Source organism: Brucella sp. JSBI001, assembly GCF_026014005.1.
GTDB classification, from domain to species: Bacteria; Pseudomonadota; Alphaproteobacteria; order Rhizobiales; family Rhizobiaceae; genus Brucella; species Brucella anthropi.
Genome location: NZ_CP110339.1, coordinates 403701 through 461371, shown reverse-complemented (window position 1 = coordinate 461371; position 57671 = coordinate 403701). Strand labels below are relative to the sequence as shown.

The window sequence follows — 57671 nt, the reverse complement described above, 5'->3', positions numbered from 1 at the left end:
TGGCTACACGGTCAAGCTGCTCAACATGATCCCGACGCCGCGCACCTTCCGCCTTTCCATTGAGGGCCTGCCGGGGGCAACACTGACGGTGCAAGACGAAACAGCGGATACAAACGGTAATTACGATGTTCCGGTGGAGCCGGACCGTCTGAAGACATTGCGTGTCTTCGTCACCATGCCGCATGATGCGATTACCGATCATCGCAAGGACTATGAAATCGAAGTGCGTGACGCAAACGGTGCGGAACATGCACGTTACAAGGCAACTTTCATGGCACCGGAGGGCAGATAATGTCGATCAAGTCGAAAACTCCAGGCACGTTTACCGGCTGGCATATGCTGGGCATCATGCTCGCTTTCTTCGGTGTCATTATCGCCGTCAATCTGACCATGGCCTATAATGCCATCCATAGCTGGAGCGGGCTGGTGGTAAAGAACACCTATGTCGCCAGTCAGGAGTTCAACGACAAGGCACAGACCGGCAAGGAGCAGGCCGCGCTGCAATGGCAGTCGAAGCCTGCTTTTGAAAGCGGCGTCTTCACCTGGCAGCTGGCCGATCGTGACGGCAAGGCCGTCGCCATGACCGGTGGCACGGTTGAGTTCAAGCGCCCGGTTGGCGATGTGAACGACACCAAGGTCACGCTGACAGTCCGCGAGCCCGGCGTGCTGACCGCTCCGCTGGAACTGGGCGAAGGCGCGTGGATCATGGAAGTCAATGCCGATGCCGGTCTTGAAGACCCCTATCGCCACATCATCCGCGTTCTTGTGAAGGACGGGAGGATACTATGAGCTGCTGCGTCGAGAATGCACAGATAGCCACCGTCGTTCAGGCCGTCTCTGTAGATGAAATGCAGGTCGCAAGCCGTGCGCTTGGAGACGGCTTTCGCCAGCTCGACCTGTCGGTTCCCGGTGTTCATTGCGGCCTGTGCATCAAGAATATCGAGGAGACGCTCGGCAAGATCGCGGGCGTTGCCTATGTCCGCGTCAACCTGACGGCGCGCCGCGTGACCGTGCGCTGGAAAGATGGCGAGACGCCGCCAGATGTGGTCGATCCGCTGCGCAGGCTCGGTTATGAAGCCCATATCTTCGATATGGCGCAGGACAAGGATCCGACCTTCACGCGGCTCCTGATCGCGCTTGGCGTCGCGGCCTTTGCTTCGAGCAATGTGATGCTTTTATCGGTCGCGGTCTGGTCGGGCGCGGACGCTGCGACACGCGACATGTTTCACTGGATTTCCGGCCTCATCGCCCTGCCGACGCTGATCTATTCGGGTCGCATTTTCTATGTTTCCGCCTGGAATGCGCTGCGCGCACGGCGCGTGAACATGGATGTGCCGATTGCGCTCGCAATCACGCTTGCCTTCGGCATGAGCGTTTATGAGACGATGAACCATGGCCAGCACGCTTATTTCGATGCATCGGTGACACTGCTGTTCTTCCTGCTGATCGGCCGCACACTCGATTACATGATGCGTGCCCGTGCACGCTCTGCCGTGCGCGGTCTGGCGCAGCTCGGCAGCCGCGGCGCTGTGGTGATTGGCGAGAATGACGAGCGCAATTACCTGCCGGTCAACGAAATCCGCCCCAGAATGCGCATCATCCTTGCGGCAGGTGAACGTGTACCTGTCGATGCCAAGGTGGAAGAAGGCCGCTCGGAACTCGATTGCGCCATTGCATCGGGTGAAAGCGATGCGGTCCCGGTTGGCCCCGGCTCGGATATCCGCGCAGGCACGCTTAATCTTTCCACACCGCTTATCATCCGTGCGACGGCGGAAGCCAAGGATTCCTTCCTCGCCGAAATGGTACGGCTGATGGATGTCGCCGAAGGCGGGCGTGCCTATTACCGTCGTCTTGCCGACCGTGCTTCCGAACTCTACGTGCCGATGGTGCATACGATTGCCTTTGCGGCCTTTGTCGGTTGGATGATCTACACCGGTGGCGACTGGTATCGCTCGATCTATATCGCGATCTGTACCCTCATCATCACCTGCCCTTGCGCGCTCGCCCTTGCAGTGCCGATTGTGCAGGTGGTTGCGGCCAGACGCCTGTTTGAAAATGGCATCATGATCAAGGACGGCTCCGCCATGGAGCGGATGGCCGAGATCGACACTGCCATTTTCGACAAGACCGGCACATTGACGCTCGGTCAGCCGAGGCTGATCAATGCCGATGCAATTGATCCCCACAATCTGGAGATCGCTGCCGAGTTGTCGCTTTATTCGCGTCATCCGCTGTCGCGCGCGCTTGCGCTGTTCTCGGGCGCAAAACCGATGACTGCCTTTACCCGTATCGAGGAAGTGCCGGGCGCAGGCATCGAAGCAGAGCTCAACGGCTCCATCTATCGGCTTGGCAAGCGGGACTGGGCGGATGGTACCGCTGTCATGCCTCATGCAGATGGCCCCGAAACCTGTCTTTCCATTGATGGCAAGCTGGTTGAAACCTTCCGCTTTGAAGATCAGCCGCGCGAAGACGCTGCCGGAGCCATCGCCACACTGAAGCGCAACGGCCTGAAGCTCGGCATCATTTCCGGCGACAGGCTGCCTGCCGTCGAAAGGCTAGCAGGCTATCTCGGCGTCGACAATTTTCAGGCTCAGGTACTGCCTGCCGATAAGTCGGAGCTGGTGCAGAAGCTGTCGAGCGAAGGCAGCAAGGTTTTGATGGTCGGAGACGGATTGAACGATGCTCCGGCCCTTGTCGCCGCCCATGTTTCCATGGCCCCGGCGACGGCAGCCGACATTGGCCGCAATGCAGCGGATTTCGTCTTTCTGCGCGAAAGCCTGTCGGCAGTACCGCTTGCCTTTGCCGTCTCGAAGGAAGCGGGCCGGTTGATCAGTCAGAATTTTGCGCTTTCCATCGGCTATAATATCATAGCCGTGCCGATTGCGATTTTCGGCTATGTCACCCCGCTGGTGGCTGCACTTTCGATGTCGCTGTCGTCCATCGTGGTCGTCAGCAACGCATTGCGGTTGCGGGCCGGAAAACAAAAGCAACAGACGCAGAAGACTATCGCGCCTGTTGCTATCATCAAGGAAGCGCACAAATGAGCGGACTTCTCTTTCTCATTCCCATCGCGCTGTTTCTGGGCCTGCTTGGCCTTGTCGCCTTTCTCTGGTCGTTGAAGAACGGCCAGTACGACGATCTGGATGGAGCAGCCAGTCGCATCCTGTTGGACGACGAGTCTAAGCCACTATCAAAATAGCTCTGAGATCATTGACATTCGTGCCGGTTGGCCCCGGTACGAACAGATCGCCGATGGCGTCGAATGCCGTCCATGCATCATTGGCGTTGAGCCGCGCCGCGCCATCCTCGCCCGCTTTTTGCAGACGCAAAACAGTGGAACCATCAGCAAAGGCTCCTGCATTGTCCTCCGATCCGTCGATACCATCCGTGTCGGCGGCCAGCGCATGGATATTGTCATAACCATCAATATCGAGGGCAAAAGACAGCAGGAACTCGCTGTTGCGTCCACCCTTGCCGCCCTTGCCGCGAATGGTGACGGTCGTCTCACCGCCTGACAGAATGACCACTGGCTTCCTGAACGGGCGGTCACGGTCGGCCACCTCGCGGGCAATCGCCGCATGAACATGCGCCACTTCCCGCGCCTCGCCTTCCATCGCATCGGAGAGAATCACCGCTTCGACGCCATGACGCGCGGCTTCCTTCACTGCCGCTTCCAGCGAAACAGCAGCGGAAGCAATGACGCGCACTTCGTTCCTCGCAAAAACCTTGTCATCCGGCTTTGGCGCGTGAGCCTTCTCGCTCTTGATGTGCGCAAGCACAGCATCGGGCAGTTCCAGTCTATAGCGTTCGATGATCTTCAAAGCCTCATCGCGGTTTGTCTCGTCCGGCACAGTTGGGCCGGAAGCCACGAAGGCCGGATTATCGCCCGGAATATCCGAGACAACGAGCGAGAACACCTTTGCCGGATGGGCGGCTGCGGCGAGCCTGCCACCCTTGATCGTCGACAGATGTTTGCGGACCGCATTCATCGCCGAAATCGGCGCACCCGACGCAAGCAGGATCTTGTTGACCGCGATTTCGTCCTCAAGCGTCAGCCCGTCCGGCGGCGAGGGCAACAAGGCAGACCCACCACCGGAAACAAGCGCCACCACGAGGTCATCTTCGGTGAGGTTGGACACAGCATCGAACAGTCGCTTCGAGGCTTGAAGCCCTGCAGCATCGGGAACCGGATGCGCGGCTTCGATGATTTCGATACGCGCGCAGGGCGCGCCATAACCATAGCGCGTGACCACCACGCCCTCCAATGGGGCATCGTGTTTCTCGGCCCAGGCCCGCTCGAAAGCCGCCGCCATTTGCGCCGAGCCCTTACCCGCACCGATGACAATCGTGCGTCCCTTCGGCTTGGCCGGAAGATTGGCACGGATCACCAGTTCGGGATCGGCAGCCGCAACAGCGGCATCGAAAAGGCTGGTCAGAAATTTCTTCGGATCGGCAATCGTGGTCATGAGTTTCCCGGTCTTGATTATCGTTTGACGGCACTATTCCGCGCTACACGTATAAAATCAATGGAGCCGGCCACTTCCTCCAAGCAGCCAGCTCCACCCCTCTCCCTCCAGAGAAGTCAGGTCTGTTTTAGCACCACAGTTGCAAACTCGTCAGGCTATGACGAAAAGAGTGATTTTCGAGCAACGGAGCGGAGCGTACTTAAGGGTACGTGAACACCGGAGCGCAAAAAATTGCTCTTTGCAGTCCGGCATCACGAGAAATGCAGCTGTAGTGTCAGGCGACGTCGTGGTTCGCCATCCGTTCCAGAGCACGCACCAGACCCGAATGGTCGAGACCATCATCGCCATGCGCCGCGCAGGAATTGAACAGTTCCTGTGCCGTGGCAGTGTTCGGCAACGAAACACCGAGCGCCTTTGCGCCTTGCAGCGCAAGGTTCAAGTCCTTCTGGTGCAGCGAAATGCGGAAGCCCGGATCGAAAGTACGCTTGATCATGCGTTCGCCATGCACTTCGAGAATGCGGGACGATGCAAAGCCACCCATCAGGGCTTCGCGCACCTTTGCCGGGTCTGCGCCTGCCTTGGAAGCGAAAACCAATGCTTCGGCAACAGCCTCGATATTGAGTGCGACGATGATCTGGTTTGCAACCTTGGTGGTCTGGCCATCACCGCAATCGCCGACGAGCGTGATGTTCTTGCCCATGAGCTTCAGGAGCGGCAGAGCGCGGTCGAACGATTCCTGCGAGCCGCCAGCCATGATGGAGAGGCTGGCATTCTTCGCGCCGACCTCACCGCCCGAAACCGGTGCATCGACATATTCGCCACCTGTCGCACGGACCTTCTTCGCAAATTCCTTCGTCTCGATGGGGGAAATCGAGCTCATGTCGATGAGCAACTTGCCTTTGCCAAGGCCACCGATCGCGCCGCCCTCGCCGAAGATAACTTCGGCTACCTGCGGCGTGTCCGGCAGCATGAGGATAATGGTGTCGCACTCTTCGGCAACAGCCTTCGGCGTTTCCAGAATTTGCAGACCGTTGTCGATCAGCTCCTGGCGCGGTGGAGGATTGAACCGGGAGGTGAAGAGCTGATGTCCCGCATCCTGCAAATGACGCGCCATCGGCGTGCCCATGATCCCCAGTCCGATGAAGCCTATCTTGGCCATGTCGCTTACTCCCTAATCAAATTTATGCGGTCAGCCGTTCTTTATGCGGTCAGCCGTTCGGCTTCATGGTTCTTGAACCAGCCGAGGCCTTCTTCAGTGGTGGTCTTCGGCTTGTATTCGCAGCCGATCCAGCCCTTATATCCGGCGTTTTTCAATGCTTCGAACACGTTCGGATAGTTGATCTCACCGGTGCCCGGCTCATTGCGGCCCGGATTATCGGCAAGCTGAACATGGGCAATCAGCGGCTTGTAACGTTCATACGTTGCAACCAGCTCGCCGCGTGTCCGCTGCTGATGGTAGAGATCGTACTGGATGAACAGGTTGTTGCTGCCCACTTCGTCGATGATCGAAACCGCCTGCTCCACCGTGTTGAGATAGAAGCCCGGAATGTCATAGTGGTTGATCGGCTCGATCAGCAGGCGAATGCCATGCTTGCCCAGTTCCTTTGCCGCCAGACGCAGATTGCTGACAAAAGTGGCGCGCAAAACGTCCGGATCGACACCTTGCGGGGCAATGCCGGAAAGGCAGTTGACCTGCGAACAGTTGAGCGTCGTGGCATAATCGATGGCATCGGCCACACCGCGCCGGAAATCATCGACGCGATCCGGCAGAACCGCAATGCCACGCTCGCCGCCAGCCCAATTGCCTGCAGGCAGATTGTGCAGGACCTGCGCCAGATTATGCTTGGTCAGCGCCGCCTTCAGCTCGTGCCGGTTGAACTCGTAAGGGAAGAGATATTCCACCCCGGTGAAACCGGCCTTTGCGGCCAGTGCGAAGCGGTCCATGAAAGGCACTTCATTGAAGAGCATTGTGAGATTGGCTGCAAATCTCGGCATTTTCGCCTCCTTGTAATTCTCTATTTGCGCAATTGCGGACAAAACCGGGAATTGCTCTTAATCCAAAAGCGCTGCGATAGCGGTCGGCGCATCTTCGCCACGTTCGGCCAGTTCCTCGAATTCGACAACCTGATCGATGTCGACACCCATGGAAATATTGGTAACGCGTTCCAGAATGAATTCCAGAACCACCGGCACCTGATGCTCCGCCATAAGCGCTTTTGCCTGTTCAAAACTTTCGGCAAACTGGTTGGGGCTGCGAACCCGGATCGCCTTGCAGCCGAGGCCTTCGGCGACAGCCACGTGATCGACGCCATAGCCCTTTTCCGCGTCGCCATTGGCATTGATGTTGTCGAAGGCGAGGCTCACCTCGAAATCCATGTTGAAGCCGCGCTGCGCCTGGCGGATGAGACCGAGATAGGAATTGTTCACGACCACATGAATGTAGGGCAGCTTGTGCTGTGCGCCGACCGCCAGTTCCTCGATCATGAACTGGAAATCATAGTCGCCGGAAAGTGCCACAATCGGACGGTCAGGATCGGCAGCACGCACACCGAGCGCTGCTGGCAGCGTCCAGCCGAGCGGACCGGCCTGACCGCAATTGATCCAGTTGCGTGGGCGATAGACATGCAGGAACTGCGCACCCGCAATCTGGCTGAGGCCAATGGTCGTGACATAGCAGGTATCGCGACCGAACGCCTTGTTCATCTCCTCATAAACGCGCTGCGGCTTGAGCGGCGTCTGATCGAAATGCGTCTTGCGTAGCATGGTGCGCTTGCGCTCGCCGCATTCCTTGGCCCAGTCCGACCAGTCACGCAGCTTGCCGACAGACTTCCATTCGGTCGCAACGTCCAGCAGCAGCTTCAGCGCCTTGCCTGCGTCGGAAACAATACCGAAGTCCGGTGCAAAGACACGGCCGATCTGCGTCGGCTCAATGTCGATATGGATGAACTTGCGATCTTTCTTATAGGTGTCGACATTACCCGTATGACGGTTTGCCCAGCGGTTACCGATGCCGATGACGACATCGGAGGCCAGCAGATTGGCATTGCCATAGCGGTGCGAGGTCTGCAGACCGCACATGCCTGCCATCAGGCGATGGTCGTCGGGAATGACGCCCCAGCCCATCAGGGTCGGGATGACCGGAATGCCTGTGATTTCGGCGAACTCAACCAGAAGATCGGACGCATCGGCATTGATGATGCCACCACCAGCAACGATCAGCGGACGTTCCGCCTCGTTAAGCATGGCGAGCGCCTTTTCGGCCTGTGCCCGCGTAGCAGCAGGCTTGTAGGCTTCCATCGGCTGGTAAGTGTCGATGTCGAATTCGATTTCGGCAAGCTGGACATCAATCGGCAGGTCGATCAAAACCGGGCCGGGACGGCCCGACTTCATGATGTGAAACGCCTTCTGGAAAACAAAAGGCACCAATGCCGGTTCCATGACCGTGACCGCCCACTTGGTGACAGGGGCTGCGATCTTGGCGATATCGACCGCCTGAAAATCTTCCTTGTCCAGACGTGCACGTGGCGCCTGACCCGTGATGCAGAGGATCGGAATCGAGTCGGCGGAAGCCGAATAGAGACCCGTGATCATATCCGTTCCGGCGGGGCCGGAGGTGCCGATGCAGACGCCAAGATTGCCATGCTTTGCACGGGTATAGCCCTCGGCCATATGCGAAGCACCTTCGACATGACGCGCCAGTATGTGGCGGATCGAGCCGCGCGCTTTCATCGCCGAATAAAATGGATTGATCGCTGCGCCCGGTACACCGAAAGCACAATTGATCCCTTCTCTTTCCAGCACAAGCACGGCTGCATCGACTGCACGCATTCTGGCCATGACGGCTCCCTCCTCAAGCGGCGTCCGTTCCTGTGGAACAGCTATTGCCGCTTTGTTTCTTTTTCTCACGCATTTCCAGACGCAAACGGCTTACGCACTTTTGCTGGAAATGCTCCGTGGAATTAATCTCCATTTACAAAAGCTAATATCAAAAATGGAAATGCATACCATTATATGGAAATAAAGATTTTCAACGGAATGGAGATAATCCGCCGATGCCTTTCCGAGTAGCAATGGATGCGATAGTGGTAATTCGTGAGTTTAGAGCGTGGTTCGATCTGATTGAATCAGATCACGCTCTAACTGTTTGTTTTGACGCGCATCTTGTCCGAAAACCGTTTCACACTTTTCGGGATGCGCTCTAAGGCGGGATTCGGAGACGATGATGGAACAGGCAAAGGTAAAGCGGGGCCGCAAGGCGGCGGAAAACGCCGCGCCCTCGTCTGTGCAGGTTCTGGACCGAAGCCTGAAGCTGCTGGCATTAATCGCCGAAAATGACGGTTCGACACTGACCGACCTTGCCGATGAAAGCGGTATGGCGCCCTCCACCGTGCACCGCCTTCTGTCGTCGCTGGCAAATCACGGTATGGTTTCCCACGATCTGGAAAGCGGAGACTGGACCATCGGCGTCAAGGCTTTCGAAATCGGCAATGCCTTTCGCCGGTTCCGCAAGCTCGGCATTCTGGCGCGGCCTTATCTCAAGACATTGATGGAAACGAGCGGCGAAACCGCCAATATCGGCGTCGAGGACGGCGGCGATGTCGTGTTCATCTCGCAGATCGAAAGCCATGCGCCGATGCGTGCCTTTTTCCGGCCCGGGCGGCGCGGGCCCATCCATGCATCCGGCATTGGCAAGGCCATATTGTCCACCTGGTCGGACAAGGAAATCGCGCACGCTCTTTCGGGGCGCATGCTTGAGCATTTCACGCAGCGCACGCTCGACAGCCTGCCCGCGCTCTTGAAAGACATTCAGGCAACCCGCACCCGCGGCTGGTCTGTTGATGATGAAGAACATACGCTCGGCATGTGCTGCATCGCCGCTCCCATCTTCAATGAATATGGCGAGGCGATTGCTGGTATTTCCGTTTCCGGCCCTGCGGTGCGCCTGCCGAAAAAGAGACTCGAGGAGTTCGGGCCGCTGATCCGCTCCACCGCCGACGAGCTGACCCGGGCCATGGGCGGCAAACGCCCGGAAGAGTTTTAAAAAAAGACCCGCAGCGGATCGCTCCGCCACGGGTCATCCTCCTCCAAGAATTGGGGTAATCAGGCCAGTTCGGCCTTGAGCGGCTTGCCAGCCACATAGGTTTCGACGATGGCGCGGTCATCGCCCAGCGTTTGCAGCAGGAACAACTCCTGCTCAAGCGTTGCCCCTGCAGCCATGCGAAGCCGCATCGGCGATGTCGCCGATGAATCCAGCACCACGATATCCGCTTCCGTGCCCTCGTCGAGCGTACCGATCTTGTCTTCCATCGACAGCGCACGGGCATTGCCCAGCGTCATCATGTAGAATGACTGGAACGGGTTCAGACGCTGTTCGCGCAGCTGCAGGACTTTGTAACCCTCGTCCATGGTGCGCAGCATGGAGAAACTCGTGCCGCCGCCGACATCGGTCGCCACCGCCATGCGCACGCCTGACGCTTTCAAGCGGTCACGATCGAAAAGACCCGAGCCGAGGAACATATTTGAAGTCGGGCAGAACACGGCAATCGAACCGGTTTCCGCCATGACGCGCACTTCGCGCGGCTCCAGATGGATCGAATGGCCAAGCAGGGTCTTGTCACCCAATAGACCGTAATGCTCGTATATGCCGAGATAGTCCGGTGCATCGGGATAAAGCGACTTGGTGAAAGAGATTTCGTCGTGATTTTCCGAAAGATGCGTCTGGATGTAGCTGCCGGGATGCTCACGAACAAGCGCCTGGCTTGCCTCAAGCTGCTCCGGTGTGGACGTAATGGCAAAGCGCGGGGTGATCACATAATCGAGGCGGCCTTTGCCCTGCCAGCGTGCGATCAGCGCCTTCGTATCGTCATAGCCGGACTTTGCCGTGTCGCAGAGTGCTGGCGGCGCATTGCGATCCATCATGACCTTGCCGCCGAGCATGCGCATGTTGCGATGTTGCGAGGCGCGGAAATAGGCATCGACGCTCTGCGGATGTACCGAGCAGTAAGCAACCGCCGTGGTGGTGCCGTGGCGGATCAGCTCGTCAAGAAAGCGCTCCGCAATGAATTCGGCATGCTGCTCATCGGCAAATTTCTGTTCAGCGACGAACGTATAGGTGTTGAGCCACTCCAGCAGATTGGCTGCATAAGAAGCGACCACCTGCGTCTGCGGATAATGGATATGCGTATCGATGAAACCGGGCAGAATCAGGTGCGGGCGATGGTCGGCGACGTTGACGTCGTTGCCTGCCATGCTGCTTACTTCAGCATAGTCCCCGACGCGCTGAATGCGGCCATCTTCGACAAGGACAGCGCCGTCTTCGATATAGCGGTAAGCGGCATTGTCATCGAGGCTCTGCGGTTCGTCACGAAAGGTCAGCACGCGGCCGCGGATCAGAAGCTTGGTCATTTTAGTCGTGGTCCTTATTTCGTGCCTTGCGTGGCGGACTGGTACCAGGAGGCAAGAAGCTGGCGCTCTTCCTCGCTCACGCCGGTGACATTGGCGGGCGGCATGGCATGTGAGCGACCTGCCTGCAAATAGATTTCACGCGCATGCGCGGCAATATCCCGGTCGGTATCCAGCACGACGCCCTTCGGTGGCGCAATGATGCCTTCCCAGCCCGGCTCCTTGGCGTGGCACATGGCGCAGCGCCCCAGAACGGTATCCCGCACTTTTTCAAAGTGCGGGTCCGAGATGAAAGACTGCTGCAATGCCGAAACCTTCTGTTCTTCCGGCTCACCGGTCAGAACCTTCGGCACTGTCGAGAGCCAGATGATGATGATGAACAGGATCACCGTTACCAGCCAGGTCCAGGTCGGGCTGCCCTTGCGGGCATGCTGTGTGTTGAACCAGTGGCGGATCGTGACGCCCATCAGGAACACCAGCGAGGCGATGATCCAGTTGAATTGCGTCCCGAAAGCCAGCGGATAGTGGTTCGACAGCATCAGGAACAGAACAGGCAGCGTCAGATAGTTGTTATGCGTCGAACGCTGCTTGGCGATCTTGCCGTATTTCGGATCGGGCTTGCGGCCTGCGATCAGATCCGCCACCACGATCTTCTGGTTCGGGATGATGATCATGAACACGTTGGCGGACATGATGGTTGCCGTGAAGGCACCGAGATGCAGGAAGGCGGCGCGGCCTGTAAACAGGTGCGTATAACCCCAGGCCACCACCACCAGAATACAGTAGAGAATGACCATCAGCAGCGTATCGCTCTTGCCGAGCATGAACTTGCAGATGGTGTTATAGGCGATCCAGCCGAAGGCCAGCGAACCGATCGAGATCGCAATGGCGACCGGTACGGAAACATCGAGCACATTCGGATCGATCAGGTAGAGATCGGCGCCGGCATAGTAGACGATGCAGAGCAGCGTGAAACCCGACAGCCACGTGGCGTAGGATTCCCATTTGAACCAGGTAAGGTGTTCCGGCATTTCGGCGGGCGCAACCAGATATTTCTGGATGTGATAGAAGCCACCGCCATGGACCTGCCATTCCTCGCCATGCGCGCCTACCGGCAAGCCGGGACGCTGGCGCAGACCGAGATCAAGCGCGATGAAGTAGAAAGACGAGCCGATCCACGCAATCGCGGTAATCACATGCAGCCACCGCGCTGCGAAGCCCAGCCAGTCCCAGGCTACGGCGAAATCATACATCAGGCACTCCCATTTCTTGACCCATTTTTGAGCCCCATTGTTCGTTGTTGCATTATGTGCCAAAGGAATCAGGTTCAGGGAACGTCACATCACGACCAGCACTTTCAAAAAAATCTAGACAATCGTGGAGGGACGTATGTCATATCTTGATAATCTGCGCGTTTTTGTGCGCGTTGTCGAATTGGGAAATCTATCTGCAGCGGGTCGCGACCAGCGCGCTTCGCCAGCAGTTGCAAGCAATCGAATCAAAGAGTTGGAGAAGCACCTGGGGGTCAGGCTCTTCAACCGGACGACACGCAAGCTTACGCCGACCGAACACGGTCGCGTATTCTATGACGGTGCGTTGAAAATCCTCGAAGCTGTGGATGAGGCGGAAGCTGCCGTGGCTGAACTGGCGAAAAATCCCAAGGGATCGATTCGCATTACCGCTCCGCTTGGCTTCGGGAGACGGCTGATTGCATCGGGAATTCCGGAGTTTCACGACAAATATCCGGATATCGAAGTACGGCTTCGCCTGTCCGATCATGAAGTCGATATTATGAGCGAGGGCGTCGATGTGGCTTTCAAGCTCGGTGTTCTGGAGAATTCGAACCTGCGTATGCGCGGGATCATGAATTGCGAGCGCGTGATCTGTGCAGCGCCTGCATATCTCGAGAAACATGGGGTTCCGCAGTCTCCTGACGAGTTGCTTGGCGACAAGCATGACTGTCTTCTGCTGCGTTTTCCAGGCTCAAAGGAATATTTCTGGTCCCTGCAAACGGCGGAAGGTCTGCGCAAATTCGAAGTCACCGGGCCATTTGACTCGGATGATGGCGACGTATTGACGCAATGGGCGCTTGGCGGGCGCGGCATCATCAACAAGCCGCTGTTCGAAGTGAAAGAATATATCCGTGACGGACGGCTGGTTCCAATCCTCGAAAGCACACCACCGGCGCCGATCCAGCTTGCTGCGATCTACCCGCACAAGCGCTTTCAGGACCCAAAGGTACGTCTGATCATCGATTTCATGACGGAGCGGTGCCAGCGATTGATCCGCGAGGCTTTGGTGTAGAGCGGCTCAAACCGCTCTATTCCTTTGTTTTTCAAATATTATATCGTGCGAAACCTTCTCGCGCTTTACCGGAAATGCGAAAGAAAACCCGCCTGATCAGGCGGGTTGCGATACACGTACGGAAGTCAGCACCGCCGTCAGAACTTCGGCTGCGGCCAATGCCGCAATGACTTCCGGCCTCTTGTCTTTCACAACGGCTCCGCCGACGGGACAGACAAGATTTTCAAAAAGATTGTCGCTACCGATTTCGCGTTTCAACCAATTTTTGAAAGTAGCTTTTTTGGTCTTCGAGCCGATCATGCCGACATAAACGGCATCGCGTCGCTGCAATGCCTCAGCGACGATCAGAAAATCCAGTGCGTGGTCATGGGTGAGAACGATAAACGCGCTACCCGGCGGGGCGGAACGCACCACCTGTTCGGGCATGGCCGACAGACAGGTTTCGACGCCCGGCACATCGCACGCCATCAGCTCCGCTTCCCGCGTATCCACCAGAATGACCCGGACGGGCGTGAGCGAGAGAGCACTCGCCAGCGCATCACCAACATGGCCCGCGCCGAAGACATAGACATGCGGGCGCGTGGCTATTTCCGCATCGACCTTGCTGACAAGCTCGTCGGTGAGCCCACGGCTGACACGCCTGAAGCTCAGGCCTACCCGTCCGCCGCAGCACTGGCCGATTTCGGGCCCCAGTGGCACATTCATGGGTGGAACGTCCTTGGGTGAGTCCCTGCCGCCAAGCAGCACCTTCCGGGCATGGTCGATAGCCATATATTCAAGCTGACCGCCACCGATCGTCCGGAAGATCATATCGCGGGCAACCAGCATCCACGCCCCGGCATCGCGGGGTGCGGAACCTTTCACATCGGTGACTTCAACCAGCACACTATCGGGACGCCGGTTGAGAAAAGCCCGGATATCGTCGCGCGCGCCTGGCATCTCTCTAGCCCTTTTGCTTGCGGAGCCGTTCGATGGCCATCAGCACACGTTCCGGCGTTGCTGGCGCATCAAGACGCGGGCAGACCTTGTGATCCGCCACGGTTGCAATGGCGTCGGCCAGAGCATGCAGCACCGACAACCCAAGCGGCAACGGCGGTTCGCCGACAGCCTTGGAACGATGGATCGTCGGCTCATAAGCCTCCGACCAGTCGGTCAGCGCGACATTGAAGATCTTGGGCCGGTCAGAAGCCAGCGGGATCTTGTAGGTGGATGGCGCATGGGTGCGAAGCCGCCCCTTGTCGTCCCACACAAGCTCCTCTGTCGTCAGCCAGCCCATGCCCTGCACGAAGCCGCCTTCAACCTGACCGATATCGATGGCGCGGTTCAGGGAACGCCCGGTATCATGCAGAATATCGGTGCGCTCCACCACATATTCACCAGTCAGAGTGTCGACGGAAACTTCGGAACAGGCTGCTCCGTAAGCATAGTAATAGAAGGCATGGCCCCGGCCCTTGGCACGGTCCCAGTGGATTTTCGGCGTCTTGTAGTGACCTGCCGCCGACAGCTGCACACGACCGATAAAGGCCTGCTTCACGAGATCGTTGAAGCTGATTTCCTGATTGCCGACGCGAACCCGGTTGGGAAGGAAGACAACCTGATCTTCCGGCACCTGATATTGCTGTGCCGCAAAATGGATGAGACGTTTCTTGATCTGGCGGGCTGCGTCCTGTGCAGCCATGCCGTTGAGATCGGCACCGGAAGAAGCCGCCGTCGGCGCCGTATTTGGCACCTTGGCGGTGGTCGTCGCTGTGATCTTCACCCGGTCGATGTCGATCTGGAATTCCTCGGCCACGACTTGCGCCACTTTCAAATGGAGCCCCTGCCCCATTTCCGTGCCGCCATGGTTCATATGCACCGAGCCGTCATTGTATACATGCACCAGAGCGCCAGCCTGATTGGACTCCGTCTTGGTAAAGGAGATGCCGAATTTCACCGGCGTCAGCGCCATGCCGCGTTTGACATAACGGCTTTTCGCGTTGAACTCGCGGATCGCTTCGCGGCGCTTCGCGTAATCTGAACTTTCCTCAAGTTCCGAAACGATGCGCTGGATGATGCAATCTTCGACCTTCTGATGGTAAGGGGTGACGTTGCGTGTGCCGTCCTTACCCATCTCGTCGTAGAAATTGCGCTTGCGGATTTCGAGCGGGTCCTTGCCGACGGCGAAAGCCACCTCATCGATCACGCGTTCTGCACCAACCATGCCCTGCGGGCCACCGAAGCCGCGAAACGCCGTATTCGACACGGTGTTTGTGTAAAGCGGTGCCGACTGTGCATGAACTGCCGGGAAGAAATAGGCATTGTCGCAGTGAAACAGTGCGCGGTCTCCGACAGGTCCGGAAAGGTCTGCCGAGAACCCGGCATTGAGGGCAAACAGATAATCGATGCCCAGAATATTGCCGTCATCGTCGAAGCCGACTTCATAGTCGATGACGAAGCCATGGCGCTTGCCGGTCGAGGTCATGTCCTCGTCGCGGTCGAGCCTGATCTTCATGGCGCGCTTGTGCTTCTTGGCAGCAATGGCTGCAATGGCCGCCCACTGGTTGGCCTGCGTTTCCTTGCCGCCGAAGCCACCGCCCATGCGGCGCACTTCCACCGTCACGGAATGGCTCGGCACGCCCAGCGCATGGGCAACCAGATGCTGGGTTTCGCTCGGCCCCTGCGTGGAGCAATAGACGGTGACGTCCTCATCCTCGCCGGGGATAGCCAGCGAAACCTGGCCCTCAAGATAGAAATGATCCTGCCCACCAAGATACATGCGGTTCTTGATACGGTGCGGCGCAGTATCAATGGCCGCACGTGCATCACCGCGCTTCAGCGTCAGCGGCGTGGTGACAAGCCGGTCCTTCAGACCGTCCAGCGCATCGATGGAATAGATACCTGTCGTTTCTTCATATTCGATCTTTGCCAAACGCGCAGCGCGGCGCGCCTGATCGCGGCTTTTCGCGATAACCGCAAAGATCGGCTGACCGTGAAACTCAACCTTGTCGACGGCAAAGATCGGGTCGTCATGCATGCCCGATGGCGAAACATCGTTTTCGCCGGGCACGTCCTTGTAGGTCAACACGTCGATCACGCCGGGAGCGGCGCGCACCGCCGACAAATCAATCGACTTGAATGAACCATGTGCAACGGACGAATAGCCGACCCCGATATGCAACGTGCCTTCGGGCTCTGGTATATCGTCGATGTAGACAGCCGTTCCCGTCACATGCTTGTGCGCGGAATCGTGTTTCTGGTCGGTCGCGACGCCACCCACAATGCGGGCAGCTTTCAATGCATTTGCAGGATGCTTGTTCATGATTGCCTCCTCACGCCGCCGCGATTTCAGCCGCACGCAGCGGCACGTAACTGCCTTCCGTTTCGGCGAAGAAACGCCGCAACAGATTGCGCGCCGCGAGCAGCCGGTAATCCGCTGTCGCGCGCATATCGCTCAAGGGCGTATAGTCTTGTGCATAGGCTTCCAATGCCGCTTCAACCGTAGCCTCGGTCCAGGGCTTGGCCGTCAGTGCGGCTTCCACCGTGCTGGCGCGCTTCGGCGTTGCGGCCATGCCGCCATAAGCGATGCGGACCGTTTCCACATTGCCTGCCGCGTCGAGCGTCAGATGGAAAGCGCCGAGCGTCGCCGTAATGTCTTCCTCGTAACGCTTCGACACTTTGTAAATGGCAAAATGGCTGCCTTCTGCCGGAACCGGTACATGCACGGCTTCGACAAACTCGCCGGGCTGGCGATCCTGCTTGCCATAAGCGATGAAGAACTCTTCCAGCGGTATAGTGCGGCGTTCCGCCCCTTTGCGCAGCGTCAGTTTTGCATTGAGCGCGATCAGCGGCGGCGGCGTGTCACCAATCGGCGAACCATTGGCGATATTGCCGCCGATGGTTCCCATATTGCGCACCTGCTCACCGCCAATGCGGTTGATGAGCTGGCCGAGCTGCGGAATGCGCTTGGCAAGAAATCCGAATGCTTCCGTGTAGGTGACACCTGCGCCGATGGTAACGACACCATTTTCCTCACGGACGGAGCGCAGTTCCTCCAGATGACCGATGAAGACGACCGGGGAAATGTCACGCATCATCTTGGTGACCCACAAGCCCACATCGGTAGAACCGGCAACGATGGTCGCCTTCGGCTCTGCCGCCAGGATGGTGGCGAAATCATCGAGATCACCGGGCACAATCAACCGGTCCTTGCCTTCACCCACTTCCACCCGAACGCCATCGCGCATGGCCGTCAGCTGTTCGAGAACATGGGCGCGTTCAGCAGCAAGCGGGTCTTCCATGACCGTACCGTAGTCGGAAATGATGCGGGCAGCGCGCATGATCGCCTCATAGCCCGTGCAGCGGCAAAGATTACCTTGTAATGCCTTTTCGATCTGTGCATCGGCGGGCTTCGGTTCGCGCATCCACAGAGCGTAGAGTGACATGACGAAGCCCGGTGTGCAGAAGCCGCATTGCGAGCCATGAAACTCGATCATTGCCTTCTGCACCGGATGCAGATCGCCATCGGCGCCGCGCAGATGCTCGATCGTCACGACATGGCAGCCATCCAGCGAACCCATGAAGCGGATGCAGGCATTGACGCTTTCGTAAACGAGCTTGCCGTCGGAAATCTTGCCGACCAGCACCGTGCACGCACCGCAATCGCCTTCGCCGCAACCTTCCTTGGTGCCGCGCAGCTTGGCGGACAGCCGCAGATAGTCGAGCAACGTTTCGGTCGGGGAAACGCGGTCGAGTTCAACCTTTTCACCGTTCAGAAGAAAGCGGATCGTGTGTCGCACAGACTGGTGCACAGACTGGTTCATGGCGCTTAGCTCCCGCGATAGGTGGAATAGGAAAACGGCGAAACGAGAAGCGGCACATGATAATGCGCTTTTTCATCGGAAATGCCAAAGCGCAGAGGGACGACATCGAGGAACGGTACGACATCATCTGTCTTGCCGAAATATTCGCCGACATGGAACAGAAGCTCGTAGGAACCGGCCCGCAAATTCTCGCCCGACAGAAGCGGCTCGCTGCAGCGGCCATCGTCGTTGGTGCGAATTTCCCGGATTGGTTCGGCCTGCTGATTCTCGACGCGACGCAATTCGATGCGCAGATTTGCCGCCGGCTTGCCGCTTACCGTGTCGAGGACATGCGTCGTCAACCGGCCATTACCGCTGTTTTCCTGACCCATTTACACTCCTGCAGCTTGCTGATTCTCTCATCAAATAGATTGGAAAATGTTACAAGCTTTTGATTTCCGGTGGTTTATTTGAGCCCAACGTCGCCATCGGCTGTGGGGGCCGCAAACCACACCATGTTCCCAGCATTTAGTATTTCGCGATCCTCCTCATTCTGAAAGATGGTTATCGTTGGATGTCTTTCAAATTTTTGGAGGGGAATAATAGCGATAAATCTTTATTATCATGGATAAAACGAACGAAAACGAGGGAAGACCCGCAATGAAATATCCGCGCAATCTCGTCGGCTATGGACGCAACACGCCAGATCCGCGCTGGCCGGGAGGAGCCAATATCGCAGTTCAATTCGTCGTCAACTATGAGGAAGGCGGCGAATGCAGCATTCTCGACGGTGACGCGGCCTCCGAATGCCTTCTGTCCGAGATTGTCGGCGCGCAGCCCTGGCAGGGCCAGCGCAACCTGAATATGGAATCCATCTACGAATATGGCGCCCGATCCGGCTTCTGGCGCTTGTGGCGCGCCTTCACCCGCCGCAACATGCCAGTCACCGTCTATGGCGTGACACTCGCCATGGCACGCAATCCCGAAGCCGTTGCCGCCATGAAAGAGGCTGACTGGGAAATCGCCAGCCACGGATTGCGCTGGTGGGAATATAAGGACGTTCCCGAAGAGATCGAACGCGAGCATATCCGCGATGCGGTACGCCTTCATACGGAACTTACCGGCTCGCGACCGCTCGGCATCTATCAGGGCAAGCCGTCCGACAACACGCTGAAACTGGTGATGGAAGAAGGTGGCTTTCTCTATTCCGCCGATTCCTATGCCGACGAGTTGCCTTATTGGGTTGAAGGTCCGAAGGGACCGCACCTGATCGTGCCCTACACGCTCGACGCCAATGATATGCGTTTTGCGACGCCGCAGGGTTTCAATTCCGGCGATCAGTTCTACACCTATCTGAAGGACACGTTCGACGTGCTCTATCGCGAAGGCGCGGAAGGCGCACCGAAGATGATGTCCATTGGCCTGCATTGCCGCCTTGTCGGTCGTCCCGGCCGTGTGGCCGCGCTCGAACGGTTCCTCGACTATGTGCAAAGCCATGACAAGGTATGGGTCGCCAAGCGCGTCGACATTGCTCGCCACTGGCACGAAAACTACAAGCCCGTCACCGCCGACGTCGTGCCTTCGAAAGCCAGCAGGGATGCGTTCGTCGCACGTTATGGCAGCATTTTCGAGCATTCGCCATGGATTGCCGAACGTGCATACGATGCGGGTTTCAGCCTGGAGGAAGATACCGCATCCGGTCTTGCGACCGCGATGACGAAGGCATTCCGCGCCGCCTCGGCAGATGAGCGGCTTGCCGTGTTGAAGGCGCACCCGGATCTTGCTGGCAAGCTCGCACAGGCCAAACGGCTGACAGCGGAATCGACCGCCGAACAGGCTGGTGCGGGTCTCGATGCGCTGACTGATGCGGAAAAGCAGACATTCACCGAATTGAACGACGCCTATACGGCGAAGTTCGGCTTTCCGTTCATCATCGCCGTGAAGGGACGCAACAAAAAGGAAATCCTCGACGCTTTCCAGCGCCGCGTTTCCAATGACCGCGATACAGAATTTGAAACGGCTTGCGCTCAGGTGGAGCGCATCGCCCTCCTGCGCCTCAAGGATATTCTGCCGGAAGCGCTCTACTGATCCTTGCAGCCCGGAAGGTCGACTTCCGGGCGCATTCATTCCATGATCTCACGACAGGTTTTCCAGAACTCGCCGTGAGTGCCAGCTTCTCACATAAGGAATTCCCCACATGGGCAACGACAAGAACAATCGCAGCTATTATGCACCGACTGGCGGATTGCCGCCGCAGACCCAGCTCCTCACCGATCGCGCCATGTTCACCGAAGCCTATGCTGTGATCCCCAAGGGCACGTTCAGCGATATCGTGACGAGCTTCCTGCCCTTCTGGGACAAGACACGGCTTTGGGTGATTGCCCGCCCCCTCTCCGGCTTCGCCGAGACCTTCTCGCAATACATCATGGAAGTGCAGCCGGGCGGCGGCAGCGACCGTGCCGAACTGGATGAAAGCGCGGAAGGCGTGCTGTTCGTGGTCGAGGGCGAAATCGCCGTCACCGTAGCTGGTAAAACGCACACGCTGACCGAAGGCGGCTACGCTTATCTGCCGCCGAAAAGCGGCTGGACACTTCGCAACAACGGCGCGACGACGGCCCGCTTCCATTGGGTGCGCAAGGCTTATGAATATGTCGACGGCCTCGATGTTCCCGAACCGCTATTCCTCAACGAAAAGGATATCGCGCCCAATCCGATGCCGGACACCAACGGCGCCTGGGCGACGACCCGCTTCGTTGATCCGAATGACCTGCGCCACGACATGCACGTCACCATCGTGACCCTGGAGCCCGGCGGCGTCATTCCTTTTGCCGAGACCCACGTCATGGAACACGGCCTCTATGTGTTGGAAGGCAAGGCCGTCTATCGGCTCAATCAGGACTGGGTGGAAGTGGAAGCCGGCGACTTCATGTGGCTGCGCGCCTTCTGCCCGCAGGCCTGTTACGCAGGCGGCCCCGGCAAGTTCCGCTATCTGCTCTACAAGGACGTCAACCGGCATATGAAGTTTTCCCGATAAAGGAGAGCAGTTCATATTCTGCGATGCATTCACGCAACGAAAAGGCCGGATCAATCCGGCCTTTTTCATATGTGCAGAACGATAGGACGGAAATAAAAACGGCGAGCCGAAGCTCGCCGTACCACTCTTCCGACTGGAGATCAGATTTGTAAACAGCGCAGTCCTTCTACGCTATCGAATGGTTCTTTTAAAATAGTACAAGCACACCAGAATGCAAATTACATTTTTGTTATATCAGCACTTGGTTACTTGTTATTTTATTCGAAAATTCAAGAATATTTCTTCAATTAAATATCAAATTATTAGAAATTTTATTGAACTCATGACCGTTACACCAAGATGAACGGTTCAATATACTTTTGAATGCAGACCGGGAGGCCGATGTCGGCCTCCCGGTTAAGCATTAGAACGAGCGCTGGAAGCGGATCATACCCTGAACGGCATCCTTGCCGTTGAGATAGGACTTGCTGTCGCTCCATTTGGTGTAGGAAACTTCCGGCGTGACCGTGAAGCCCGGAACCATTTCATACGCTACGTTGGCAGTAGCTGCGAAAGTGTTCGTGCCGTCATAAGCAAGCTGCGCATTGAAGACTGCCTTGTCGGTAGCCTTGAATGCTGCGCCGCCCCAGACAGCCCAATCGCCGCCCCAGGTGCCGTAGAAGCTGCTGATCGCACGAACCTGACCGATATCATGGCCATTGCCATCGGTCTGCATGATGTACTGGTCCTTATTGGACTTGTAACCACCCATCGCCCAGACCGAGAAGCGGTCCGTAATGTTCACGTCAGCGCGAACCTTACCGGCCCACTCTTCGTTGCGGGCGTCATAAGCAGCGACGCCTGCGATCTTGCCCCAGCCGCCTTCATACTTCAGGCCACCGACAACGTGCGGCGTGTAGTCCTTGATGACGCCATCATAGCCGTATGCGCTATCCGTATCATCATTGTTGCCCTGTTCGAGCGACAGAATGGCGGAGAAGCCGTTGCCACCGGTGAAGGTGTAGCTGATCAAGCCGGTGCGATAGCCGCCAGCGAGAATCACGTCATCGTTGATGACATCGCCGAGATAGCCCGGGAAGGTAACGAAGGCCGATTCATCGAGACCGACGCGGAGACCGCCAAGCTGGATATAGGCAAAACGCAGCGAACCGGAGGCACCTTCAACACCATTGCCCCAATCATAACGGGTTTCGGCAAAGGTCTTCAGAGTGCCAAGATCGGTTTCCGACGCCGTGGAGAGGCGCAGTGTGAAGCGAGCCTTGTTATCCCAGGAATTGCGGCGCGTATCGACGCTACCGTCACGATCAACGAAACCGCGACCGTAGACATTGTCACCGCCAGCAGCGTCGTAACGGACATAGCCGGATACGCGAAGGCAGGTTTCGGTGCCCGGAATATAGAAATATCCCGCACCATAGGCGTCGCAAACGCGAACATACTCAACAGATTCAGGCTCCGGTGCCACAACGGTATCCGCAGCATATGCTCCAGTGGTTGCAACCAGTGCTGCAGCCGAACCGAACAACAAGCTCTTGATCTTCATTTCATTGCCTCCAGAAATTTTTCAGACGAGGCCTGATAGAATGAATTCTACAAATACATCAATTCCAATTTTAAGAACTATATGAAGTTGAAAAGGAACATGTGTCCATTATGACACTAATTATAAACATCTTTACTTTATAACAATAAATAACTCATAAAATATAAATCAAATAAAATTTCAAGTATATTAACACTAGCAATTTCTAACTACAAAACCACTTTCGCCTTAAATACAATAAACGAAAACGGGGCCCGAAGGCCCCGTTTCACAAGCGTTTCGCGACTATGTCAGTCGATGGCTACCTGCCTGCAGCCTGCTGCGCATAGACGTAGCTGTCATAGGTATATTCAGCGACGCGGAACCATTCGAAGCCCTCGTCACGGAATTTTTTCCAGCTCGGGTAGATTTTCGCCCATGCCGGATTTTTCTCGTTGTATTCGGCGTAGAGTTCGAACGCGACCTTGTAGGCGGCATCCAGAACGTCTCGCGGAAGCGGTTGAAGCTTCACGCCCTTCGACACCAGCGAACGAATCGCAGCGGTGTTTTTCACGTCATAAAGCGAGATCATGTTCTGGGTCGCAGCTTCGGCAGCCGTATTCAGCGCAACCTTGTATGGCTCCGGCAGGCTTTCATATTGCTGCTTGTTGATGAAGAAGTGTACCGAAGCGCCGCCTTCCCAGAAGGCCGGGTAATAATAATATGGCGCGATCTGGTAGAAGCCGAGCTTCTCGTCATCATAAGGACCGACCCATTCGGCCGCATCGATCGTGCCGCGCTCCAGCGACGGATAGATGTCGCCGCCCGGAAGCTGTTGCGGAACGACGCCGAGCCGCGACATGACCTCGCCAGCCACGCCCGCGATACGCATCTTCAGGCCCTTCAGATCCGCAAGGCTTTTGATTTCCTTGCGATACCAGCCGCCCATCTGGGCCGCCGTGTTGCCGCCGACGATACCGACAATGCCATAATCGGCAAGGAACGCATTATAAAGCTCGTTGCCACCGCCATGATAGAGCCAGGCATTCTGCAGGCGTGTGTTCATGCCGAAGGGAATAGCCGTCCCGATGGCGAAAGCCGGGTTCTTGCCAGTGAAATAATAGCCGCACGTATGCGCCATTTCGACCGTGTTGGCCTGAACCGCATCGATGGCCTGTGGGCCAGGCACGATTTCACCGGCCTGGAATACCTGAATCTGGAACTTGCCTTCTGTCATCTTTGAAACGGCATTGGCCATATAGACCGCACCGCCGTAGATCGTATCCAGATTGTTCGGGAAGCCCGAAGTCAGGCGCCAGCGCAGCGTCGGCAACTCCTGCGCGATTGCCGGTGTTGCGAGTGCCGCTCCACTTGTGGCAGCGGCAGCGCCGATTGCGGCACCCTTCGTCAGAAATGTGCGGCGGCTCAAATCCTGTTTCATGTGTCTCCTCCTAAGATTGTTCTGGTTTATCAGAATCTACGCAATGCTCATTTTCCCCTCATTGCGCAGGTTTTTGCTGTTGGTCTTTGTCCTGTCCGAAGCTCGGCTGCGGAGAACCGAAAGACGGCGCGGGCAGAGGCTCAGTTGACGGCGAAGGCGCTCCGAAAGGTGCGGGTGCTGCGCCGAACGGATTGCCGCCGCCAGCATCTGGCATTGGCACATTGATCTGGATCGATGCCGGATCGGCCTGCGGATGGCCGCTCTTGTAGTGGGTGACGATGCCCGGGAAGCTGATGATGATGCCAACCATGACAAGCTGGATCAAAAGGAACGGGATCGATCCCATGTAGATTTGCCCCGACGTCACCGGCTGGATAGTCGCGCCTGTGACCTTGTCCTTATAGGGTCGGGATGGAGCGACCGAACGCAGATAGAAGAGCGAGAAGCCGAAAGGCGGATGCATGAACGATGTCTGCATATTGACCGCCAGCATGACGCCGAACCAGACCAGATCAATGCCGAGGCTGTCGGCCACCGGCGCCAGAAGCGGGATGATGATGAAGGCCAGCTCGAAATAATCGAGGAAGAAGGCCAGAAAGAACACCAGAAGATTGGCGACAATCAGGAAGCCGACTTCACCGCCGGGGATGGACGTCATCAGGTGTTCGACCCAGATGTGACCGTTGACGCCATAGAAGGTGAGAGAAAACACGCGCGCGCCCAGCAGAATGAAAATGACGAAGGACGACAGTTTTGCCGTGGCGTAAAGCGCCGACGTCAGCATCGTCATGTTGAGGCGGCGATTGATGATAGCGAGAAGCAGAGCGCCGACCGCCCCCATCGCGCCACCTTCCGTAGGCGTTGCAACGCCGATGAAGATCGTTCCGAGAACAAGGAAGATCAGCACAAGCGGCGGCACGAGCGAGATCACCACTTTCTGCGCCAGTTTCCAGCCCTTCAATGTACGGGCATGCGGCGGCAGAGCCGGGACCGTATCAGGCCGGAAAATCGACATGCCGATGATAAAGGCACAGTAGAAGCCAACCAGCAGAAGACCGGGAACCAGCGCGCCCTTGTACATATCGCCAACCGAACGGCCCAGTTGATCGGCAAGCACGATCAGGACGAGGCTTGGTGGAATGATCTGTGCCAGCGTGCCGGATGCTGCAATCGTGCCGCTCGCCACTTTGCGATCATAGCCGTAGCGCAACATGATCGGGAGCGAAATCAGTCCCATCGAAATCACCGAGGCAGCGACAACGCCGGTCGTGGCCGCAAGAAGCGCGCCGACGATGATCACCGCAAAAGCCAGCCCGCCACGCACGGGACCGAAAAGCTGCCCGATCGTATCGAGCAGTTCTTCCGCCATGCCGCTTCGCTCCAGTATCAACCCCATGAAGGTGAAGAACGGAATAGCGAGCAGCGTTTCATTCGACATCTGCCCGAAGATGCGATCCGGTATCGCGCCGAACAGGTTGACAGGCAGAAGCCCCATTTCGATGCCGACGAAGCCGAAGGCAAAACCGACGAAGGCCAGCGCAAAAGCCACCGGGTAGCCGAGCAACAGCACGACCACCAGCGACAGAAACATCAACGGAGCGAGATTTTCCGCAATAAAAGCAATCATATCCGTTCCCCTCAGAGCGTCTGGGCTTCCGCATCTTCAAGGGCGACCGTGTCCGGTATGCGCCCTTGAAGGATGGCGATGCGCTTGATGAGTTCGGAAATGCCTTGCAATGCGAGCAGCCCGAAACCGATGGGGATCAACACCCAGACCGGCCAGAGAACCAGCCCACCCGTATTGTTGGAGGTTTCACCGCTGGCGATCTTGGCTTCCACGATGGGCCAGGAGAGGTAAATGGTGATGAGGCAGAAAGGCAGGAGGAAAAAGAGCGTGCCGAAAATCTCGACCAATAGCTGGGTTCGCCGCGAATAACGGCTGTAGAGAAGATCAACCTTCACATGCTCGCTATGCAGAAGCGTATATCCGGCGGCGATAAGAAAGACCGCCGAGAACAGATACCATTGCGCTTCCAGCCACGCATTCGAGCTGACATTGAACAGCTTGCGCGAGACGGCATTGATAGCACTGATGAGCACTGCCACCAGGATCAGCCACGATACGGATTTTCCGATGAAATTATTGGCCGCGTCGATAGCACGCGACAACGCCAGCAAGACTGACATCGCTCCTCCCCTCCTGTTCCGCCTCCTCAAGCGGTTTTGGAGCGAATGATAGGACCGGCGAATCCATGCCGCAAGTTGACGAAAGTTCTAAGAAACGGAGACCTACCCATTAGTGGGTAAGGCAATATCGGGAGACGAACGGAATATCCGCTATTGCGAGGACAGCTATTGCGAAGACAGGCGCAACCGGTTCTCGATGACGTAGCGCGTAAGCCCGGCAGTGCTGGCTATTCCGAGTTTCTTCTTGATATTCTTGCGATGAGTTTCGACCGTCGCCTCCGAAATGCCGAGCCTGATTGCAATTTCGCGGTTGCTTCCACCTTCGGCCACCAGCACCAGAACATCGTTTTCGCGGACCGACAGCCCTTCCGATTTCCTGTCGCCGCTGTCGAGCAGCGCTTCCGAAACACCGGAAGAGAAATAAGTTCCACCCGAAGCGACCGCATGAATGGCGGCGACGATTTCAGTGGTGGACACATCCTTCAACACATAGCCGGAAGCTCCGCGCATGATGGAGGTCGAGATATATTCGCGGCTGTCGTGCATGGACAGCATGAGGATGCGAATGCCCGGCAATTGTTTCTTGAACAGTTCGATAGCGTCGATACCGTTGAGAAGTGGCATGTTGATATCCATCAAAACCACATCGGGATTAACGGTCAGCGCCAGTTCCAGTGCAGCCCGCGCATTGGAAGCCGCGCCTGCAATATCGATATCGTCATAGGTTTCGAGTACAGCTCGCAAACCATCCAGAACCAGCGGATGATTATCCACGAGCAATACGCGAATCTTGCATTCATTCGTCATGCGACTTCCGGTTCCCGCTTTCTCTCTGTTGCCGATTTCGGCAAGCGCGCGGTGAGCTGCGTACCATCTGCGCCGGTTTCAACCAAGAGCACACCGCCGAAATGCGCCATCCGCTCCTGCATATTTCGCAAGCCAAGCCCTGAAAGCTGATCTTTCAGATCACGCGCGGTAAAACCATTGCCGTCATCGGCGACTGTCATCGTCACCTTGCCGCCGGAACCCCAGAGGCGGATGCTCACCTGGCTTGCCCCGGAATGGCGCTCGACATTGGTGAGCGCTTCCTGCACGACGCGATAAAGCGCCGTGCTTGCCTCCGGCTTCAGCGTCTCGTTTAGTCCGCTTGCTTCGAGCTGCGTTTCAATGCCGGTCCGCTCCGAAAAATGTTCGCACAAAGCCTTGAGCGCAACGGTCAGGCCAAGATCGTCCAGAATGCGCGGACGCAGATCATGCGAAAGCCGCCGCACCTCCTTGATTGCACCATTGAGCGCATCCGATGCCTTCTCGATCGCAAGCGGCGCGCCTCCGCTGTCCATGCGCACCTGACGGCTTGCTAAATCGATGGCATAGCGAACGCCGACGAGATTTTGGGAAATGCCGTCATGCAGTTCACGCGCCAGACGTGCCCGTTCCTCCTCCTGCGTATCGATGATGCGCTGCGCCAGCTCCTTCAGCTTGTTATCAGCCATACGTCGCTCGCGCAGATTGAGCAGCATACAGGTCGCGAAGACGAGCATCACAGCTGGCACGGCGATCAGACTGACGATCAGGAATGTCGTTCGGATATTGGCCCGGAAATCGGCGTTGGCGGCAGCAGTCTGCACATAGACATCGTCAAGATAGACGCCAGTTCCGAGCATCCACTTCCATTTGCTCAGTCCAACAGCGAAGGAGAGCTTGTCCGCCATTTCGCCGCTTGACGGCTTTTCCCATTTATACTGGTGCAGTCCTCCACCTTCCTTCGCCTTGTCAATCAGATTGGCAATAACGCGATCTCCATCAGGATCAACAAGATCGAGCCAGTTATGGCCGGGCCGAAATGTCTGGCGAGGATGGACGACATTGTTGCCGTCATAGTCATAGACAAAGAAGTAGCCGTCGCGACCATAATCGAGCGAGGTCAGAATCTTCCGCACCTTTTCCATGGCAGCGGTATCGTCGGGGCCTGCATCGTCGTAAATCTGCTGGATGGAAGAAAGCGCCAGGTTGGTAAGATTGAGAAGCTCGGTCTCCTTGGCCTTCAGCATATTCTTCTCGAAGGTCGCGATACTGCTCTGCACAAGATTTGCCGACTGCCAGGTAATGAAGGCCGTGACCGTCAGAATAGCCACGATAAGGGGCACAATCGCCAGTGCAACGATCTGATAGCGTAGCGTCACGACTTCTCCTCCCGGCACAACGAGCCGACTTTTCCCAGGCGACTTTAGAGTTCCGGCTTGATGAGGAAAAGGGGACAATCAGCAAAACCTTGCCCCAAGAAAAAGACGCTTGCACAACCAATAATATATTATTCTTTTCTTATATAACTGAAATATAAACAATAATTCATAGTTGAAGACACGAATATTTTATGTTCAATAATGTTTTCTTGGACAGTGCGTCCGAGTATACGGTTCTGGGGCTCATTAATTTCAGAGAGAATCTTTTTATGAAAAGCTATCGCGTAATCGGTCTTGCATTCACGCTTGCAACCATTTCCGGCGCTTCGGCCTTTGCGGCTCCACTTCCAGGTGGAGCTAGCACCCTTCAGGAGACTTACCAAGACTGGACCGTTTCCTGTCAGAGCCAGAAGGAAACAAGCATCTGTGTGATGCGTCAGGACCAGAGCAGCACGCAGACCGGCCAGCGCGTTCTGACCGCGGAATTGCGCAATGTGGAAGGTAAGGTCGAAGGTGTTCTGCTGATGCCATTTGGCCTTGATCTTGCCAAGGGCGCAGCTCTCAAGATCGACGAAGTTGCCGGACCGAACCTCGCTTTCTCTACCTGCCTGCCGCAGGGTTGCCTGGCGCCGGTCAGCTTCGAAGCAAAGCAGGTTGCAGCTCTCAAGGCTGGCACCAATATCAACGTCACCACGACAGCCCTGAGCCCAAGCCAGCCGGTCGCCTTCAAGGTTTCGCTGAAGGGCTTCGGCGCAGCGCTTGACCGCATCACCGCACTGACGAAGTAAGCTTCAAAACTTTGATGAAAAAGCCATACGCCCGACGGGCGTATGGCTTTTTCTTTTGTCAGGCCGGATGCGCCGAGATATGCGCGAGATGCCTGCGCCATCGCAGCGTCATCAATACCGAGACAATACCGAGACCGGCGGCAAGGCCGAGCCAGATACCGACCCCACCCAGTTCAAACTGGAATGCAAGCAAGGCACCCAACGGCAAACCCACACCCCAATAGCCGAATAGAGCCAGGAACATCGGAATGCGTGTATCGCGCAATCCGCGCAACATGCCCGCGGCAACGGCCTGTGCACCGTCAACGATCTGGAAGAGAGCCGCCAGCGCAAGAAATGTGACAGCCAGTTCCATCACTGGCAGGTTCTGCGGATCGTGCAGATCGAGAAAAACACCAATGAACACGCGCGGGATGAGAACCATAAGAAGCCCCATCACGGCCATGAAACCGACGCCGAGCGCATAGGCGCTCCAGCCTGCATAGGCGACAGCCTGAGGGTCGCCGCGGCCATAGGCACGGCCCACGCGCACGGTTGCAACCTGACCGAAACCGAGTGGCACCATGAAGCTGAGCGATGCAATCTGGATCGCCACGGCATGAGCCGCCATGGCCGTCGGCCCGATGCGGCCCATCATCACCACTGCAGCATAGAAGATCGAAGTCTCGAACACGAATGTCAGCGCCATTGGAATACCAATGCGCCACAGTTCACGCAGGCGCGCCCAGTCGGGACGCCAGAAGCGGCCAAACAGGTGATAGCGGCGGAAGCGGTGGTGACGCACCGTGATGAATGCAAGCCCGAGGAACATCATCGTGCTTGACGCTGTTGTGGCGATACCGGCGCCGTGCAGTTCCATGCGCGGGAAACCGAAGTGACCGAATATCAGCGTCCAGCCGGCAAGCGCGTTGAAGCCGATGGCAAGGGCCGCAATAAGCAGCGTCCACATCGGCTTTTCCATCGCCGCAAAGAACGAGCGTAGAACAATATATCCGAGATAAGGCAGCAGTGCCCATTGCAGCGTGTGCATGAAATCCGTCGATCGGGCAGCTATATCCGGGCGCTGGCCGAGAAACAGGAATATCTCCTCGCAATGCCAGAGCACGATCCAGACCGGGATCGAGATCATTATGACCGTCCATAGTCCCTGTCGCACCGTGCGGCGCACATCGCGAACCGAATGACGGTTCTTGCCAAGCGCGATGGCGATCATCGGCATGACGGCCGAAACGAGCCCCATCGAGAAGATCATGAGCGTATGATAGAAGCTGGTCGCCAGCAGTGCCGAAGCGAGCGTATCCGCTCCAAGACGGCCGATGAAGATGACGTCGGTTGCAGTCAGCGCTGCCTGCGAAAGATTGGTGAAGATCAGCGGCCAGCCAAGCTTCAACGCTGCCGCCATCTCCCTGCCCCAGCGTTGCGTGCCGGATTCATGCGGCCCCCGAAAGCCCGCATCGATTGTCCTGTCCATTGTCCGCTCCCCGAAGCATCCGGGGCCGTCAATCCGCCGGATGTTCCATTTGAATGAGGCCACGCCCCGGAACATCAGAGACCATGTCAATCTGAGAAGAGGCGCGGAAATACGATCATCGACCGTCCCATGCCGGCTAAGGGTGTCCATCGCCAAGAGAGCGATCACACCCCAACTTTTCGGGTTGCTCAATTTCTAACGGGAACGTTGTGTATGTTCCAGAAACTGATCCGGAGCCAAGCGGGCTGCGCATCGATTTGCACAAAATAAGAGCACAATGGATATCAGACTTGCTTAAAGAAGCAACACATCTCGGAATGGATTTTTCATCTCCTGACACTGAGGGGAATGGAATCCTCATTCTGACGCGAAAGCGCAATTGCCCGTCCGATAAAGGATTGACGCTAACGCCCTAACCGATAGGAATGATTGCATTAATTGCAGGAGGCGTCATGCGCAGCACCAAAGTCATCCATATTGTCGGCTGTCACGCAGAAGGCGAAGTCGGTGATGTCATTGTCGGTGGCGTGGCCCCTCCTCCTGGCGATACTGTGTGGGAACAATCGCGCTTCATCGCCAGCGACGAGACCCTGCGCAATTTCGTGCTGAACGAGCCGCGCGGCGGTGTGTTTCGCCATGTCAATCTGCTGGTGCCACCAAAAGACCCGCGCGCGCAGATGGGTTTCATCATCATGGAGCCAGCCGATACGCCGCCCATGTCCGGGTCCAATTCAATCTGCGTCTCCACCGTTTTGCTGGATAGCGGCATTATCCCGATGCAGGAACCCGTGACGCGCATGGTGCTGGAGGCGCCGGGCGGAATCATTGAAGTGGAAGCCGAATGTCGCAACGGCAAGGCCGAGCGCATCAGTGTGCGCAACGTTCCATCTTTCGCTGACCGTCTGGATGTCTCATTGGAAGTTGAAGGCCTTGGCACGATCATTGTCGACACGGCTTATGGCGGTGACAGTTTCGTCATTGTCGATGCAGCTTCTATCGGAATGAAGATCGAGCCGGGCCAGGCGCGGGAACTTGCCCAAATTGGCGTGAAGATTACCAAAGCCGCCAACGAGCAGCTTGGTTTCCGCCATCCTGAAAAAGACTGGAACCACATTTCCTTCTGCCAGATCACCGAGCCGGTGACGCGCGACGGCGATGTGCTGACTGGCGTGAACACCGTTGCCATTCGCCCGGCCAAACTCGACCGTTCCCCGACCGGCACTGGCTGCTCGGCGCGCATGGCCGTGCTTCATGCAAAAGGCCAGATGAAAGTCGGCGAGAAATTTATCGGAAAGTCCGTGCTGGGCACAGAGTTTCACTGTCGGTTGGACAAGGCTCTGGAGCTTGGTGGCAAACCGGCCATCAGCCCCATCATTTCCGGTCGCGCTTGGGTGACGGGAACTTCGCAGCTCATGCTCGATCCGAGCGATCCGTTTCCAAGCGGCTACCGTCTGTCGGATACCTGGCCAAATATGCCTGAGTAAGCCAGAGCGAGGCACCACTAAAAAACCCCGCCAAAGCGGGGTTTTCTTTATTCATTCAAATGACGCTTACGCAAAGTCGAGAGCGCGGTCGCCGTCTTCATCCTTGATGCGCGATGGCAGGCCGATCTGGTTGAGGATGTGGAGGAACGGCTTTGGATTAAGCTCTTCCACATTCACCATCTTCTTCACATCCCATTCACCCGAGGCGATCAGGATTGCGGCCGCAACCGGCGGAACGCCAGCGGTATAGGAAATGCCCTGCGAACCCACTTCGTTGTAAGCGTCCTTATGGTCGGCAACGTTATAGATGAAGACTTCCTTCTCCTTGCCGTCCTTGGTGCCTTTGACGAAATCACCAATGCAGGTCTTGCCGGTATAGTCTGGTGCCAGCGACGATGGATCAGGCAGAACGGCCTTGACCACCTTGAGCGGCACGACTTCCAGACCTTCGGCAGTCTTGACCGGCTGTTCGGACAGGAGGCCCAGATTGTTCAGCACCGTAAAGACGTTGATATAGTGATCGCCAAAGCCCATCCAGAAACGCACATCTGCGTTCGGGTAGTTTTTCGACAGCGAATGCACTTCATCATGGCCGGTCATATAAGCCTTGCTTGGGCCAACGACAGGCAGGTCGAAAGTGTGGCCGACTTCGAACATCTTGTTCGACTGCCACTGACCACCCTGCCAGGAATAGACCGTGCCGGTGAATTCGCGGAAGTTGATTTCCGGGTCGAAATTGGTCGAGAACCAGCGGCCATGCGAACCGGCATTGATGTCAACGATGTCGATGGATTTGACTTCATCGAGATAGTCGTCAGCAGCCAGACGCGCATAGGCATTGACCACGCCCGGATCAAAGCCGATGCCGAGAATGGCGGTGATACCCTTCTCTTCGCATTCCTTGAGATGCTTCCATTCGTAGTTGCCATACCATGGCGGGGTTTCGCAGATCTTCTTCGGATCTTCATGGATCGCGGTGTCCATGTAAGCCACGCCCGTATCGATACAGGCGCGAAGGACCGACATATTAAGGAAGGCCGAGCCGACATTGATGACGATCTGAACGCCGGTCTTCTGGATCAGAGCCTTGGTGGCTTCAATATCCAGCGCGTCCAAAGCATGCGCTTCCAGCTTCACCTCGGTCTTGAGGCTCTTCTTTTCATGCACGCTATCGATAATCTTGCGGCATTTCTCAACCGTGCGGGACGCAATATGGATATCGCCCAAAATGTCAGAGTTTTGCGCACATTTATGTGCAACAACCTGTGCCACGCCCCCGGCGCCGATAATGAGAACGTTCTTCTTCATTTTCTGTCGATGCTTCCTCTTCCAGCGGTTACCCGCCATCTGTTAACCGTCCCGATTGCCTTCTCACCCGGAACACATGAGTTCATTGCAGCTTGAGGGCTGCAAAAGGATCTTTAAGAAAGCGACCCTTCAAAATCCGCATAATCAAATTCGCGGACTAATTTGACCGTGCCATCGAGTTCACGCACGGCAATGGCTGGCATCTTCACGCCATTAAACCAGTTCTTCTTGACCATGGTATAACCGGCTGCATCTTCAAATGAGAGGCGGTCCCCAATGGAGAGCTCCTTGTCGAAAGTGAACTCGCCGAAAATATCGCCAGCAAGGCAGGATTTGCCGCAAACCATATAGCTGTGCTCGCCATTGTTGGGCGCCATCTTCGCCTTTTCGCGATAGATGAGCAGATCGAGCATATGCGCTTCAATCGAGCTATCGACGATGGCGAGGTTCTTGCCGTTATAAAGCGTGTCGAGCACCGTCACTTCCAGCGTCGTGGTTTTGGTGATCGAAGCTTCGCCCGGCTCCAGATAAACCTGTACGCCAAACTTTTCCGAGAACGCCTTCAGGCGCGCGCAGAAATCATCGACCGGATAATCGTCACCGGTGAAGTGGATACCACCGCCAAGGCTGACCCATTCAACGCGGTGCAGAAGCGAGCCGAACTTTTCTTCGATATCGGTCAGCATCTTGTCGAAAAGACCGAAATCGGAATTTTCGCAATTGTTATGGATCATAAAGCCGGTCACGCGGTCCATGACCTTTTCGACCTTCGCAACATCCCATTCGCCAAGACGGCTGAACGGACGCGCCGGGTCAGCCAGATCGAAGGTCGAAGACGAAACGCCTGGGTTCAGACGCAAGCCGCGCTTGATATGCGCTGCCTTGTCGGCAAAACGCTCCAGCTGACCGATCGAATTGAAGATGATCTTGTCGGCATGGCTGATAACTTCGTCGATCTCGTTATCAGCATAGGCCACGCTATAGGCATGGGTTTCACCGCCAAATCTTTCATGGCCGAGACGCACTTCATTGAGCGATGACGACGTGGTGCCGTCCATATATTCGCTCATCAGATCAAACACCGACCACGTGGCAAAGCATTTCAGCGCCAGCAGAGCCTTGGCGCCGGACTTTTCGCGCACATAGGCAACCTTTTCCATGTTGCGCTTCAGCTTGGTCTTGTCGATCAGGTAGTAAGGCGTCTGGATCATGAGAGTTCCGGGTCGTCCAAAGGGGAAATCTGGCCTCGCCAGCAAGGCTGGTTTGCCAAGTTGAGGAAACACACAGGTGGTTTCCCAAATTATTCGAAGGCTTATAGGAAGCTTGTGACAGAAACACAAATCCGCCACAGCATTATCGGGAAAAATTTCCCCACAAGCTATCGCGGATTACTTCCCGACCTTCAGCAGGTGAGCTTCATATAGAGCTTTCTGCAGGAATTTGAACCCCTTCCCTCTTCTAGAGCGGTTCCGGTTGATAAGAAGTCGTTGGAACCGCTCTATCTGTTGTTTTTACGCATGTCTTTATCCCGAAACCGGTTCCCGCTTTCGGGATAAAGACATGCGCTACCCCTTGCCCTGCCGTTTTCATTGAAAGTCTTTGCCCGGACAAATGGCTTCTGCCGGCCGATAGGGCGCGCTACAATCCCAGAAATATCATCAAATTAATTAAACAAGCATTTGCTTGACAAATTACAGCCGCGGGCGTAGCCATTTTCTCCATGTTCGGGGCGACCTCATTCAGACTTTCGCCCGCACGATGACAGTCAAAGGAAAATGAAATGCAGGATCAGAAGCCGACCGCCGGTTGGGGAGACCTGTTCGCAGGCAGAAACGCTATCGTCTCGCTGACGCTTGTCGGCGGTGTGGCGCTTCATGCCATCAACGTGTTCATCGCTACAACCATTCTGCCAACGGTCGTCGCCGACATTGGCGGCATGGACTATTATGCGTGGAACACGGCGCTGTTCGTGACTGCATCCATTCTCGGCTCGGCTCTCGTGCCGCGCCTGCTTTCCCAGGCAGGCCCGCGCAGCGCCTATCTGATCGCGGCGATAATCTTCGCTGCCGGAACCCTGACCTGTGGTCTGGCTCCATCTATGCCTGTCATGCTGGCGGGGCGCGCCATACAGGGTCTTGGCGGCGGCATGATGCTGGCGCTCTCCTACTCCATGATCCGTATCGTTTTCGACGAAGCGCTGTGGCCGCGTGCCATCGGTCTCGTATCCGGCATGTGGGGCGTGGCCACACTTGTCGGTCCAGCCATCGGCGGCGTCTTTGCTGAGCTTGGCATCTGGCGCGCCGCCTTCTGGTCGCTTGCGCCGGTGATTGCCGTGTTCACCATCATGGCCATGACGGTGCTGCCGCGTGAATCCGGCTCCGCCGCCAGCAATGACCGGCTTGCCTGGCCACAACTCATCCTTTTGACCGCTGCAGTCCTCGCCGTTTCTGCTGGAAGTATTTCATCCGAACTGACGTTCAATGCCGGAGGCGTCGCGCTTGCCATTATTCTGCTGCTTCTCCTCGCAGCAGTGGAAAAGAAAGCCAGCAGACGCATTCTGCCGAAAGGCTCGTTCAGCATCCAGAAACTCGGCGCGCTTTATCTGACCCTCGCCTTCCTCAGCGCATCCGTCACCAGTTCCGAAGTCTTCGTACCGCTGTTCTTTCAGGTGCTTCACAACCAGTCACCGCTTGTTGCGGGCTATCTGGCAGCCATCATGGGCGGCAGCTGGACACTTGGTTCCATCGGATCGTCAGGGGTTGCCGCCGGGCGTACCGACCGTGTCATTCTGGCCGCCCCCGTCATGGGCGTGGCAGGCATGGTTACGCTGGCCGTTCTCATTCCCGCTGGCAGCGAAGGACATTGGTACGATCTGCTGCCGATCTGTATCGCGCTGGCCGTCATCGGTTTTGGCGTTGGCCTGACATGGCCGCACCTGCTGACCCGCATTTTCAAGCGTGCCGACGCAGAGGATCAGAATCTGGCTTCCGCATCCGTGACCATGGTGCAGCTTTTCACAACCGCCCTTGGCGCAGCACTTGCAGGAATGGTTGCCAATATGGCTGGCCTCACCAATCCCGGCGGCTTTACCGGCACTGCACATGCCGCACTTTGGCTCTTCTCCGGCTTTGCCATTCTGTCTGCACTGGCATTCGTGTCGGCACTCGCTCTGGTCCGCAGCGCGAGACAGCCGCAACCGGCATAGTGCTAAAAGGATGGTTAGGCGGTCGGCGCAATAACGTAAGCACAGCGTCGCGCACCGGCCAGAATATGCTCGGTGCGGTTTACAGAAACATCAGGGCCAAGCACTGCCCTGAATACCTGAAGCTCTGATCTGCAAAAGCCCTGACAGGCATCTGCAGCGGCGCAGATAGGACAATGATTTTCGATGAGCAGCCAGGAACCATCGTCCCGCTTTTCGGCATCAGCCATGTAGCCTTCGGCGGAACGAATGTCGGCAAGTTCCTTCACTCGCTGGTCGAGCGACAAATCCTTCAGCCGTGTCTGATATTGACGGCGCGTCTCGGTCTCGCGATGGGCGATCAGCGTGTCCAGCGCATCGTCACCAAGAATGGTACGCACCGAATGAAGAAGCTGAACCGTCAGATCGGCATGCGTATCGGGGAAACGTTTGTTACCGGCTTCGGTCAGATCCCAGAACAACGAAGGGCGGCCAACGCCTTGGGATACGGAATGTGAGGAAACAAGCCCTTCCTCTGCCAGACGCACGAGCTGTTGGCGAACGGCCTCACCTGTGGTTCCCAAATGTTCCCCGATGGTCGCGGCGGTCTGCGCTCCCCGCATCTTGAGCGAGAGCATGATCCTCCCTGCGGGAGAACGTGCTCCCAATTCATCGGTATTTAGAAAGTCATTCCTTGACATATGTGCCATTTTCTATTTAAAGAAGGATTATCTTGTTAAATAGGTGATCAGGCCTGTCGAAGCAAGATAATTCTGAATTTTCAATATTCAAACCGGCTTTCCTCAAAGCCAGAGTCCACACCGGGATAGATCCTCAGGATGCTGAACGGTGATTATGCTCAAGCGATCAGGAGTTTTAAAATGAGCTTCACTTTGCCACCACTTCCCTTTGCAACCAACGCGCTCGAAGGCGTCGGAATGGGCACGGAAACGCTTGAGCTGCACCACGGCAAGCACCATCAGGCCTATGTGACGGCACTCAACGGTTTCGTGGAGAAAAATGACGCGCTCAAGGGCAAGTCGCTCGAAGAAATCGTCCTCTTCGCCAAGGATAAGGCTGATCTAGCTCCCGTGTTCAACAATGCCGGCCAGCATTGGAACCACGATCTGTTCTGGCAGAACCTGTCGGCAACCGGTGGTCGCCTGCCTGGCGCTCTGGAAAAGAAGATCGTCGAGGATTTCGGTAGCGTCGACCAGTTCAAGGAAGCCTTCAAGGCTGCGGCCGTCGGGCAGTTCGGCTCGGGCTGGGCATGGCTGGTTCTGGCCAATGACGGCAAGCTGAAGGTCACCAAGACGCCAAATGGCTCCAACCCGCTGGCAACAGGCGAAGGCAAGGCACTATTAGGGCTTGATGTCTGGGAGCATAGCTATTATCTCGATTTCCGTAATCGTCGGCCTGACTATGTAACGAATTTCCTCGACAAGCTGGCCAACTACGAATTCGCGGAAGCCACCCTGAAGGCAGCATGACGCGCTTACATTGATTGTGATCAAGGCGTTTTGCCCGCAGCGGATGCAGTCTCCACGGAGCTGCACGACTGCGGGCAAAATGCAGCAATGACCGATAGAAACCGAACCGACCAATCCATTCCATAGGCGCCGTCCTCCCAAGCGGTGCTGGAGCAAGACAGAGACAGTTCCGAAAATGAGCAGCAACTTCAATCAGGAAACCGTCACCGACATCCATCACTGGACCGACACGCTGTTTTCCTTCCGCACGACGCGCGACCCCGGTTTTCGCTTCCAGAGCGGCCAGTTCATCATGATGGGCCTGGAAGTGAACGGCAAGCCGCTCACACGCGCCTATTCGATTGCCTCGAGCCTTTACGAAGACGGTCTGGAATTCTTCTCGATCAAGGTGCCGAACGGTCCATTGACCTCAAAGCTCCAGCACCTGAAGGTTGGTGACCAGATCATCCTGTCCAAGAAGCCGGTCGGCACGCTGCTCTATGACAATCTGAAGCCCGGAAAAAATCTCTGGTTGCTTTCGACCGGCACCGGTCTCGCGCCGTTCCTGTCGATCATCCGTGATCTGGAAGCCTATGAACGTTTCGAGAAGATTATTCTCGTTCATGGCGTACGTCAGGTGGCAGAGCTTGCCTATACGGACTTCATCGCCAATGAATTACCGCAGGATGAATTCCTCGGCGAAATGGTCAAGAACCAGCTCATCTACTATCCGACCGTCACACGTGAGCCTTACAAGAATCGTGGCCGCCTGACCGACCTCATTCGTTCGGGTCAGCTCTTTGCCGATATTGATCTGCCGGAATTCAACCACGATGACGACCGCATGATGCTCTGCGGCAGCCCGGAAATGCTGGCCGAAACCAAGCAGATTCTGGAAGAACGCGGCTTCAAGGAAGGCAGCCAGAGCGAAGCCGGACATTACGTCATCGAAAAGGCTTTTGTTGAAAAGTAAGCCCTGCCACAAGCGCTGGAAAATGAATAGAGGGAGGCGTCTGCCTCCCTTTTTCTTTAACTGTACTTATTGAGATCGTACCGCCTGCAGGAAAAACGTCTTCACACCGGCGACTATCTCGGCACGATCCATCATATCCGGGTTGGAGATGATCTCATCGACCGCACCGTGCAGCGCATTGAACAGAAGTACAGCCGTCAAACGCGTATCGGTGATTTTCCATGCGCCTGCAGCATTACCGTCGGTCAACAACGCATCGAGCCGGACGATTGCCGGATTTTCCTGCTTCATGCGACGCATGGGCGGGTGAAAATCATGGAACACCATGTCGTGGAGTTTGTAGTTGTCGAGATAACCGGCAATGCCGGTCTCGGCCCATGCAGCCAGTTTTCCCTGCCAGTCGTCGGCGGCAAGTAGACCGAGTTGGCGCTCCAATCGCTCGCAGAACCCATCGACAAATCGCTCCCGCAAGGCAAGCAGGATGTCGTCCTTGCTGCGAAAATGCAGATAGAACGTACCTTTGGCGACGTCCGCCAGACGCACTATTTCATCCACGCTTGTCGCCGCGAAGCCCTTTTCGAGGAAGAGGGCTTCGGCTGCAGCCATCAGCTCGTCGCGACGTATTTCCGCTGGTTTGGTGCGGGGCTTGGGCTTGATGGCAGTGGAAGGCAAATCAATCTCCAAAACTTCAGGTCGCTGCCAATTTATCCCGGATCGCCGCCCTGTCAAAATCAAGCTGATTTGGTCGAATGACCCGATCTTCCAGCCAATGCAGCGCCGCATCGACATTGGAGAATGTGCCCGCGGGGACGCGAAACAGCTTTTCTGCATCCATGCGGCTTGCCTGTTCATAAACAGATTCCGGAACGATGTTCACCATGCCCAGCACCTGTTCGCGAATACGCTGCGCATTCTGTTGCAACCATTGTTTCACTTCCCGTGCCGAACCTTCGGGATGCGCAAGTGCATCCTCGTCCAGAAAACGGCGGATCGTGATGAAGGGCTTTCCCTCATCAAGCCACCGATTCCAGACATCAAAGAATTCACGCGTTTCTTCCAAGGTCGATGCGCCCTTCGACAAGGTGACCACGTAAGGCCAATTTTCCGTATGGTGAAGCATCACGCTTCCCTCCTGCTCGATATCCATCAAACTTTCTGCGGCAATGCCGCTTTGAGCCGTGACGGCGATCCGGCAACCGGCACGCACACAAGCAAGTTGCAGAACCACCGCACGACTCATGACTGACTATCAGTCAGTCATTGTGTGACATGAAAACATGAATTATTCAATCATGTTTTTGCGTGTAGGATTCTTGCACGAGTATGGAGGCAGTTATCGCCATGAATGTGCGAGACCTAACCCTTAGCGACGGACTAGGTTTTACAGCGAAGCACGTTTGGACATTGTCTATGTGGGAGATATTGCGCCTGTCCACACAAGACGTAAAGCCTCAGCTATTCAGTTCAAAATCGAGCCCGATATCGAGATTTGGCGCGCTGTGCGTGGTCCAGCCGACCGAAATCAGATCAACCCCGCTGGCAGCGACCGCAGCCACCGTTTCCGGCGTAATGCCGCCCGAGGCTTCGGAAATGGCGCGACCGTCGATAATCGAGACCGCCTCGCGCAATTGCGCAGGCGTCATATTGTCGAGCAATACAGCGTCCACACCAATGGCCATCGCCTCCTCGAGCTGTTGCAGCGTATCGACCTCGACCTCGATCTTGACCATGTGACCAGCACCGGCCTTGGCGCGTTCGATAGCCTCGCGCACACCGCCCGCAACGGCGATATGATTGTCCTTGATGAGCACCGCATCATAGAGCGCGAAACGGTGGTTCATGCCGCCGCCTGCCCGGACTGCATATTTCTGCAAGGCGCGCAGACCGGGCGTCGTCTTGCGGGTGCAGACGATGGAGGCCTTTGTGCCAGCCACAGCCTTGACCAGATTAGTCGTCGCCGTGGCGATGCCGGACAGATGGCCAAGGAAATTCAGCGCCGTCCGTTCTCCTGCGAGTATAGAGCGGGACGAGCCGGAAACGCGGGCGACATCCTCCCCTTTTTCAAGAGACTGACCGTCCCGCGCCAGACGTTCGAATGTGACATCCGGATCGACCAGACGAAATGCCATTTCAGCCACATCCATCCCGGCGATAACGCCCGGCTGGCGCAGGCTGAACAGCATGGCCGAGCGGTGATCCTCCGGCACCACCGCATTGCTGGTAATATCGCCAGCAAGCCCCAGATCTTCCAGAAGTGCAGCGCGCACCAGCGGTTCGACGACGAGCAGAGACAAGCGCGGCAGGTTCATCATGCAGTCCTTGTAACAGAGTGAGGCGCGGCAATGTCGCGTGCCAGTGCGAAAGCTGCCGAAAAAGTGAAAAAACTGCGGACTGGAGCCGCAATTTTGGCGGGATAGTCGGTGCGGGCATGACTGCCACGCGACTCGCGCCGTTCATATGCCGCAACCGCAGCAACCAGCGCCACGGCTGCGGCATCGTCGGTCTCCGCGAGGGGGAGAAGGGCGGTGATTGCAGAGCGCAAACCTTCTTCATCACGCAGCAGGCCAAGATGGCTGGAAACCACGCGCCGCACCGGTTCGGGATCGGCGCTCTGCGGCAGGCTGACCGGCACGGGATGCCGCACGGCGACCGCCTCTTCACAGCCAAGCGCGCGGGCGGCGCGCAGCCCCATGGCGGCAGCTTCAAGCAGCGAATTGCTGGCCAGCCGGTTGGCGCCGTGCAGGCCGGTGCAGGCCGCTTCGCCCACAGCCCACAGCCCCGGCAGACTGCTGCGCCCGTCGGCGTCGGTCCTGATGCCGCCCATATGGTAATGCGTGGCCGGTCTGACCGGGATCATATCACTGGACGGATCAATGCCATGCTGTTTGCAAAGCGCGTCGATACCGGGAAACCGGGTTGCAAAACGCGCACCCAGAGCCGCGCGCGCATCCAGATAGACCTTGCGCCCTTGTGCAATCTCGTTGCCAATGGCACGCGCCACCACATCACGGGGCGCAAGCTCACGGCCCGGAATATCAGCCATGAACTGCTCGCCACGATCATTGACGAGCTTAGCGCCCTCCCCGCGCACCGCTTCGCTAACCAGCGGCAGACGCGGCGCAGAAACGGCAAGCGCGGTCGGGTGGAACTGCACGAATTCCATATCGGCAAGCACAGCGCCAGCGCGGCCTGCCAGAGCGGCACCTTGGCCGAGATTGCCAAGCGGCGTGGTTGTTGCCTTATAAAGTCCGCCGATCCCGCCCGTCGCCAGCACCACGGCGGTTGCTGCAACCGGTCCGAGATTTTCAAGACAGGCACCGACCACACGGCCATCCTGCTTGATCAAACGCAGGGCGCGGGTGTTTTCCAGAACTGTGATCGAAGGCGTTGCCAGAACCTTTGCGGTTAAAGCTCGTATGATGCCCGCCCCCGTCGCGTCGCCATCCACATGCACAATGCGATGGCGACTATGGGCGGCTTCCAGACCGAGCGAAAACGAACCGTCCGCCTTGCGGTCGAAGTGCACGCCATGCGCTTCCAGCGCGGCAATGACTTCCGCGCCTGCCGCCACAATCTCCGCAGCCACGCCCCGGTCACACAGGCCGTCGCCAGCCGCAATCGTATCGGCCAGATGCAGCGCCGCGCTGTCATCCGCGCCAACACTTGCGGCAATGCCGCCTTGCGCCAGCATGCTGGAACCGGACAGGCCGAGGCTTCCCGCTGTCACCAGCAACACCGGCTGCGGAGATAGTGTCAGCGCCGTCATCAGACCGGCAAGACCGCTGCCGATGACGAGAACCGGGAGCGGGGCCGTGTTCATACCGCCAGCATCCGTTCGACGGCGCGCCGGGCAGGCTCCATCAGTGCTGCCTCGACGGTCACTTCATGGCGATTGTTTTCCAGCGCATCGCGAATGTTGGCAAGCGTGATCCGCTTCATATGCGGGCAGAGATTGCACGGGCGGATGAACTCGACATCGGGGTGATCGACAGCGACATTGTCGCTCATCGAGCATTCGGTCAAAAGCACGACACGCTGCGGCTTTTTCTCGCCGACATAATCCGACATGACCGCCGTGGACCCGGCGAAATCGGCAGCTTCCACCACGTCCGGCGGGCATTCAGGATGGGCCAGAACCACCACACCGGGGTGGCTCTCGCGCAATTCGCGAATATCGTCGGGGGTGAAGCGTTCATGCACCTCGCAATGGCCATGCCAGGCGAGAATTTCGACATCGGTTTCGCGCGCCACATTCTGCGCCAGAAACTCGTCGGGGATCATCAGCACGCGCGGCACGCCGAGCGATTCCACCACCTTTTTGGCATTGCCGGAGGTGCAGCAAATATCGGATGCCGCCTTCACGGCAGCGGATGTGTTGACATAAGTAATGATCGGCACGCCGGGATGCGCTTCACGCAGCAACGCCACATCTTCCGGCGTGATGCTGTCGGCCAGCGAACAGCCCGCCCCCATATCCGGGATCAGCACTGTCTTGCCTGGATTGAGCAGCTTGGCCGTTTCGGCCATGAAATGCACGCCCGCCAGCACGATCACATCGGCATCGACCTCCGCAGCCTTGCGCGCCAGCGCCAGACTGTCGCCGACAATATCGGCCACGCAATGGAAGATTTCCGGTGTCTGGTAATTATGCGCAAGGATAACCGCATTGCGCTTTTTCTTCAGTTCGAGGATCGCCGCAACGTCGTCCTCGAAGCCCAGCCACTCCGCCTTCGGCAGGACTTTGGCCACGCGATCATAGAGTTGCGAGACGGAAACATGATCGTTCATGTGCGAGCCTCCCAGCTCATCGACATGCGTTTACGCATCAACCTCACACGAAAGCGTTTTGCGCTTTTGCTGGAAATACGCTGGCATGCCCATTTATACTCAAATTGAGTATTTCATGTTTATGAACTTATACTCGATTCGAGTATATTGTCAATCGCGAGAGATTGGCAGCTTGGCACCAGCCAGATGGCGCTCGGAAAGGGCGCGTTCCTCGACAATCGAGTAGCGGAAACGGAACAGTTTTGCCGGGCGACCGCCGGTTTCGCTGTCGCTTTCGCCGGTTTCCTCGACGAGATTCTGCTGTTCGATCAGGCGGCGGAAATTCTGCTTGTGCAGGCGCAAGCCGGCCAACGCCTCGACGGTGCGTTGCAACTGCAGCAGGGTGAAACTTTCCGGCATCAACTCGAACACCACCGGGCGGTATTTGATCTTGGCACGCAGCCGCGCAATTGCCGTGGCAAGGATACGGCGATGATCGGCAAACATGGAGCGGCCGTTCTCGTCTTCCTTCATTCCGGCCTCGGCCACCAGACCAGCCTCGAACAGCAGCTCATAACGTTGCAGTACAAGGTCTTCGTTCCAGCGCCCGCTCCACTCTCCGCTCTCAAAGCCGAAGGTGAAAGCGATGCGCCGCATGCGCTGCGCTGTCAGCTCCGGCGTTTCGGCCCGATAGGCCCAGACAAGCAGCGCATTGTTGAGATGCTCCATGATCGCCGGTTCGCCCTGACGGTGATCTTCCCACGGCAGATAATCATACCAGCCGCGCCAGCCCGCCTGCCCCGCCGCCGCATCGCTTTCGCGCACGAGGCCCAGATAGCTGATCGAGATGATGCGCTCACCCTGCGCATGGCGGTCACGGTCGGCAAAGGTATAAAGCTGCTCCAGATAACCGACCGGATGTGCGGTTTCCGACTGCACCCAGGCGCGCAGACCCGATTGCAGAGAACGATGCTCGCTTTCGAACGGACCCGACGGTAAAGCTTGTCCCTGCCGCACAGTCATGACGCGCGGCTGTTCACTGGTCACAGCCGTCAGCACGGCAATCAGTTCGGTATGGGCAATATCGTCGGTCACGGCAACTCCGGAAAACAGTTCCGACATTGAACGCGATTGACGAATAAATACAAGGCGCTACCGCCATACGGCACAGGTTTTGCTATTCAGCCCTTGGGTTTCGCGCCGAAAACATGCTCCGGCCCCGGAAATGCACGCGCCTGCACCTCTTCGGCATAGGCTTTGGCTGCATCGGAAATCTGCGGCGCCAATTGCGCAAAACGCTTCACGAAACGCGGCGTGAAATCCTGAAACAGCCCCAGCATGTCGTCTGAAACCAGTATTTGTCCATCACAGGCAGCCGAAGCCCCAATGCCAACCGTCGGAATGGCAAGCGCTGCGGTAATCTCTCGCGCCAGCGGCTCCACCGTACCTTCAATGACCAGCGCGAAAGCACCGGCATCGGCAATGGCCTGTGCATCGCGGCGAATCCGGTCGGCTTCCTCGTCGCCACGTCCAAGTGAGCGGAAACCGCCGACCGTATTGACCTGCTGCGGCATCAGCCCGACATGACCGAACACCGGAATACCCCGCTTGACGAGGAATGCGACCGTTTCGGCCATTTCCTCGCCGCCTTCGAGCTTGACGCCGTCGCAGCCGGTTTCCTGCATCACACGAGCCGCATTGCGGAACGCCTGTTCCTTTGATTCCTGATAGGAACCGAACGGCATGTCGACAATGACGCAGGCCGTCTCGGCCCCGCGCATGACAGCCTGCCCATGGGCGATCATCATGTCGAGCGTGACAGCAAGGGTGGAATCCATGCCGTAAAGCACCATGCCGAGTGAATCCCCCACCAGCAGCAGGTCGCAATGCGGATCGAGCAGACGCGCAATCGGTGTCGTATAGGCGGTGAGGCTGACAATCGGGCGCTCGCCCTTGAGGACCGAAATGGCCTTCGGCGTCAGTCGCTTCTGTTTAACGGATGCGCTCATCTCAGGCCGCCTGTTCCTGCGCAACATGCGCAAGGACGCGATTATCGAGAAGCCGCGTCGCGCCAAGCCGCACGAACAGCGCGACGAGCACCGGACGCCCCTGAACCGATGTCAGGCGCTCAAGCGTCACCGGATCGCGGAGTGCCACCACTTCCGGCGTCGCCAGCGGTTCCGTGGCGATGAAAGTGCGAATTGCCGCTTCCAGCGCATCGGGATCATCCACACCGGACCGATAAAGCCGCTCGGCTTCATCGAGTGCCTTCTGTACGATGATGGCGGCGGCGCGCTGCTCCGGCGACAGATAGACATTGCGGGACGAACAGGCGAGCCCGTCTTCCTCCCGCACCGTTTCAACACCGACAACTCGCACCGGAATGGCCATGTCCTCCACCATGCGGCGGATGATGACGAGTTGCTGAAAATCCTTTTCGCCGAAATAGGCGGCGTCCGCGCCGACGATATTGAAGAGCTTGCTCACCACCGTCGCAACACCGGCGAAATGACCGGGACGCGCCTCGCCTTCCATCTGGTTGCCGAGGGTTGGCACATCCACCACCGTCTGCATCGGCTGCGGATACATGTCGCTGACCGCTGGCGCGAAAAGATAATCGACATCCGCTCCGCGCAACAGAGTGGCATCCCGTTCCAGATCGCGCGGATATTTGTCGAGGTCTTCATTCGCGCCGAATTGCAACGGATTGACGAAGATAGACACGACGGTCACGTCATTTTCCGCTCTGGAGCGATGAACCAGTTCAAGGTGGCCTTTATGGAGGTAGCCCATGGTCGGCACGAAGCCGATGCGTTTTCCCGCCCGCCTTGCTGGTGCCAAAACCTGACGCAATTCCTCAATGGTGCGGATGATCTGCATGAGGTCCTCCTCGCGGCCCGAATTTGTTGGCCGCGAGTCCTACAGCGTCAGCTCAAATATGACAACTGCAGAGGAAAGAACGCTGTCGGCATACTTTACTGCGTGGGGGTAGTTACCGCGCCAACCGTATTGCCGACAGCACGACCGAAACGGTCAATCTGCTCGTCATAGGTTTTGCGCGTGTTCGGATCAAACACGGCAATCGGCGCTGTCACCACCAGCGAGGCAGCCGTGCCGACACCCTGTGCCGTGCCCATCGCCACCGCCCCCAGACGATCACCGAGGCCAACCTGCGAATCCGTGATGGTCTGGCCTGCAACAAGGCGCTGACCGATCAGCTGCACGACTTCCGGACTTGCAGCAAACTTGCCATGGTTGAGACGGTCACCCGCCTTCAGCTGTGTCAGGTCGATAACGGTGATGCCTGCTTTTTCCAGCTCGGAGCGATAAGGCTCGATTGACGGATCGATCTGGCCGAGGCGGTCGATATTGCCCGAAATGCGCCGTGACAATGCAAGCGCCTTGTCATCCCGCGACGTGAACAACGTGAAGCGCGGATGCTGCTTGCCCATGGCAAGGAACTGCTTCGAGAACACATCGACGTCGAGATCGGGCGATGCCAGAATGACATCCGTTATCTTGGCATTGACGCGACCGTCGCGGATCGCCATCTGCCGCAGAGCCTCGACCGTCAACCAGCTGCCCATCGAATGGGCCATGACAGTGATATCCTTGACCTCTGGCTCGCGTGCGATGGCGCGCAAGATTTGTTCCAGCGCATCGCGGGAATAATTGGTACTTTCCTTGTCGTAGTTGTAGTCGAAAACACTGGCGCGCGATGGCCAGGTAAAGATCACCGGTGCAACATCGGCACCGGAATCGTGCACGATCTGCGCAAAGCGATAGACCGAATCCTCGAACGTATTGTTGAAGCCGTGCACGAACACCATTACGCGGCGGCTTTTAGTCAGATGCGGGCGGACCCAGCCTGCCATTTCCACATCGGTCTTGACCGGTGTCACGCTGACGGTGGTGAAATCCTTCTGCGGATTGGGCGGCAGCTTCTTGGGCCACTGCACTTCACCCGCCTTGCGGTTCTTTTCCGGCGGAATGGACACAACGATCTCGTTGAGCGACACGAGCTTGTCGCGTTCGCCGGAGAAAAGAATGCCGGGATTATCAGACGGACGGCGCGTGGTGGCAACGACAAGATTCACCTTCGTCGTACCGGGCGAAGCGACATCGCCGACCGGGATAAGCACGCCTTCAGGCCGGCTGGCGCAACCGGCAAGCACAGACAGAAGAACAAGCAACGCAGGGGCAGTCCGAGAAAAAACGCGCCGCAAAACCAAACTCCCTCAACGCTACGCCAGCAGGTCTCTTATACGAGGGCGCTGAGATGCTGACGCATCACGCCCTGAAAATGCTCAATCGCCGCACAGGCTTAACCAAAACTCGATGGGTCAAACTCATCTAGTTTTGGTATTACACCCGAACTTTGAGGGTTAATATATTCTTTACCTGAAACCTTCTGCCAAGCCCCAATTATCCACCGTTGTCGGAACGCAAGGCGATTGCGGCTTATGGGTTACACACTGTTCAACAGGTGATACTTTCCTCACGATCAGCCCAGACCGATATATCCCCCAACAGCAACTCCGTTTCTGAAGGAGGCACATTATGGCATTGGAACTGACAGGGCTGCACCATCTGACAGCCATTACCGCCGATGCGCCCGGCAACCGGCGCTTCTATACCGACACGCTCGGGCTTCGGCTCGTCAAGAAAACCGTTAATCAGGACGACACCAGCGCCTACCATCTGTTCTACGCAGACGGGCTGGCTTCGCCCGGCACGGACATCACCTTTTTCGACTGGCCGGTACAGCGCGAACAGCGCGGCACCAACAGCGTCGCCCGCACCGGTTTGCGTGTGAACGGTGTCGAAAGTCTCGATTGGTGGCGAAAGCACCTTAACGATAAAGGCGTCCAGACGGGCGATATTTTCGAGGTCGCGGGACGGGCTGCTCTCGACTTCGAAGACCCGGAAGGGCAGCGCTTGCGCCTGACCGATGATGGCGGCGCGGGTGAGGCACATAGCTGGGACCGGAGTCCCGTGCCTGCTGAAAGGCAGATCAGAGGTCTCGGACCGATTACGCTTAGCGTTCCCGAACTGGCGCCGACCCAGATCATTCTGGAAAAGGTCATGAACATGCGCCAGACCGGCGATTACGCTTCGCCTGACGGCGAAGGCCATGTCCATGTCTTCTCCATGGGGCCGGGCGGTGCCGCCGCCGAACTGCATGTCGCGGTACAGCCGAACCTGCCGACTGCATGGCAGGGTGCGGGCGCCGTGCACCATGTGGCCTTCCGCACGCCGGATCAGGAAAGCATGCAGGAATGGGTCGACCGTCTGAGGTCCGTGCGCATGCCGTCAAGCGGCGAAGTGGAACGTTACTACTTCCGCTCGCTCTACTTCCGCGAGCCGAACGGTATCCTGTTCGAAATCGCTACCGATGGGCCGGGTTTCGCTGTTGATGAACCACTTGAAAGCCTTGGCGAGAGCCTGTCGCTTCCACCTTTCCTCGAAGGAAAGCGCGAAGCCATCGAGCGTAACCTGAAGTCCCTCGATTAATATAGTAAAAGGGCTGCGGAATTCTCCGCAGCCCTTTTATTTATATCTTGTCCCGAAGCCAGTCGCTTACAATGAGGATATCTTCATCGATGAGTGCATGCCCTGCTTCGACCGTGCTGATGGTAAGCGCCGCCCCGTCGTCTCTCAGGACTTTTTCCAGCGTTCCGGTCTCATCGCCGAACGGATCGGAAGCACCATTCATCAAAAGTACTGAAGCATCCGACAAATCCGCGCCATCGGGCTGCTCCTCCAGAACCTCCTGACCGCGCAGAAGAACCGCCGTGCGAACCACATGCGGATGCAAGCGTATGAAAGCCGCCAGCAAATTTGCGCCGTTGGAGTTCCCGATAAAAGCTGTCCGATTCAAATCGATACTATAAGCGGCGGCGGCACCTTCAACGAAAGCCTCGAATGCCTGCGCTTCAAACTGAATATCGGCCTGATCGAATTTTTTCAGATCGAAGCGGCGGAACCAGCGCTGGATACCCTCTTCCGTGCTGCGTCCCCGTACCCCCAGAAGGGTTGCGCGCGGCGCAGCCTTGCGGGCGAACGGCATCAGGTCATTTTCGTTTCCACCAGTGCCATGCAAAAGCACCAGTGTACTGCCATCCGGGTCTTCCGGCTGGTGTATCCGATGAACGAAAGGCAGATCACGATAGATGACGCGCTCTTCGCCCGGCAGAGCGAATTGCGGCATTCGTGCCCGAATGGCATCGGCCTTTTCTTCATTACCGGGCGGCACAAACAGGAACTGGCCCAGTTTCTCGACCGGCTCGTCTATTGCAAAGCCCGGTGCATCGGTTGCAAATTCGAACAGCGTTCCGCCCGGTTCGCGAACATAGAGCGACGTGAAATATTTGCGGTCGTGCACATTGACGGCGCTGGAATTAAGCTTGGAAAGCTCCTTCTCCACCTTTTCCACGTCGCCAGTATCGGCAGCACGAAAAGCGACATGATCGGCAATGCCCGTGCCGGGGATGCCCGGCCAGAAGCCGCCGGCGTCACGCACATCAATGGCGTCTCCGGAATCCGACAGAAGACGATCTATCGTGCCTTCTTTCGCCGAAGGCCTGAAACCGAAATAACGTTCGATGAAACCTGCCGTCTGTTCCGGCGCTTCGGACAGAATAGTCGCGGCACGCAAACGCCTGACGGCGAAAGCTGGCGGAATGCCTTCGCTTTCCCACGCATCATTGGCGGCAAGATCGCAGCCGACAAGCTTGACGATCACACCGTCGGGATCGCGCAGGCGCAGAACAGGTTCGCCAAACTCCTGAACCGGTCCTTCGGAAGGCACATGATAACGCAAGGCGCGTTCGAGCCAGAAACCGATGGCCGTGCTATCGATGGCAAGCGCGATTTCGCTGACCTGACCGTGGCCAACACGCCCCTTGGCACCATCTTCCCAGACCAGAAACGTAATCAACGATCCGGGCGTGCCCGAGCGGTCGCCATAGAACAGATGCAGCTGCTCGGCATCCTCGAACCCGCCTGTTTGCTTGACGATACGCAGCCCCAGAAAGCCGGCATAGAAATCGACATTCGCCTGCACTTTTCGGGTGATGAGGGTGATGTGGTGGATGCCGCTTGTCATGGACACTGTCTCCCCGATTCAAAACTTGAATCAGAGATAGAGCAGATGCTGCAGCTTGCCTATGGGGCTATGCAGTTACGCATTGTCAACGCACGGAGTTGAAAGCGAAGCAGGATGCAGGGGAGCTAAAAAAGAAAAAGGCCGCGCGGGAGGAGGATGCGCGGCCTGATCTTGAATACGGCTTGGGAGGAGGAGTGCCGCATTCCTTATCGAGTTCTGGGAGGAGGAGTGAACTCGATGAAGAGATATTTACCCGCCCCCTTCACTGCAGCAACGGTCATTAATGCATATCAGTTATGCAAAGACGTTGATGCTCAAGAAAAAGGCAGATTCGCTAATACAGAAAACGCCCGGAAACCGGGCGTTTTTAAAGAATGGCCTGTAAAATTAGGCTCTCACAAAAAGTGGGCAATCAGGGGAGCAGCAAGCACATTCACGAGGCCAACAAGCACCATGACCAGCCCGGCAATCGAACCTTCTTCGCTACCGATCTGGTGGGCCTTGGCCACACCGGCTCCGTGCGCACCCATACCGAAAAGGGCTCCGCGTGCCAGCGCGGAGCGGATCGGCAGCCAGTTGAGCATGACTTCACCGAGAGCTGCACCGAACACACCTGTCAGCACCACGAAGATTGCTGTCAGGTCAGGCGTTCCACCAATGTCGCCAGAGACGGTCATCGCAAACGGTGTGCTCATTGAACGTGGCATCAGGCTGAGGCTGATTGCTTCGTTGAGGCCCAGCAGATGCGCCAGACCCCATGCGGAAGCCATGGCAGACGAACTTCCGACGACCACACCGGCCAGAAGCACCGGCCAATAGCGGCGGATCGTTGCGCGCTGCTGGTAAATCGGGACCGCAAAAGCAACCGTTGCAGGTCCAAGCAGCGCAACCAGCCAGTGGGTAGCACCGAAATAGCCGCGATAGTTCTGATTGAGCCCAATGACCAGCGCTATCAGCAACAATGGCGTAACAACGAGCGGCGTCAACCACCACATCGGAAAGCGGCGATAGACGCGCTTGGCAGCTAGATAAAGCAGGATCGTCGCGGCAGACCAGAAAAGCGTCGCAACAAGCGGATCACTTAGCGACATAACGCAGGCTCCAGCGGTAGCAGAGATCAACCGTCAGTGCGGTGACACTCATGACCGTCAACGTGCCGAGCAAAATCACAGCCATGATTTTCAGACCCAGCAGACCGAGCAGTTCCTTATGCTCGAGAATTGCAAGCACTGCGGGAACGAAGAAGAGCAACATTTCTGCCAGAAACCATTCTGCACCGCGCTTCATGCTGAACAGGCTAACACGACCGCTCAGGAGCAGCGCCAGCACCAGCGCCATACCGACAATGCCACCCGGCAGAGGCAGACCGACGAGGCGGACGAAAAGCTCACCCGCCAGCCAGAAACCGACCAGCGTCGCAATCTGCATCAGACGGCTGTGATGCAGTGCGTAACGAAACCGGATCAAAAGGCTGTGGGCGTTCATGTGCTTTTCCAATGGGGACTGATGCATTTTCATGGGTGAATATAGGCCTTCTGGCGCTATTCTAGAAATGAATTGATTTCATTGCAGCTATTCCGTAATAGAATGGCTCATGAACTTGCGCAGCTTCCAGGCCTTTGTCGAAGTGGTGCGGCAAGGCGGTTTTTCCGCCGCCGCAAAAACCATCAACGCGACCCAGTCGACCGTCAGCAAGGCGGTCAGACAGCTTGAAGACGAATTGGGGCTGGTTCTGCTGGATCGTGAAATCTCTCCCTCCCGCCTCACAACGGCAGGTGAGATTGTCTTTCGTCGCGCGGTCGCCATGCTGGCGGAAAAAGACGACATGCTGGCCGAGCTGGGTGAGCTCCGCGGCCTCAAGCGCGGCCTGCTGAAACTCGGCCTGCCGCCCATCGGGTCCAGCGTGCTTTTCGCTCCCGTCTTTGCGGCTTATACGAAGCTTTATCCGGAAATCGACATTCAGCTGGTCGAGCACGGCAGCCGGAGGCTGGAGGAATTGCTGCTTGCCGGAGATGTGGAACTTGCGGCTTCGCTTCTGCCGGTTGAAGACAGCTTCGAGTGGCAGGATGTGCGGTGCGAACCGGTTGTGGCGCTTCTCCCGACCGATCATGCGCTTGCACGCGGTGACGGCGTTTCGCTGCAGGACATTGCCAGCCTGCCGTTCATTCTTTTCGAGAGCGGCTTTGCCCTCAACCACATTATCCTTGATGCATGTCGTTCGCATGGATTCTCTCCAAACGTTGCGGTCCGCTCCAGTCAGATTGACTTCATCGTCGAGCTCGTAGCGGCAGGCATGGGCATCGGCTTTCTACCAAAAATGATCGCGGAACAGCGGCATCATCCCGGCGTGCGCATCCACAGGATCAAAGGTGCCGATGTGAACTGGAATCTGGCACTGATCTGGCGAAAAGGCGCATTCCTGTCTCATGCTGCTCGTGCCTGGCTCGAGCTGAGCAAGACCGGACCCGGCACCGCATCATCTTGAAACGCCCGCCATATCGCCTATCTCAAATAGATATACCGACTGGATAAGTGCCCCCGGCACCTCTTCAGCCATAGGCCCGTGTGTAGAACATTGCTCTACCCACCCGTTTCAAAGCGCGCGACGCCTGAAACCGCCGACGGATTTCTGCTCAGCGCTTCATCAGAAGGAGGCTATGATGGAAGGTCAGGTTATATTCTATAAGGACGACAGGATTCTCTACCGGCACCATATCGATGTGCAGGAAGACGATTATTCAAAGGGCGTCAACGACGCGCTCATTGCCTTTCAGCGCAATTATGCAGGCTTCGACCTCGCAGGCGACAACATTCACATTCGCTTCAAGAAGCCGGGTGACGTGTAGGTTTTGGAAGATTTTGCGGATCGAAACAGGCCGGTTCCCGAAACAGGGAAACGGCCTTGGTCCGCTGGTTCAAGCAAAAGCGGCTTCGCGGGCGACGCGATGAATATCGGTGCGTGAAAGGCCGAGATCGGAAAGCTCGCGGTCCGTGCAGCCACTAAGTTCGCGAATATTTTCGCGATACTGCATCCAGCGATGGAAATGGGTGCGAAGATTCATGGTGGTATCCCCTTTTTATCTTCCTCCCGATAGTGAGCTTCCGCCTTTCTCTGTCTTTTGAGAAGTGCATATCCTGCATGGCTGCTGTGATTGCAGCGAAATCCTAGCATTTCACCCGGATTTCCCAACAACAAAGGAAATTGCCTCCTATTGTTGTAATCATTATGTAATTCTAATTTAGATATACCTACTGTTTCGACACAGGCACCGGTTCATTCTAATTAGAGTTGGAGTGCATGAAAAAGACATTGATCATCGTCGGCAATGCGCCTTTGCCGCGCGATCTTTCTGCCGAAGTGGATGCTGCCGATTTTGTGGTCCGTTTCAATGAGCCAAAAAAGTCCATCGGCATGAGCGGCACCCGGACAGATCTCCTGATGCTGGCAACCTCAAGCAAGCCGATGCAGCGGCGGCTACGCGATCCGGGCTTCGTGCAGACACCGACTTTCAAGGCGGCCAAGGAAGTGATGCTTGCCTATCATCCAAGCATCATCCGCAAATATCACCCTGGTCCGAATTTCCTCTCCCGTCTCAAGGGAAGGCGTGGCGACTGGACCATGCAGACCATCGAAGTTGTCGGCTCTGCGGGCAAGGAAATCCGGATCATGCCGCCCCAATTCTATCTGGCCGGATGCAAAGAGCTGGGTGTAACCGACGAGAATATAAGCAAAGCCTTTCCAAGCACCGGCTTTTTTGGCATCTGGTACATGCTCGGAAAATGTCCGGAGGAAAGCTGGGACGTTAAAATCTGCGGCTTCACCTGGGAAGGCTGGAAACGCCACACCTGGGGAGATGAGCGCAGTTGGGTTGAGCAGAAGGTCAAATCCGGACGCATCAGCCTCATCCAGTGACCCAGCGCCATAGAGCATAATCCGACCGGAGTGAAACGAGGATCGATAAGATTATGCTTGAAGCAGAAATTAGGGCGTCGATCAGATGGAAACGCGCTCTAACTTTAATTTCCGGCGGAAAACGTGGGGAACGATCACGACACAATCTCTTTAGAGGAGCCTATGAATGAGTGAACCGTTACGCATTTTCATCGGATGGGATTCTCGCGAGCCCATCGCATATGAAGTCGCCAAAGCATCCGCATTGAAGCATTCCTCTATCCCGCTGGAGATCGTGCCGATCAAGTTGCAGGACCTGGTCGATCGAGGGGTCTACACGCGGGAAGTCGATCCACTGGCATCGACAGAGTTTACCTATTCGCGGTTTTTCACGCCATGGCTTGCGGGCTACAAGGGGTGGGCGCTTTTCTGCGATTGCGACTTTCTTTTTCTGGGCGATATTGCTGGCCTCCAAGCTTACAATGATCCTTCAAAAGCCGTTTATTGCGTTCAGCACGATTATCAGCCCAAGGATAGTGTGAAGATGGATGGCAAGGTGCAGACCAGCTATCCACGCAAGAACTGGTCGTCCTGTATGCTGTTCAACTGCGAACATCCCTCAACACGCCAGTTGACGCCGGAGCTGATCAACAGCGAAACCGGCGCCTACCTGCACCGCATGCAATGGGCTGCCGATGATGAAATTGGCGCTCTGCCGACGGATTATAACTGGCTGGAAGGCTGGAACGAGAAGCCGGAAACTGGCCTGCCGAAAGTCGTGCATTACACACGCGGCGGCCCATGGTTCAAGGATTGGCAGAATGTCGACTACGCCGATTTGTGGCGAGCGGAAGCCGATAGTGTCGAGCCGGGCTGGAAGCCGGTCTGATCTGCAAAATACCTTGAGCTTTATGTATGCTGCAAGGTAGATAAGGACCATGAACGAAACGCGTCCTGACATCACTGCGAATGACGGCCCCCAAAGGGCCGTCAAGGCTTTCATCATCCATCTGGAGCGCGCCACCGACCGGCAGCCGCAAGTCGAAGAACTTGTTCGTAGGCTGCCTGTAGAGACGGACGTAGTGAACGCCGTCGACGGGCGCACGCTCGATGGGCAAACAATCAGCCGCGTTTATCGGCGATCGGCGCACAAGCCCCGCTATCCATTTCAGCTCAGCACAAACGAAATTGCCTGCTTTCTTTCGCACCGGAAGGCCTGGCAGGCGATTGTCGATCAGGAACTGGATGCGGGTCTCGTGCTGGAAGACGACGTCGAACTGATGCCGGAATTTGCCGCTGCCTATTCCGCTGCGTGCCAGATTCTCAAGGCCGATAGCTTCATCCGCTTTCCGTTTCGCGAGCGTGAAAGCGGGCGCGTGGTACTGAACACCGAAACGCTGCGGATCATCGAACCTGTACCGGTCGGCCTTGGCATGGTGGCGCAGCTTGTCGGGCGGGAAGCCGCACAGCGCTTGCTCTCTGCAACCGAAGTGTTCGACCGCCCGGTCGATACCACGGCACAAATGAACTGGGTTACGGGACTCAAACCGCTATCCGTCCTTCCGGGCGGAGTGAAGGAAATCTCGGTACAGCTTGGCGGCAGCACGATCCAGAAATCGCGTTCCTTGCCCGACAAGCTGAAGCGTGAAATCTTGCGCCCGCTTTATCGCTGGAAGATAAAATCGCGCTCGCGCGCAGCTATCTGAGGTTCCCGTGCCTGTTCCGATTTTCCTGTATCATCAGATTGACTTGCCACCGCAACACCGCACGCCCTATCGTAGTATGATCGTGCACCCGGATCGCTTTCGCCAGCAGATGGCCTGGCTGAAACGGCTGGGTTATCACGGCCTGTCGGTGAGGGACGCAATTCCTTACATTTACGGCGGGAAACAGGGCAAAGTCGCCGTCATCACGTTTGACGACGGTTTCGAGAATGTGTTCCGTAATGCCCTGCCCGTGCTGCAGGAGTTTGGCTTCACCGCCACGAACTATTTCGTGGCCAACCAGATCGGCGGCTTCAATCTCTGGGACCAGAAGATCGGCGTTGCGCGCGCCAACTGTATGAGCGTTGCCGAATTGCGCGAATGGGCAGATCTTGGTCATGAAGTCGGTTCCCATACGCTCGACCACGTCCTCCTGCCGGAAATAAGCGAACAGGAAGCCATCACGCAAATCCAGCAATCACGCATGAAGATTGAAGACCTGCTCGGTCGTGAGGTCACGTCCTTCGCCTATCCTTACGGCGGAGAAAACGCAGTGACACGCAAGATCGTCGAAGCGGCAGGCTATACAAACGCGACGACGACAGAAAAACGCCGCGCACGGTCAAATGATGATCCGTTCGGCATTCCGCGTCTTACAATCAGGCGCAATGATATATTGCTGCAATTCCTGCGGAAAACGTTCACGCGCTAAGCTGGCTCTTCACCCTGGTTCCACGCTCTATGTCGTGCAAATCAGCCATGAAGCCGCGCTTAACAAGACAATCCGGGCCTGTGTACTGGACCGAACCTTCATAGACGAGCGAAAGATCGTCTGAAAAACGCTCGTTCTCGACGATTGCGCGGTAGTGCTCCGCACCACCAGCATGGCTCTTTTCGGAGGCAATACGTTTGAACTCGCCGACTGAAAGCGACGAAAAGCGGTAATGGAGAAGAGCACCGGTTGCCGGAAGAAAATTCCGGAAACATGGACCCGGCCCATGAATGCTGCCCCGGCGATAATCCGTCTTTTCATCGACCCAAATCAGCGGAAATTTTGACAGTCGCATGCTGCGTCCGAACAAGCGCAAACGCGGTCCACCACGCACCGCTACCCCGAACTTCTCCCATGTCGCCGTGTAGCCGTCGCCGTCGAAATGCGACGAAACCTCGAACGGATATTTCGTCCCGTCATCGACGAAGACTCCTTCAC

At 56.9% G+C, this 57671-nt stretch carries 54 protein-coding genes (2 of these 54 cut by a window edge); 20 read left to right on the top strand and 34 right to left on the bottom strand.

Annotated features, from left to right (window positions below; all coding sequences use genetic code 11):
* The 4 genes in view from ccoG to ccoS are tightly spaced (each overlapping or abutting the next) and all read left to right on the top strand, a layout consistent with a single transcriptional unit that may run on beyond the window.
* Window positions 1-292 carry the 3' end of a cytochrome c oxidase accessory protein CcoG gene (gene ccoG / locus LJ361_RS02100; protein ID WP_166943056.1) on the top strand. 1259 nt of this gene lie to the left of the window's left edge, so only the last 292 of its 1551 coding nucleotides appear in the window; its start codon lies beyond the left edge, outside the window; it ends in the stop codon at window positions 290-292.
* Window positions 292-789, top strand: coding sequence for a FixH family protein (locus LJ361_RS02095; RefSeq protein WP_166943058.1), 498 nt, complete (start codon window positions 292-294; stop codon window positions 787-789). Before ccoG ends, LJ361_RS02095 begins: the two co-directional genes overlap by 1 nt.
* Window positions 786-3044, top strand: coding sequence for a cation-translocating P-type ATPase (locus LJ361_RS02090; RefSeq protein WP_166943061.1), 2259 nt, complete (start codon window positions 786-788; stop codon window positions 3042-3044). Before LJ361_RS02095 ends, LJ361_RS02090 begins: the two co-directional genes overlap by 4 nt.
* Window positions 3041-3199, top strand: coding sequence for a cbb3-type cytochrome oxidase assembly protein CcoS (ccoS, locus tag LJ361_RS02085; protein WP_010658285.1), 159 nt, complete (start codon window positions 3041-3043; stop codon window positions 3197-3199). Before LJ361_RS02090 ends, ccoS begins: the two co-directional genes overlap by 4 nt.
* On the opposite strand, the gene LJ361_RS02080 is transcribed toward ccoS, so the two are convergent.
* The 4 genes from LJ361_RS02080 to gcl form a co-directional block, all read right to left on the bottom strand.
* The gene (locus LJ361_RS02080) at window positions 3180-4466 is read right to left on the bottom strand and encodes a glycerate kinase (RefSeq protein ID WP_166943063.1); all 1287 of its coding nucleotides are present in this window, start codon (window positions 4464-4466) and stop codon (window positions 3180-3182) included. The two genes, ccoS and LJ361_RS02080, sit on opposite strands and share 20 nt — an antisense overlap.
* 274 nt (window positions 4467-4740) lie before the next feature.
* Window positions 4741-5625: a 2-hydroxy-3-oxopropionate reductase gene (locus LJ361_RS02075; RefSeq protein WP_029925676.1), complete on the bottom strand. Its 885-nt coding sequence runs from the start codon at window positions 5623-5625 to the stop codon at window positions 4741-4743.
* Window positions 5626-5666: 41 nt separating this feature from the next.
* Window positions 5667-6461 (bottom strand): hydroxypyruvate isomerase, encoded by a 795-nt coding sequence (gene hyi / locus LJ361_RS02070; protein WP_010658282.1) that lies wholly within the window; start codon window positions 6459-6461, stop codon window positions 5667-5669.
* 57 nt (window positions 6462-6518) lie between these two features.
* Window positions 6519-8303 (bottom strand): glyoxylate carboligase, encoded by a 1785-nt coding sequence (gene gcl / locus LJ361_RS02065; protein ID WP_151615021.1) that lies wholly within the window; start codon window positions 8301-8303, stop codon window positions 6519-6521.
* Between the two features lie 385 nt (window positions 8304-8688).
* Between gcl and LJ361_RS02060 the strand changes: the two genes are divergently transcribed.
* Complete coding sequence (locus LJ361_RS02060; protein WP_166943066.1) at window positions 8689-9507, top strand: IclR family transcriptional regulator; 819 nt, start codon at window positions 8689-8691, stop codon at window positions 9505-9507.
* 59 nt (window positions 9508-9566) lie between these two features.
* Here the strand turns inward: LJ361_RS02060 and guaD are convergent, their stop codons facing one another.
* Both guaD and LJ361_RS02050 read right to left on the bottom strand, forming a co-directional pair.
* Window positions 9567-10871, bottom strand: a complete 1305-nt coding sequence (guaD, locus tag LJ361_RS02055) for a guanine deaminase (protein WP_094541495.1) — start codon at window positions 10869-10871, stop codon at window positions 9567-9569.
* 14 nt (window positions 10872-10885) lie between these two features.
* Window positions 10886-12121: a urate hydroxylase PuuD gene (locus LJ361_RS02050; protein ID WP_010658278.1), complete on the bottom strand. Its 1236-nt coding sequence runs from the start codon at window positions 12119-12121 to the stop codon at window positions 10886-10888.
* A gap of 136 nt (window positions 12122-12257) precedes the next feature.
* On the opposite strand from LJ361_RS02050, the gene LJ361_RS02045 reads away from it, so the two are divergent.
* The gene (locus tag LJ361_RS02045; protein WP_010658277.1) at window positions 12258-13172 is read left to right on the top strand and encodes a LysR family transcriptional regulator; all 915 of its coding nucleotides are present in this window, start codon (window positions 12258-12260) and stop codon (window positions 13170-13172) included.
* A 96-nt stretch (window positions 13173-13268) separates the two neighbouring features.
* Here LJ361_RS02045 and xdhC read toward each other — a convergent pair whose 3' ends face one another.
* From xdhC to uraH, 4 genes are read right to left on the bottom strand one after another with little or no spacing between them, the layout of a single operon-like run.
* Window positions 13269-14111, bottom strand: coding sequence for a xanthine dehydrogenase accessory protein XdhC (gene xdhC, locus LJ361_RS02040; protein WP_010658276.1), 843 nt, complete (start codon window positions 14109-14111; stop codon window positions 13269-13271).
* Window positions 14112-14115: 4 nt separating this feature from the next.
* On the bottom strand, window positions 14116-16470 hold the full coding sequence (gene xdhB / locus LJ361_RS02035; protein ID WP_010658275.1) for a xanthine dehydrogenase molybdopterin binding subunit: 2355 nt from the start codon (window positions 16468-16470) through the stop codon (window positions 14116-14118).
* A 10-nt stretch (window positions 16471-16480) separates the two neighbouring features.
* Window positions 16481-17959: a xanthine dehydrogenase small subunit gene (gene xdhA / locus LJ361_RS02030; protein WP_182505873.1), complete on the bottom strand. Its 1479-nt coding sequence runs from the start codon at window positions 17957-17959 to the stop codon at window positions 16481-16483.
* Between the two features lie 17 nt (window positions 17960-17976).
* Window positions 17977-18342, bottom strand: a complete 366-nt coding sequence (gene uraH, locus LJ361_RS02025; RefSeq protein ID WP_094514808.1) for a hydroxyisourate hydrolase — start codon at window positions 18340-18342, stop codon at window positions 17977-17979.
* Between the two features lie 268 nt (window positions 18343-18610).
* Between uraH and puuE the strand changes: the two genes are divergently transcribed.
* Entirely contained in the window at window positions 18611-20038 is a 1428-nt protein-coding gene (puuE, locus tag LJ361_RS02020) for an allantoinase PuuE (RefSeq protein ID WP_151688946.1), read from the top strand.
* 109 nt (window positions 20039-20147) lie between these two features.
* Complete coding sequence (locus LJ361_RS02015) at window positions 20148-20984, top strand: bifunctional allantoicase/(S)-ureidoglycine aminohydrolase (protein ID WP_010658271.1); 837 nt, start codon at window positions 20148-20150, stop codon at window positions 20982-20984.
* 403 nt (window positions 20985-21387) lie between these two features.
* Here the strand turns inward: LJ361_RS02015 and LJ361_RS02010 are convergent, their stop codons facing one another.
* The 6 genes from LJ361_RS02010 to LJ361_RS01985 form a co-directional block, all read right to left on the bottom strand.
* Window positions 21388-22527: a porin gene (locus LJ361_RS02010; protein WP_010658270.1), complete on the bottom strand. Its 1140-nt coding sequence runs from the start codon at window positions 22525-22527 to the stop codon at window positions 21388-21390.
* Between the two features lie 301 nt (window positions 22528-22828).
* Window positions 22829-23947: a TRAP transporter substrate-binding protein gene (locus tag LJ361_RS02005; RefSeq protein WP_010658269.1), complete on the bottom strand. Its 1119-nt coding sequence runs from the start codon at window positions 23945-23947 to the stop codon at window positions 22829-22831.
* 58 nt (window positions 23948-24005) lie between these two features.
* A complete protein-coding gene (locus LJ361_RS02000) occupies window positions 24006-25574 on the bottom strand; it encodes a TRAP transporter large permease (RefSeq protein WP_010658268.1) in 1569 nt (522 codons plus the stop codon).
* Between the two features lie 11 nt (window positions 25575-25585).
* Window positions 25586-26134, bottom strand: coding sequence for a TRAP transporter small permease subunit (locus tag LJ361_RS01995; protein WP_010658267.1), 549 nt, complete (start codon window positions 26132-26134; stop codon window positions 25586-25588).
* 165 nt (window positions 26135-26299) lie between these two features.
* Window positions 26300-26941: a response regulator gene (locus LJ361_RS01990; RefSeq protein WP_010658266.1), complete on the bottom strand. Its 642-nt coding sequence runs from the start codon at window positions 26939-26941 to the stop codon at window positions 26300-26302.
* A complete protein-coding gene (locus tag LJ361_RS01985) occupies window positions 26938-28317 on the bottom strand; it encodes a cache domain-containing protein (protein WP_010658265.1) in 1380 nt (459 codons plus the stop codon). Before LJ361_RS01985 ends, LJ361_RS01990 begins: the two co-directional genes overlap by 4 nt.
* A 269-nt stretch (window positions 28318-28586) precedes the next feature.
* On the opposite strand from LJ361_RS01985, the gene LJ361_RS01980 reads away from it, so the two are divergent.
* Window positions 28587-29105, top strand: a complete 519-nt coding sequence (locus tag LJ361_RS01980; protein ID WP_010658264.1) for an invasion associated locus B family protein — start codon at window positions 28587-28589, stop codon at window positions 29103-29105.
* Between the two features lie 58 nt (window positions 29106-29163).
* Here the strand turns inward: LJ361_RS01980 and LJ361_RS01975 are convergent, their stop codons facing one another.
* Window positions 29164-30576, bottom strand: a complete 1413-nt coding sequence (locus tag LJ361_RS01975; protein WP_010658263.1) for an MATE family efflux transporter — start codon at window positions 30574-30576, stop codon at window positions 29164-29166.
* 452 nt (window positions 30577-31028) lie between these two features.
* Between LJ361_RS01975 and LJ361_RS01970 the strand changes: the two genes are divergently transcribed.
* A complete protein-coding gene (locus tag LJ361_RS01970; RefSeq protein WP_166943072.1) occupies window positions 31029-32060 on the top strand; it encodes a trans-3-hydroxy-L-proline dehydratase in 1032 nt (343 codons plus the stop codon).
* Window positions 32061-32126: 66 nt separating this feature from the next.
* Here the strand turns inward: LJ361_RS01970 and LJ361_RS01965 are convergent, their stop codons facing one another.
* Both LJ361_RS01965 and nspC read right to left on the bottom strand, forming a co-directional pair.
* Complete coding sequence (locus tag LJ361_RS01965) at window positions 32127-33368, bottom strand: saccharopine dehydrogenase family protein (RefSeq protein ID WP_010658261.1); 1242 nt, start codon at window positions 33366-33368, stop codon at window positions 32127-32129.
* Between the two features lie 113 nt (window positions 33369-33481).
* Window positions 33482-34579 carry a carboxynorspermidine decarboxylase gene (nspC, locus tag LJ361_RS01960; RefSeq protein WP_166943075.1) on the bottom strand — a complete coding sequence of 366 codons (1098 nt, stop codon included), beginning with the start codon at window positions 34577-34579 and terminating at the stop codon, window positions 33482-33484.
* Window positions 34580-35148: 569 nt separating this feature from the next.
* Between nspC and LJ361_RS01955 the strand changes: the two genes are divergently transcribed.
* On the top strand, window positions 35149-36573 hold the full coding sequence (locus LJ361_RS01955) for an MFS transporter (RefSeq protein WP_166943079.1): 1425 nt from the start codon (window positions 35149-35151) through the stop codon (window positions 36571-36573).
* A 14-nt stretch (window positions 36574-36587) separates the two neighbouring features.
* Here the strand turns inward: LJ361_RS01955 and LJ361_RS01950 are convergent, their stop codons facing one another.
* Complete coding sequence (locus LJ361_RS01950; protein WP_012090727.1) at window positions 36588-37187, bottom strand: helix-turn-helix transcriptional regulator; 600 nt, start codon at window positions 37185-37187, stop codon at window positions 36588-36590.
* Window positions 37188-37430: 243 nt separating this feature from the next.
* Here LJ361_RS01950 and LJ361_RS01945 point away from each other — a divergent pair, with 243 nt between their 5' ends.
* Both LJ361_RS01945 and LJ361_RS01940 read left to right on the top strand, forming a co-directional pair.
* A complete protein-coding gene (locus LJ361_RS01945) occupies window positions 37431-38039 on the top strand; it encodes a superoxide dismutase (protein ID WP_029925699.1) in 609 nt (202 codons plus the stop codon).
* A 175-nt stretch (window positions 38040-38214) separates the two neighbouring features.
* Window positions 38215-38991, top strand: a complete 777-nt coding sequence (locus LJ361_RS01940) for a ferredoxin--NADP reductase (RefSeq protein WP_166943081.1) — start codon at window positions 38215-38217, stop codon at window positions 38989-38991.
* Between the two features lie 66 nt (window positions 38992-39057).
* Here the strand turns inward: LJ361_RS01940 and LJ361_RS01935 are convergent, their stop codons facing one another.
* The 9 genes from LJ361_RS01935 to LJ361_RS01895 all read right to left on the bottom strand — a co-directional run bounded on the left by LJ361_RS01935 (window position 39058) and on the right by LJ361_RS01895 (window position 47990).
* Complete coding sequence (locus tag LJ361_RS01935; protein ID WP_264812484.1) at window positions 39058-39663, bottom strand: TetR/AcrR family transcriptional regulator; 606 nt, start codon at window positions 39661-39663, stop codon at window positions 39058-39060.
* 16 nt (window positions 39664-39679) lie between these two features.
* Window positions 39680-40231, bottom strand: a complete 552-nt coding sequence (locus LJ361_RS01930; RefSeq protein WP_226622390.1) for a hypothetical protein — start codon at window positions 40229-40231, stop codon at window positions 39680-39682.
* 211 nt (window positions 40232-40442) lie between these two features.
* Window positions 40443-41300: a carboxylating nicotinate-nucleotide diphosphorylase gene (gene nadC, locus LJ361_RS01925; protein ID WP_029925705.1), complete on the bottom strand. Its 858-nt coding sequence runs from the start codon at window positions 41298-41300 to the stop codon at window positions 40443-40445.
* Window positions 41300-42811, bottom strand: coding sequence for an L-aspartate oxidase (locus tag LJ361_RS01920; RefSeq protein ID WP_166943085.1), 1512 nt, complete (start codon window positions 42809-42811; stop codon window positions 41300-41302). The genes nadC and LJ361_RS01920 overlap by 1 nt, the downstream gene beginning before the upstream one ends.
* The gene (nadA, locus tag LJ361_RS01915) at window positions 42808-43779 is read right to left on the bottom strand and encodes a quinolinate synthase NadA (RefSeq protein ID WP_010658251.1); all 972 of its coding nucleotides are present in this window, start codon (window positions 43777-43779) and stop codon (window positions 42808-42810) included. The genes LJ361_RS01920 and nadA overlap by 4 nt, the downstream gene beginning before the upstream one ends.
* A 150-nt stretch (window positions 43780-43929) precedes the next feature.
* Window positions 43930-44880 carry an NUDIX hydrolase gene (locus tag LJ361_RS01910; RefSeq protein WP_166943088.1) on the bottom strand — a complete coding sequence of 317 codons (951 nt, stop codon included), beginning with the start codon at window positions 44878-44880 and terminating at the stop codon, window positions 43930-43932.
* 59 nt (window positions 44881-44939) lie between these two features.
* Window positions 44940-45767 carry a 3-methyl-2-oxobutanoate hydroxymethyltransferase gene (panB, locus tag LJ361_RS01905; protein ID WP_151663143.1) on the bottom strand — a complete coding sequence of 276 codons (828 nt, stop codon included), beginning with the start codon at window positions 45765-45767 and terminating at the stop codon, window positions 44940-44942.
* Window position 45768: 1 nt separating this feature from the next.
* Window positions 45769-46638, bottom strand: coding sequence for a pantoate--beta-alanine ligase (gene panC, locus LJ361_RS01900; RefSeq protein ID WP_264812482.1), 870 nt, complete (start codon window positions 46636-46638; stop codon window positions 45769-45771).
* Window positions 46639-46733: 95 nt separating this feature from the next.
* Window positions 46734-47990: an alpha/beta hydrolase gene (locus LJ361_RS01895; protein WP_041544929.1), complete on the bottom strand. Its 1257-nt coding sequence runs from the start codon at window positions 47988-47990 to the stop codon at window positions 46734-46736.
* Between the two features lie 328 nt (window positions 47991-48318).
* Here LJ361_RS01895 and LJ361_RS01890 point away from each other — a divergent pair, with 328 nt between their 5' ends.
* Complete coding sequence (locus LJ361_RS01890; protein WP_166943091.1) at window positions 48319-49272, top strand: ring-cleaving dioxygenase; 954 nt, start codon at window positions 48319-48321, stop codon at window positions 49270-49272.
* A 40-nt stretch (window positions 49273-49312) separates the two neighbouring features.
* On the opposite strand, the gene LJ361_RS01885 is transcribed toward LJ361_RS01890, so the two are convergent.
* The 3 genes from LJ361_RS01885 to LJ361_RS01875 all read right to left on the bottom strand — a co-directional run bounded on the left by LJ361_RS01885 (window position 49313) and on the right by LJ361_RS01875 (window position 52351).
* Entirely contained in the window at window positions 49313-50866 is a 1554-nt protein-coding gene (locus LJ361_RS01885; protein WP_166943095.1) for a VOC family protein, read from the bottom strand.
* A gap of 395 nt (window positions 50867-51261) precedes the next feature.
* The gene (locus tag LJ361_RS01880) at window positions 51262-51957 is read right to left on the bottom strand and encodes an LrgB family protein (protein WP_094514791.1); all 696 of its coding nucleotides are present in this window, start codon (window positions 51955-51957) and stop codon (window positions 51262-51264) included.
* The gene (locus tag LJ361_RS01875; protein WP_010658242.1) at window positions 51944-52351 is read right to left on the bottom strand and encodes a CidA/LrgA family protein; all 408 of its coding nucleotides are present in this window, start codon (window positions 52349-52351) and stop codon (window positions 51944-51946) included. Before LJ361_RS01875 ends, LJ361_RS01880 begins: the two co-directional genes overlap by 14 nt.
* A 109-nt stretch (window positions 52352-52460) precedes the next feature.
* Between LJ361_RS01875 and LJ361_RS01870 the strand changes: the two genes are divergently transcribed.
* Window positions 52461-53351: a LysR family transcriptional regulator gene (locus LJ361_RS01870; protein WP_151663139.1), complete on the top strand. Its 891-nt coding sequence runs from the start codon at window positions 52461-52463 to the stop codon at window positions 53349-53351.
* A 175-nt stretch (window positions 53352-53526) separates the two neighbouring features.
* Window positions 53527-53712, top strand: coding sequence for a hypothetical protein (locus LJ361_RS01865; protein ID WP_010658240.1), 186 nt, complete (start codon window positions 53527-53529; stop codon window positions 53710-53712).
* Between the two features lie 69 nt (window positions 53713-53781).
* Here the strand turns inward: LJ361_RS01865 and LJ361_RS01860 are convergent, their stop codons facing one another.
* Window positions 53782-53928 carry a DUF1127 domain-containing protein gene (locus LJ361_RS01860; RefSeq protein WP_010658239.1) on the bottom strand — a complete coding sequence of 49 codons (147 nt, stop codon included), beginning with the start codon at window positions 53926-53928 and terminating at the stop codon, window positions 53782-53784.
* A 236-nt stretch (window positions 53929-54164) separates the two neighbouring features.
* On the opposite strand from LJ361_RS01860, the gene LJ361_RS01855 reads away from it, so the two are divergent.
* The 4 genes from LJ361_RS01855 to LJ361_RS01840 all read left to right on the top strand — a co-directional run bounded on the left by LJ361_RS01855 (window position 54165) and on the right by LJ361_RS01840 (window position 57173).
* The gene (locus tag LJ361_RS01855; protein ID WP_010658238.1) at window positions 54165-54779 is read left to right on the top strand and encodes a glycosyltransferase family 29 protein; all 615 of its coding nucleotides are present in this window, start codon (window positions 54165-54167) and stop codon (window positions 54777-54779) included.
* 166 nt (window positions 54780-54945) lie between these two features.
* The gene (locus tag LJ361_RS01850; RefSeq protein ID WP_010658237.1) at window positions 54946-55647 is read left to right on the top strand and encodes a hypothetical protein; all 702 of its coding nucleotides are present in this window, start codon (window positions 54946-54948) and stop codon (window positions 55645-55647) included.
* A 49-nt stretch (window positions 55648-55696) separates the two neighbouring features.
* Window positions 55697-56464 (top strand): glycosyltransferase family 25 protein, encoded by a 768-nt coding sequence (locus LJ361_RS01845; RefSeq protein WP_036585991.1) that lies wholly within the window; start codon window positions 55697-55699, stop codon window positions 56462-56464.
* Window positions 56465-56471: 7 nt separating this feature from the next.
* The gene (locus LJ361_RS01840; protein ID WP_166943098.1) at window positions 56472-57173 is read left to right on the top strand and encodes a polysaccharide deacetylase family protein; all 702 of its coding nucleotides are present in this window, start codon (window positions 56472-56474) and stop codon (window positions 57171-57173) included.
* Here LJ361_RS01840 and LJ361_RS01835 read toward each other — a convergent pair.
* Window positions 57163-57671: the 3' portion of a glycosyltransferase family 2 protein gene (locus LJ361_RS01835; protein ID WP_226622387.1), read on the bottom strand. 559 nt of this gene lie beyond the right edge of the window; only the last 509 of its 1068 coding nucleotides appear in the window; the start codon falls outside the window, past its right edge — the gene reads right to left on this strand; the stop codon is at window positions 57163-57165. The two genes, LJ361_RS01840 and LJ361_RS01835, sit on opposite strands and share 11 nt — an antisense overlap.

Bases quoted from the DNA above. Each gene is read 5' to 3' on its own strand.
- LJ361_RS01850 (WP_010658237.1), top strand. From the start codon at position 54,946: ATGAGTGAACCGTTACGCATTTTCATCGGATGGGATTCTCGCGAGCCC.
- hyi (WP_010658282.1), bottom strand. From the start codon at position 6,461: ATGCCGAGATTTGCAGCCAATCTCACAATGCTCTTCAATGAAGTGCCT.
- LJ361_RS01865 (WP_010658240.1), top strand. From the start codon at position 53,527: ATGGAAGGTCAGGTTATATTCTATAAGGACGACAGGATTCTCTACCGG.
- xdhB (WP_010658275.1), bottom strand. From the start codon at position 16,470: ATGAACAAGCATCCTGCAAATGCATTGAAAGCTGCCCGCATTGTGGGT.
- LJ361_RS01920 (WP_166943085.1), bottom strand. From the start codon at position 42,811: ATGAACACGGCCCCGCTCCCGGTTCTCGTCATCGGCAGCGGTCTTGCC.
- LJ361_RS01995 (WP_010658267.1), bottom strand. From the start codon at position 26,134: ATGTCAGTCTTGCTGGCGTTGTCGCGTGCTATCGACGCGGCCAATAAT.
- LJ361_RS01965 (WP_010658261.1), bottom strand. From the start codon at position 33,368: ATGAAGAAGAACGTTCTCATTATCGGCGCCGGGGGCGTGGCACAGGTT.
- gcl (WP_151615021.1), bottom strand. From the start codon at position 8,303: ATGGCCAGAATGCGTGCAGTCGATGCAGCCGTGCTTGTGCTGGAAAGA.
- LJ361_RS01930 (WP_226622390.1), bottom strand. From the start codon at position 40,231: ATGAGTCGTGCGGTGGTTCTGCAACTTGCTTGTGTGCGTGCCGGTTGC.
- LJ361_RS02060 (WP_166943066.1), top strand. From the start codon at position 8,689: ATGGAACAGGCAAAGGTAAAGCGGGGCCGCAAGGCGGCGGAAAACGCC.
- LJ361_RS01990 (WP_010658266.1), bottom strand. From the start codon at position 26,941: ATGACGAATGAATGCAAGATTCGCGTATTGCTCGTGGATAATCATCCG.
- LJ361_RS01950 (WP_012090727.1), bottom strand. From the start codon at position 37,187: ATGCTCTCGCTCAAGATGCGGGGAGCGCAGACCGCCGCGACCATCGGG.
- LJ361_RS01875 (WP_010658242.1), bottom strand. From the start codon at position 52,351: ATGAACGCCCACAGCCTTTTGATCCGGTTTCGTTACGCACTGCATCAC.
- LJ361_RS01955 (WP_166943079.1), top strand. From the start codon at position 35,149: ATGCAGGATCAGAAGCCGACCGCCGGTTGGGGAGACCTGTTCGCAGGC.
- LJ361_RS02000 (WP_010658268.1), bottom strand. From the start codon at position 25,574: ATGATTGCTTTTATTGCGGAAAATCTCGCTCCGTTGATGTTTCTGTCG.
- LJ361_RS01910 (WP_166943088.1), bottom strand. From the start codon at position 44,880: ATGTCGGAACTGTTTTCCGGAGTTGCCGTGACCGACGATATTGCCCAT.
- xdhC (WP_010658276.1), bottom strand. From the start codon at position 14,111: ATGCCAGGCGCGCGCGACGATATCCGGGCTTTTCTCAACCGGCGTCCC.
- LJ361_RS01975 (WP_010658263.1), bottom strand. From the start codon at position 30,576: ATGGACAGGACAATCGATGCGGGCTTTCGGGGGCCGCATGAATCCGGC.
- LJ361_RS01970 (WP_166943072.1), top strand. From the start codon at position 31,029: ATGCGCAGCACCAAAGTCATCCATATTGTCGGCTGTCACGCAGAAGGC.
- LJ361_RS02045 (WP_010658277.1), top strand. From the start codon at position 12,258: ATGTCATATCTTGATAATCTGCGCGTTTTTGTGCGCGTTGTCGAATTG.
- panC (WP_264812482.1), bottom strand. From the start codon at position 46,638: ATGCAGATCATCCGCACCATTGAGGAATTGCGTCAGGTTTTGGCACCA.
- LJ361_RS01880 (WP_094514791.1), bottom strand. From the start codon at position 51,957: ATGTCGCTAAGTGATCCGCTTGTTGCGACGCTTTTCTGGTCTGCCGCG.
- guaD (WP_094541495.1), bottom strand. From the start codon at position 10,871: ATGACCAAGCTTCTGATCCGCGGCCGCGTGCTGACCTTTCGTGACGAA.
- LJ361_RS01860 (WP_010658239.1), bottom strand. From the start codon at position 53,928: ATGAATCTTCGCACCCATTTCCATCGCTGGATGCAGTATCGCGAAAAT.
- LJ361_RS02095 (WP_166943058.1), top strand. From the start codon at position 292: ATGTCGATCAAGTCGAAAACTCCAGGCACGTTTACCGGCTGGCATATG.
- LJ361_RS01855 (WP_010658238.1), top strand. From the start codon at position 54,165: ATGAAAAAGACATTGATCATCGTCGGCAATGCGCCTTTGCCGCGCGAT.
- LJ361_RS02010 (WP_010658270.1), bottom strand. From the start codon at position 22,527: ATGAAGATCAAGAGCTTGTTGTTCGGTTCGGCTGCAGCACTGGTTGCA.
- LJ361_RS02090 (WP_166943061.1), top strand. From the start codon at position 786: ATGAGCTGCTGCGTCGAGAATGCACAGATAGCCACCGTCGTTCAGGCC.
- uraH (WP_094514808.1), bottom strand. From the start codon at position 18,342: ATGGGTCAGGAAAACAGCGGTAATGGCCGGTTGACGACGCATGTCCTC.
- LJ361_RS01945 (WP_029925699.1), top strand. From the start codon at position 37,431: ATGAGCTTCACTTTGCCACCACTTCCCTTTGCAACCAACGCGCTCGAA.
- nadC (WP_029925705.1), bottom strand. From the start codon at position 41,300: ATGAACCTGCCGCGCTTGTCTCTGCTCGTCGTCGAACCGCTGGTGCGC.
- LJ361_RS01890 (WP_166943091.1), top strand. From the start codon at position 48,319: ATGGCATTGGAACTGACAGGGCTGCACCATCTGACAGCCATTACCGCC.
- LJ361_RS02015 (WP_010658271.1), top strand. From the start codon at position 20,148: ATGGGCAACGACAAGAACAATCGCAGCTATTATGCACCGACTGGCGGA.
- LJ361_RS01980 (WP_010658264.1), top strand. From the start codon at position 28,587: ATGAAAAGCTATCGCGTAATCGGTCTTGCATTCACGCTTGCAACCATT.
- nadA (WP_010658251.1), bottom strand. From the start codon at position 43,779: ATGAACGATCATGTTTCCGTCTCGCAACTCTATGATCGCGTGGCCAAA.
- ccoS (WP_010658285.1), top strand. From the start codon at position 3,041: ATGAGCGGACTTCTCTTTCTCATTCCCATCGCGCTGTTTCTGGGCCTG.
- LJ361_RS01845 (WP_036585991.1), top strand. From the start codon at position 55,697: ATGAACGAAACGCGTCCTGACATCACTGCGAATGACGGCCCCCAAAGG.
- LJ361_RS01870 (WP_151663139.1), top strand. From the start codon at position 52,461: ATGAACTTGCGCAGCTTCCAGGCCTTTGTCGAAGTGGTGCGGCAAGGC.
- LJ361_RS02050 (WP_010658278.1), bottom strand. From the start codon at position 12,121: ATGTATGATTTCGCCGTAGCCTGGGACTGGCTGGGCTTCGCAGCGCGG.
- puuE (WP_151688946.1), top strand. From the start codon at position 18,611: ATGAAATATCCGCGCAATCTCGTCGGCTATGGACGCAACACGCCAGAT.
- LJ361_RS01885 (WP_166943095.1), bottom strand. From the start codon at position 50,866: ATGACAAGCGGCATCCACCACATCACCCTCATCACCCGAAAAGTGCAG.
- panB (WP_151663143.1), bottom strand. From the start codon at position 45,767: ATGAGCGCATCCGTTAAACAGAAGCGACTGACGCCGAAGGCCATTTCG.
- LJ361_RS02005 (WP_010658269.1), bottom strand. From the start codon at position 23,947: ATGAAACAGGATTTGAGCCGCCGCACATTTCTGACGAAGGGTGCCGCA.
- LJ361_RS01940 (WP_166943081.1), top strand. From the start codon at position 38,215: ATGAGCAGCAACTTCAATCAGGAAACCGTCACCGACATCCATCACTGG.
- LJ361_RS02080 (WP_166943063.1), bottom strand. From the start codon at position 4,466: ATGACCACGATTGCCGATCCGAAGAAATTTCTGACCAGCCTTTTCGAT.
- nspC (WP_166943075.1), bottom strand. From the start codon at position 34,579: ATGATCCAGACGCCTTACTACCTGATCGACAAGACCAAGCTGAAGCGC.
- LJ361_RS02075 (WP_029925676.1), bottom strand. From the start codon at position 5,625: ATGGCCAAGATAGGCTTCATCGGACTGGGGATCATGGGCACGCCGATG.